The 57017-nt window shown below is 74.0% G+C and carries 50 protein-coding genes and 1 tRNA gene (2 of these 51 running past the window's edge); 33 read left to right on the top strand and 18 right to left on the bottom strand.

Features of this window, described 5'->3' with window-relative positions; translation table 11 throughout:
• Both bagB and bagA read right to left on the bottom strand, forming a co-directional pair.
• Positions 1-553: the 5' portion of an ATPase BagB gene (gene bagB / locus ACZ3UD_RS22235; protein ID WP_465590232.1), read on the bottom strand. The gene continues 665 nt to the left of window position 1, outside the view; 553 of the gene's 1218 nt are visible here — the first part of the coding sequence; it begins with the start codon at positions 551-553; its stop codon lies off the left edge, out of view.
• A gap of 64 nt (positions 554-617) precedes the next feature.
• Positions 618-1691, bottom strand: a complete 1074-nt coding sequence (gene bagA, locus ACZ3UD_RS22230) for an ATPase BagA (protein WP_465590229.1) — start codon at positions 1689-1691, stop codon at positions 618-620.
• A 247-nt stretch (positions 1692-1938) separates the two neighbouring features.
• Between bagA and ACZ3UD_RS22225 the strand changes: the two genes are divergently transcribed.
• The 5 genes from ACZ3UD_RS22225 (at position 1939) to ACZ3UD_RS22205 (ending at position 4579) form a co-directional block, all read left to right on the top strand.
• Positions 1939-2097 (top strand): DUF4177 domain-containing protein, encoded by a 159-nt coding sequence (locus ACZ3UD_RS22225; protein WP_094743074.1) that lies wholly within the window; start codon positions 1939-1941, stop codon positions 2095-2097.
• Positions 2094-2561: a RidA family protein gene (locus ACZ3UD_RS22220; protein WP_465590226.1), complete on the top strand. Its 468-nt coding sequence runs from the start codon at positions 2094-2096 to the stop codon at positions 2559-2561. The genes ACZ3UD_RS22225 and ACZ3UD_RS22220 overlap by 4 nt, the downstream gene beginning before the upstream one ends.
• 63 nt (positions 2562-2624) lie before the next feature.
• Positions 2625-3491, top strand: coding sequence for an NUDIX hydrolase (locus tag ACZ3UD_RS22215; RefSeq protein WP_465590223.1), 867 nt, complete (start codon positions 2625-2627; stop codon positions 3489-3491).
• 84 nt (positions 3492-3575) lie between these two features.
• Positions 3576-3749 carry a hypothetical protein gene (locus tag ACZ3UD_RS22210; RefSeq protein ID WP_465590220.1) on the top strand — a complete coding sequence of 58 codons (174 nt, stop codon included), beginning with the start codon at positions 3576-3578 and terminating at the stop codon, positions 3747-3749.
• A complete protein-coding gene (locus ACZ3UD_RS22205) occupies positions 3746-4579 on the top strand; it encodes an MBL fold metallo-hydrolase (RefSeq protein WP_465590217.1) in 834 nt (277 codons plus the stop codon). Before ACZ3UD_RS22210 ends, ACZ3UD_RS22205 begins: the two co-directional genes overlap by 4 nt.
• A 121-nt stretch (positions 4580-4700) precedes the next feature.
• On the opposite strand, the gene ACZ3UD_RS22200 is transcribed toward ACZ3UD_RS22205, so the two are convergent.
• Positions 4701-5375, bottom strand: a complete 675-nt coding sequence (locus tag ACZ3UD_RS22200; protein ID WP_380608697.1) for a Crp/Fnr family transcriptional regulator — start codon at positions 5373-5375, stop codon at positions 4701-4703.
• 152 nt (positions 5376-5527) lie between these two features.
• Entirely contained in the window at positions 5528-6565 is a 1038-nt protein-coding gene (locus ACZ3UD_RS22195) for an ArsR/SmtB family transcription factor (protein WP_465590213.1), read from the bottom strand.
• 110 nt (positions 6566-6675) lie between these two features.
• Between ACZ3UD_RS22195 and ACZ3UD_RS22190 the strand changes: the two genes are divergently transcribed.
• Positions 6676-7515: an isocitrate lyase/PEP mutase family protein gene (locus tag ACZ3UD_RS22190; RefSeq protein WP_465590210.1), complete on the top strand. Its 840-nt coding sequence runs from the start codon at positions 6676-6678 to the stop codon at positions 7513-7515.
• A gap of 77 nt (positions 7516-7592) precedes the next feature.
• On the opposite strand, the gene ACZ3UD_RS22185 is transcribed toward ACZ3UD_RS22190, so the two are convergent.
• A complete protein-coding gene (locus tag ACZ3UD_RS22185; RefSeq protein WP_465590207.1) occupies positions 7593-8144 on the bottom strand; it encodes an RraA family protein in 552 nt (183 codons plus the stop codon).
• A 226-nt stretch (positions 8145-8370) separates the two neighbouring features.
• Positions 8371-9159 (bottom strand): alpha/beta fold hydrolase, encoded by a 789-nt coding sequence (locus tag ACZ3UD_RS22180; RefSeq protein ID WP_465590204.1) that lies wholly within the window; start codon positions 9157-9159, stop codon positions 8371-8373.
• Positions 9160-9323: 164 nt separating this feature from the next.
• Here ACZ3UD_RS22180 and ACZ3UD_RS22175 point away from each other — a divergent pair, with 164 nt between their 5' ends.
• From ACZ3UD_RS22175 to ACZ3UD_RS22150, 6 genes are all read left to right on the top strand, one after another.
• A complete protein-coding gene (locus ACZ3UD_RS22175) occupies positions 9324-10937 on the top strand; it encodes an FUSC family protein (RefSeq protein WP_465590201.1) in 1614 nt (537 codons plus the stop codon).
• A gap of 41 nt (positions 10938-10978) precedes the next feature.
• Entirely contained in the window at positions 10979-11479 is a 501-nt protein-coding gene (locus tag ACZ3UD_RS22170) for a MarR family winged helix-turn-helix transcriptional regulator (protein ID WP_465590198.1), read from the top strand.
• A 192-nt stretch (positions 11480-11671) separates the two neighbouring features.
• On the top strand, positions 11672-12658 hold the full coding sequence (gene nth, locus ACZ3UD_RS22165) for an endonuclease III (RefSeq protein ID WP_465590195.1): 987 nt from the start codon (positions 11672-11674) through the stop codon (positions 12656-12658).
• Positions 12655-13389 carry an NUDIX hydrolase gene (locus ACZ3UD_RS22160; RefSeq protein WP_465590192.1) on the top strand — a complete coding sequence of 245 codons (735 nt, stop codon included), beginning with the start codon at positions 12655-12657 and terminating at the stop codon, positions 13387-13389. Before nth ends, ACZ3UD_RS22160 begins: the two co-directional genes overlap by 4 nt.
• 46 nt (positions 13390-13435) lie before the next feature.
• Positions 13436-14620 (top strand): MarP family serine protease, encoded by a 1185-nt coding sequence (locus tag ACZ3UD_RS22155; protein WP_465590189.1) that lies wholly within the window; start codon positions 13436-13438, stop codon positions 14618-14620.
• A 142-nt stretch (positions 14621-14762) separates the two neighbouring features.
• Positions 14763-15464, top strand: coding sequence for a metal-dependent hydrolase (locus tag ACZ3UD_RS22150; protein WP_465590186.1), 702 nt, complete (start codon positions 14763-14765; stop codon positions 15462-15464).
• Between the two features lie 37 nt (positions 15465-15501).
• Here the strand turns inward: ACZ3UD_RS22150 and ACZ3UD_RS22145 are convergent, their stop codons facing one another.
• From ACZ3UD_RS22145 to ACZ3UD_RS22115, 7 genes are all read right to left on the bottom strand, one after another.
• Positions 15502-15711, bottom strand: coding sequence for a hypothetical protein (locus tag ACZ3UD_RS22145; RefSeq protein WP_465590183.1), 210 nt, complete (start codon positions 15709-15711; stop codon positions 15502-15504).
• 204 nt (positions 15712-15915) lie between these two features.
• Complete coding sequence (locus tag ACZ3UD_RS22140; protein ID WP_465590180.1) at positions 15916-16959, bottom strand: alpha/beta fold hydrolase; 1044 nt, start codon at positions 16957-16959, stop codon at positions 15916-15918.
• Positions 16960-17058: 99 nt separating this feature from the next.
• On the bottom strand, positions 17059-17535 hold the full coding sequence (locus ACZ3UD_RS22135; protein ID WP_387615760.1) for a phage holin family protein: 477 nt from the start codon (positions 17533-17535) through the stop codon (positions 17059-17061).
• A 232-nt stretch (positions 17536-17767) separates the two neighbouring features.
• The gene (gene nhaA, locus ACZ3UD_RS22130) at positions 17768-19144 is read right to left on the bottom strand and encodes a Na+/H+ antiporter NhaA (RefSeq protein WP_465590176.1); all 1377 of its coding nucleotides are present in this window, start codon (positions 19142-19144) and stop codon (positions 17768-17770) included.
• Positions 19145-19613: 469 nt separating this feature from the next.
• Positions 19614-21596 carry an acetate--CoA ligase gene (gene acs / locus ACZ3UD_RS22125; RefSeq protein WP_465590173.1) on the bottom strand — a complete coding sequence of 661 codons (1983 nt, stop codon included), beginning with the start codon at positions 21594-21596 and terminating at the stop codon, positions 19614-19616.
• A 242-nt stretch (positions 21597-21838) separates the two neighbouring features.
• On the bottom strand, positions 21839-24214 hold the full coding sequence (locus ACZ3UD_RS22120; RefSeq protein ID WP_465590171.1) for a SulP family inorganic anion transporter: 2376 nt from the start codon (positions 24212-24214) through the stop codon (positions 21839-21841).
• 426 nt (positions 24215-24640) lie between these two features.
• Positions 24641-25672, bottom strand: a complete 1032-nt coding sequence (locus tag ACZ3UD_RS22115; protein ID WP_465590168.1) for an ATP-binding protein — start codon at positions 25670-25672, stop codon at positions 24641-24643.
• Between the two features lie 218 nt (positions 25673-25890).
• Here ACZ3UD_RS22115 and ACZ3UD_RS22110 point away from each other — a divergent pair, with 218 nt between their 5' ends.
• A complete protein-coding gene (locus ACZ3UD_RS22110; protein WP_465590165.1) occupies positions 25891-26781 on the top strand; it encodes a Fic family protein in 891 nt (296 codons plus the stop codon).
• Positions 26782-27129: 348 nt separating this feature from the next.
• Here ACZ3UD_RS22110 and ACZ3UD_RS22105 read toward each other — a convergent pair whose 3' ends face one another.
• The gene (locus ACZ3UD_RS22105; RefSeq protein ID WP_465590326.1) at positions 27130-27927 is read right to left on the bottom strand and encodes an HAD family hydrolase; all 798 of its coding nucleotides are present in this window, start codon (positions 27925-27927) and stop codon (positions 27130-27132) included.
• An 825-nt stretch (positions 27928-28752) separates the two neighbouring features.
• Here ACZ3UD_RS22105 and ssd point away from each other — a divergent pair.
• From ssd to ACZ3UD_RS22065, 8 genes are all read left to right on the top strand, one after another.
• Complete coding sequence (ssd, locus tag ACZ3UD_RS22100) at positions 28753-29877, top strand: septum site-determining protein Ssd (RefSeq protein ID WP_465590162.1); 1125 nt, start codon at positions 28753-28755, stop codon at positions 29875-29877.
• Between the two features lie 83 nt (positions 29878-29960).
• Positions 29961-31226 carry a TadA family conjugal transfer-associated ATPase gene (locus tag ACZ3UD_RS22095; protein ID WP_465590159.1) on the top strand — a complete coding sequence of 422 codons (1266 nt, stop codon included), beginning with the start codon at positions 29961-29963 and terminating at the stop codon, positions 31224-31226.
• Positions 31223-31372 (top strand): hypothetical protein, encoded by a 150-nt coding sequence (locus ACZ3UD_RS22090; RefSeq protein ID WP_465590155.1) that lies wholly within the window; start codon positions 31223-31225, stop codon positions 31370-31372. The genes ACZ3UD_RS22095 and ACZ3UD_RS22090 overlap by 4 nt, the downstream gene beginning before the upstream one ends.
• A gap of 19 nt (positions 31373-31391) precedes the next feature.
• On the top strand, positions 31392-32402 hold the full coding sequence (locus ACZ3UD_RS22085) for a type II secretion system F family protein (RefSeq protein ID WP_465590153.1): 1011 nt from the start codon (positions 31392-31394) through the stop codon (positions 32400-32402).
• Positions 32403-32575: 173 nt separating this feature from the next.
• Positions 32576-33175 carry a type II secretion system F family protein gene (locus ACZ3UD_RS22080; protein ID WP_465590150.1) on the top strand — a complete coding sequence of 200 codons (600 nt, stop codon included), beginning with the start codon at positions 32576-32578 and terminating at the stop codon, positions 33173-33175.
• A gap of 57 nt (positions 33176-33232) precedes the next feature.
• A complete protein-coding gene (locus ACZ3UD_RS22075) occupies positions 33233-33505 on the top strand; it encodes a DUF4244 domain-containing protein (protein WP_465590147.1) in 273 nt (90 codons plus the stop codon).
• Complete coding sequence (locus ACZ3UD_RS22070) at positions 33495-33932, top strand: TadE family type IV pilus minor pilin (protein ID WP_465590144.1); 438 nt, start codon at positions 33495-33497, stop codon at positions 33930-33932. The genes ACZ3UD_RS22075 and ACZ3UD_RS22070 overlap by 11 nt, the downstream gene beginning before the upstream one ends.
• Positions 33920-34420 carry an Rv3654c family TadE-like protein gene (locus tag ACZ3UD_RS22065; RefSeq protein WP_465590141.1) on the top strand — a complete coding sequence of 167 codons (501 nt, stop codon included), beginning with the start codon at positions 33920-33922 and terminating at the stop codon, positions 34418-34420. Before ACZ3UD_RS22070 ends, ACZ3UD_RS22065 begins: the two co-directional genes overlap by 13 nt.
• Here ACZ3UD_RS22065 and ACZ3UD_RS22060 read toward each other — a convergent pair.
• Positions 34415-36913 carry a DEAD/DEAH box helicase gene (locus ACZ3UD_RS22060; protein ID WP_465590138.1) on the bottom strand — a complete coding sequence of 833 codons (2499 nt, stop codon included), beginning with the start codon at positions 36911-36913 and terminating at the stop codon, positions 34415-34417. The two genes, ACZ3UD_RS22065 and ACZ3UD_RS22060, sit on opposite strands and share 6 nt — an antisense overlap.
• Positions 36914-37136: 223 nt before the next feature.
• On the opposite strand from ACZ3UD_RS22060, the gene bldG reads away from it, so the two are divergent.
• From bldG to ACZ3UD_RS22005, 11 genes are all read left to right on the top strand, one after another.
• Positions 37137-37478, top strand: a complete 342-nt coding sequence (gene bldG / locus ACZ3UD_RS22055; protein WP_380608663.1) for an anti-sigma factor antagonist BldG — start codon at positions 37137-37139, stop codon at positions 37476-37478.
• 161 nt (positions 37479-37639) lie between these two features.
• The gene (locus ACZ3UD_RS22050; RefSeq protein ID WP_465590135.1) at positions 37640-38059 is read left to right on the top strand and encodes an ATP-binding protein; all 420 of its coding nucleotides are present in this window, start codon (positions 37640-37642) and stop codon (positions 38057-38059) included.
• A 134-nt stretch (positions 38060-38193) separates the two neighbouring features.
• A complete protein-coding gene (locus ACZ3UD_RS22045; RefSeq protein ID WP_465590131.1) occupies positions 38194-38562 on the top strand; it encodes a cyclophilin-like fold protein in 369 nt (122 codons plus the stop codon).
• A gap of 142 nt (positions 38563-38704) precedes the next feature.
• Entirely contained in the window at positions 38705-39469 is a 765-nt protein-coding gene (locus ACZ3UD_RS22040; RefSeq protein ID WP_465590128.1) for a small secreted protein, read from the top strand.
• Between the two features lie 169 nt (positions 39470-39638).
• Positions 39639-41171, top strand: a complete 1533-nt coding sequence (locus tag ACZ3UD_RS22035; protein ID WP_465590125.1) for a DUF7059 domain-containing protein — start codon at positions 39639-39641, stop codon at positions 41169-41171.
• A 319-nt stretch (positions 41172-41490) separates the two neighbouring features.
• Positions 41491-41952, top strand: a complete 462-nt coding sequence (locus tag ACZ3UD_RS22030) for a hypothetical protein (RefSeq protein WP_465590122.1) — start codon at positions 41491-41493, stop codon at positions 41950-41952.
• A gap of 450 nt (positions 41953-42402) precedes the next feature.
• Positions 42403-45297, top strand: coding sequence for a type I DNA topoisomerase (gene topA, locus ACZ3UD_RS22025; protein WP_465590119.1), 2895 nt, complete (start codon positions 42403-42405; stop codon positions 45295-45297).
• Positions 45298-45454: 157 nt separating this feature from the next.
• Complete coding sequence (gene tmk, locus ACZ3UD_RS22020; protein WP_465590116.1) at positions 45455-48856, top strand: dTMP kinase; 3402 nt, start codon at positions 45455-45457, stop codon at positions 48854-48856.
• Positions 48857-49030: 174 nt separating this feature from the next.
• Entirely contained in the window at positions 49031-50242 is a 1212-nt protein-coding gene (locus ACZ3UD_RS22015; RefSeq protein ID WP_465590323.1) for a DNA polymerase III subunit delta', read from the top strand.
• A gap of 434 nt (positions 50243-50676) precedes the next feature.
• Complete coding sequence (locus ACZ3UD_RS22010) at positions 50677-51810, top strand: hypothetical protein (protein ID WP_465590113.1); 1134 nt, start codon at positions 50677-50679, stop codon at positions 51808-51810.
• 195 nt (positions 51811-52005) lie between these two features.
• Positions 52006-53637: an alpha/beta hydrolase gene (locus ACZ3UD_RS22005; protein WP_465590110.1), complete on the top strand. Its 1632-nt coding sequence runs from the start codon at positions 52006-52008 to the stop codon at positions 53635-53637.
• A gap of 10 nt (positions 53638-53647) precedes the next feature.
• On the opposite strand, the gene leuE is transcribed toward ACZ3UD_RS22005, so the two are convergent.
• Positions 53648-54298, bottom strand: coding sequence for a leucine efflux protein LeuE (leuE, locus tag ACZ3UD_RS22000; RefSeq protein ID WP_393028100.1), 651 nt, complete (start codon positions 54296-54298; stop codon positions 53648-53650).
• Between the two features lie 214 nt (positions 54299-54512).
• Here leuE and ACZ3UD_RS21995 point away from each other — a divergent pair.
• Positions 54513-54586: transfer RNA gene (locus tag ACZ3UD_RS21995), tRNA-Thr, on the top strand.
• Positions 54587-54633: 47 nt separating this feature from the next.
• Here ACZ3UD_RS21995 and ACZ3UD_RS21990 read toward each other — a convergent pair.
• Positions 54634-55992 carry a tyrosine-type recombinase/integrase gene (locus ACZ3UD_RS21990; RefSeq protein ID WP_465590320.1) on the bottom strand — a complete coding sequence of 453 codons (1359 nt, stop codon included), beginning with the start codon at positions 55990-55992 and terminating at the stop codon, positions 54634-54636.
• Positions 55993-56171: 179 nt separating this feature from the next.
• A protein-coding gene (locus ACZ3UD_RS21985) for an ATP-binding protein (protein WP_465590107.1) crosses the window boundary here: on the bottom strand, positions 56172-57017 show its 3' portion. 630 nt of this gene lie beyond the right edge of the window; only the last 846 of its 1476 coding nucleotides appear in the window; its start codon lies beyond the right edge, outside the window; its stop codon occupies positions 56172-56174.

Raw genomic sequence — 57017 nt, 5'->3', positions numbered from 1 at the left:
GGAAGTCCAACGCCGAGCGGGACGGCGGGGTGTCCACGACGATCAGGTCCCACTCCTCGGCGGCGCGCAGCTGCCCGAGCTTCTCCATCGCCATGTACTCCTGCGTGCCCGCGAAGCCGGCCGACAGGGACTGGTAGAAGGGGTTCTCCATGATCGCCCGGGCCCGTTCGGGCTCGGCGTGGGCCAGCACGACCTCGTCGAAGGTCCGCTTCATGTCGAGCATCATGGCCTGGAGCTCTCCGGCCCGCCGCCCGCCACCACTCTTGTCCGACCCGCAGAGCGGCGCCCCTTCCATCGCGGTGACGCCCTTGACCACTCGCGGGGTGTTGTCGAGCTCGGTCAGGCCCATCGACTGGGCCAGCCGCCGGGCCGGGTCGATGGTCAGCACCACGACCTTGCGGCCGCGCTCGGCGGCCCGCAGGCCGATCGCCGCGGCGGTGGTGGTCTTGCCGACGCCGCCGGAGCCGCAGCAGACGATGATCCTGGTCTTCGGGTTGTCGATCAGCTCGTCCACCGCGAGCCGCCTTCCGGTGCTCCGCACCCCGTTGCTCATGCGCCCGCCTCGCTACGCTCGGCAGGCGCTTCGCACATGCCGCACCGCTTGATGGTCCGCTCGCTCATGCCGCCCCCTGCCGCTTCAGTTCGCCCGCCAGCCGGTACAGCCCGCCGAGGTCCACGCCCTCGCCGAGCAGCGGGAGTTCGTACGTCGGGAGCCGCTGCTGCTGCAGGTCGGCGCGCTGCTCGCGCTCCAGCTCGACCCGCTCGGCGTGCTCCCTGGCCTGCTCCAACAGCGGGTCGAGCAGCGGCTCCACCGCGGCCCGGACGGTCTCCGGCTTGCGGGAGCGGCCCCCCAGCCCGGCCTCGCCGAGGGCCAGCGCCACCTCCTCGCGGTGGTCCCCGGCCACCGCGGCCACCGCCGCCGCGTCCAGCACCGGCGGCCGGACCATGTTGACCATCACCCCGCCCACCGGCAGCTTCGCCTCGCGCAGCTCCGCGATGCCGTCGACGGTCTCCTGCACCGGCATCTCCTCCAGCAGGGTGACCAGGTGCACCGCGGTCTCCGGCGACTTCAGCACCCGCATCACGGCCTGCGCCTGGGTGTGTATCGGGCCGATCCGGGCCAGCCCGGCGACCTCGGAGTTGACGTTCAGGAACCGGGTGATCCGCCCGGTCGGCGGGGCGTCCATGACCACCGCGTCGTACCGGCGTCGACCGTCCGGGCCCTTGCGGCGGGCCGCCTCGCAGGCCTTGCCGGTGAGCAGCACGTCCCGCACGCCGGGGGCGATGGTGGTGGCGAAGTCGACGAAGCCGACCTTCTGCAGCGCCTTTCCGGCCCGGCCGAGCTTGTAGAACATCTCCAGGTACTCGAGCAGCGCCTGCTCGGTGTCGATGGCCAGCGCGAAGACCTCGCCGGGCGCGCCCTCCCCGGCGGGCAGCCCGAGCTGGGGGCGGGCGACCGAGGCGATCCGGCGCTCCTCGTACGGCAGTGCGGCGATGCCGAAGAGCTCGGCGATGCCCTGTCGTCCCTCGACCTCGATCAGCAGCACCCGCCCGCCGTCGGCGGCCAGCGCCAGTGCCAGCGCGGCGGCCAGCGTGGTCTTCCCGGTGCCGCCCTTGCCGCTGACCACGTGCAGCCGGACACCCTCCCAGTCGGGGTCGCGCCGGGCCGCCTGGCCGGGGGTGCGTGCCACGCTCCGTCTCCGTCCGTCTCCGTCCTACGGGCGTCCCCTCCGCCGGGGATGCCCCTGAGACGAGGGTGCCCCTACCGACAGAGGCGCCCCTCACGGGGGTGCCCTCTCGCGAGGGTAACCAGGGAGCGCGCCCGATGCCCGGAGCACCTGGGGTGCCGGGACCGAATCATGCCCCCTTTGTGCCCCACCTCACACGCCGCCCGCCGGGCGGCGGCGATCGCCGGGACGGCTCGTCTAGAGTCTGGCCATGACCAAGTGGGAATACATGACGGCGCCCCTGCTCGTGCACGCCACCAAGCAGATCCTGGACAACTTCGGCGAGGACGGCTGGGAGCTCGTCCAGGTCGTGCCCGGCCCCAACCCTGAGCAGCTGGTGGCCTACTTCAAGCGGGAGAAGAACGCATGAGCAAGGTCGAGGAGAAGCTCGCCGAGCTGGGCCTGACCCTGCCGCCGGTGGCCGCCCCGGTCGCCGCGTACGTGCCGGCCCTGCTGTCGGGCGAGTTCGTGTTCACCTCCGGCCAGCTGCCGGTCGTCGGCGGCAAGCTGCTGAGCACCGGCAAGGTCGGTGCCGAGGTGTCCCCGGAGGAGGCCAAGGAGCTCGCGCAGATCTGCGCGCTGAACGCCCTGGCCGCCGTCAAGTCGGTGATCGGCGACCTGGACCGGATCGAGCGGGTCGTGAAGGTCGTCGGCTTCGTCGCCTCCGCCCCCGACTTCACCGGCCAGCCCGCCGTGGTCAACGGCGCCAGCGAGCTGCTCGGCCGGGTGCTGGGCAACGCCGGTGTGCACGCCCGCAGCGCGGTCGGTGTCGCGGTGCTGCCGCTGGACGCCCCGGTCGAGGTCGAGCTCCAGGTGCGCGTCAAGACCGGTTGAGTGTGATCGCGAAGGCGGGGTCGGGCCTGTCCAACCCCGCCTTCGTGCGCTTAGCATCCGGGCATGGACCATCGAGCAACGACGCTCCCGATGCCGCCCGGCTGGCCCGCCCGGATCCGGGCGGTCGACTCCGGCGAACTGACCCCGCCGGTGCCCAGGCCCGCCGCGACGGTCGTGCTGCTGCGCGACTCCGCCGCCGGGCCGGAGGCCTACCTGCTGCGCCGCCGCACCTCGATGGCCTTCGCGGCCGGGATGTACGCCTACCCGGGCGGCGGGGTGGACCCGCGGGACGCCGAGGTCGAGACGGGCTGGGCGGGCCCGACGCCCGAGCAGTGGGCGCACCGGCTCGGGGTGGATGCCCGGACGGCGCGGGCGGTGGTCTGCGCGGCGGTGCGCGAGACCTTCGAGGAGGCCGGCGTGCTGCTGGCCGGCCCGGACGCCGACAGCGTCGCCGAGCCGCGCGACTGGTCCGCCGAGCGGGCCGCGCTGGAGGCGCACGAGCTGTCCTTCGCCGAGTTCCTCCGTGACCACGGCCTGGTGCTGCGCAGCGACCTGCTGGGCGGCTGGGCCCGATGGATCACCCCGGAGTTCGAGGAGCGGCGCTACGACACCTGGTTCTTCGTCGCCGCCCTGCCGCCCGGCCAGCGCGCGGCCCTGGAGGTCGGCGAGGCCGACCGGGTCGCCTGGCTGACGCCGACCGAGGCGGTCAGGGGCCACCAGGACGGTCGGTTCGGCATGCTGCCGCCGACCGTGACGGTGCTGCGCGAGCTGTCACCGGTCCGGACCGCCGCCGAGGCGGTGGCCGCGGCCACCGACCGGGTGCTGGAGCCGGTGCTGGGCCGGGCCGAGGTCCGGGGCGACCGGATGACGGTCCGCTGGCCCGGGTATGACGAACTGACCATCGACGGGGAGTTCCCCGCGGATTCCTGAGCCGAGGAGCCCTTACCCGAGGAGCCCTCACAGGAGGACTCCCGACCACACCGAGAGATGCCGACGAGAAAGGACCGACACCCGATGAACCACAACGACGTGGCTCGCCGGACGGCCCCCGAGCTGCCCGCCCGCCGACTGATCCCCCGTTCCACCGGCTGTGACAGCCAGGTCCCGTTCGTCGAGGTCGCCCAGCGCGCCCTCGTCCGGGCCCTGCCGCTGCGGGCCCTGCATCGCGACGGCGAGGGCGGCCGGTGAGCGGACTCCTGCCGGGTGACCCCGCCGCCGCGATCGGCGGCGAGGCCACCCCTCGGGCGCTGTGCGTGCTGGCGCCGAACCCGTCGCCGATGACGCTGGACGGCACCAACACCTGGCTGCTCTCCGAGCCCGGTTCGGACCTCGCGGTGGTGATCGACCCGGGCCCGCTGCACGAGGGCCACCTGCGCCGGGTGGTCGAGCTCGCCGAGGAGCGGGGCCAGCGGATCGCTCTCACCCTGCTCACCCACGGCCACGCCGACCACTCCGAGGGCGCGGCCCGCTTCGCCGAGCTGACCGGCAGCGAGGTGCGGGCCCTGGACCCGGCGCACCGGCTGGGCTCCGAGGGCCTGGTGGGAGGTCAACGTTTGGACGTCGGCGGCCTCGACCTGCGGGTGGTCGCCACCCCTGGCCACACCTCGGACTCGCTGACCTTCCACCTGCCGGACGACGGCGCGATCCTGACCGGCGACACCGTGCTCGGCCGCGGCACCACGATGGTCGCCCACCCCGACGGCCGGCTCGGCGACTACCTGGACTCGCTGCGCCACCTGCACACGATGGCCTCCCACCACGGCGTGCGGACCGTGCTGCCCGGCCACGGCCCGGTGCTCGCGGACGCGCTCGGCGCCGTCGACTACTACCTGGCCCACCGGGCCACCCGGCTCGCCCAGGTGGAGACCGCGGTCGAGGCGGGCTGCCGGACGGCCGTGGACGTGGTCGCCCGGGTCTACGCCGACGTGGACCGGGCGCTCTGGCCGGCCGCCGAGCTCTCGGTGCGGGCCCAGCTGGAGTACCTGGAGGAGCACGGGCTCATCCCCGACCAGGGCTGACCCGCGAGCGGCCGGGGCTGACCCGCGGTCGGCCGGGGCGGACCGCGAACGAGCAGGGCTGAGGCCCGCGAACGGCGAAGGGCCGGTCCGCCCGGACCGGCCCTTCAGCGTTCGTACGGCGTCAGCGCGAGCGGCGCGACAGCCGTTCGACGTCCAGCAGGACCACCGCGCGCGCCTCCAGCTTCAGCCAGCCGCGGCCGGCGAAGTCGGCGAGCGCCTTGTTGACCGTCTCGCGGGAGGCGCCGACCAGCTGGGCCAGCTCCTCCTGGGTGAGGTCGTGGGCGACGTGGATGCCCTCCTCGGACTGCACGCCGAAGCGGCGGGAGAGGTCCAGCAGGGCCTTGGCGACGCGGCCGGGCACGTCGGAGAAGACCAGGTCGGACATCACGTCGTTGGTCCGGCGCAGTCGGCGGGCGATGGCCCGCAGCAGCGCGATGGAGACCTCGGGGCGGGCGTGCAGCCAGGGCTGCAGGTCGCCGTGGCCCAGGCCCAGCAGCTTGACCTCGGTCAGCGCGCTGGCGGTGGCGGTGCGCGGGCCCGGGTCGAACAGCGACAGCTCGCCGATCATCTCGCTCGGGCCGAGCACGGCGAGCATGTTCTCGCGGCCGTCCGGCGAGGCGCGGTGCAGCTTGATCTTGCCCTCGGCGACGACGTACAGCCGGTCGCCCGGGTCGCCCTCGTGGAACAGCGACTCCCCACGGGCGAGGGTGACCTCGGTCATGGAAGCGCGCAGCTCGCCGGCCTGTTCGTCGTCGAGTGCCGCGAAGAGTGCGGCGCGCCGCAGAACGTCGTCCACGTGCTTCCTCCTTCTCGGCCGTGCGGCGAGTGGGCCGTCCGGCGCAAGTTCCGTTCAGTGTTCTGCATCACCAAGCATGGCGCATGTCGCTCCGATCATATGAGGAGGGGGTGTGTCCGGGGGTGCGGTGCGGGGCCATTCGTACCGGCGGGTCATCGGGCGGGGCGCCCGGCGGCCGTCGGTGTGTCGAACGCATGTCCGTCCGGATCGAACAGGGAGTCGCCCACTGTCGTACGGGCGGAGAGGACGGTGTGCCCGGCCCGGTGCGCGCTGGTCAGGCCGGCCGCACGCAGGGCGGTGAGGTGCTGGGAGACGGCGGCCGGGGACAGCCCGGTGCGGCGGGCCAGCTCGGTGGTCGAGGCGGGGGAGTCCAGCTCGGCCAGCAGCCGGGCCCGGGAGCGGCCGAACACGGCGGCCAGCGCGTCGGTGCGTGCGGCGGTGCCCGGGCGGTCCTCCCACAGGGTCGCCGTGCCGCGCGCCGGGTAGATCAGCTGAGGCGGGTCCGGCGGCAGCACCCGGGTGAGCACCCGGGGCCAGGCGAAGGCCGAGGGCAGGAGCAGCAGTCCGGCCCCCGCGTTCAGCCGGGTGACCGCGCAGTGCCGGCGCTCCAACCGCAGCGCGGTGCCGTCCCAGCGGACCGTCCCGTGCAGTTCGTCCAGCATCCGGGCGGTGCCGTGCTCGGCGGCCTGCCGGGAGCGGTGGAAGACGTCCGCCGCGAGCAGCGCGCGGATCCGGGCCCAGTACGGGGCGAGCGCCAGCTCCCAGTACGCCTCGATCTCGGCGGCCAGCCGGGGCAGCTGGGCGGCCGGGTCGCGGTACAGCGGCTCCAGGGCGGCCGGCAGCCGGCCGCCCGCCTCGGCGGCCAGGATGTCGAGATCGGCCCGGACCTGTCCGGTGCCGGTCGCGGTGACCGCGGCCAGTTCCTCGGCGAGCGTGGGGGAGAAGCCCGCCGGGGCTGGGTTGAGGAAGTCGGGCAGGTGGCCGTCGGGCGGGACCATCGCGGCCAGCCGGCCGCGGTCCAGCCCTGCGTCGGCAAGCCGCTCGCGCACCTGCCCGGCCCAGCGGCGGTGCAGCGCGGGGGCGGGGGAGTGCGCGAGGGCGCGCAGGCTGGTCACCACCTCCTGCATCGGGCTGACGGCGAACCGGGTCAGAGCCAAGTCCTGTGCGGAGAAGTGGAGTTCCGTGCGCATCCGCGACCCCCTTCGGAAGATTCGGCCCCAGCTTAAACACTGGTGGCCCGCCCGGCTCCGGGCGCAGGATGCCTGCGTCCCCACCGATCCGTACGAAAGCCGGTACACCCATGTCCAGCACCACCGGGCGCACGTCCACCACCGCCGAGGCCCGCGAGCGGGCGCTGCGACTGCGCGGGCTCGTCGAGGAGGGCGTGCTCGTCCTGCCCAACGCCTGGGACGCCGGCAGCGCGGCGGTGATCGCCTCGGCCGGCGCCCAGGCGATCGCCACCACCAGCGGCGGCGTCTCCTGGTCGCTTGGGCGCAGCGACGGCCAGCGGATGGACCGGGCGACGGCGGTCGAGGCGGCCCGGCGGGTCGTCGCGGCGGTGGACCTGCCGGTCACCGTCGACGCCGAGGGCGGGTACGGGCCGCTGCCCGCCGATGTGGCCGCCACCGTGACCGAGCTGGTCGCCGTGGGCGCGGCCGGGGTCAACCTGGAGGACTCGACGGCCGTCGGCGGGCCGCTGTTCCCGGTGGCCGAGCAGGCCGAACGGCTGCGCGCCGCCCGCACGGCGGCGGCCGCCGCCGGAGTGCCCGAGCTGCTGGTCAACGCCCGCACCGATGTGTTCCTGTTCGGGCTGGGCGGGCTGGACGACGTGCTGGTCCGGGCCGAGGCCTACGCCGAGGCGGGCGCGGACGGCCTGTTCGTCCCCGGGCTGCTGGACCTCGACGCCCTCGCCGACCTGTGCAGGCGCACCCCGCTGCCGGTGAACGCGATGGCCGTCGCGGGCGGGCCGACCGCCGCCGAACTCGCCGCCACGGGGGTGCGGCGAATCAGTGTCGGCACCGGCCTCACCCAGCTCGCGTACACGGCGGCCCGCCGCGCCGCCGTCGAGCTGCTCGGCGCCGGGACGCTGACGGAGCTCGACGGGGTGCTCGGCTTCGGGGAGCTGAACGGGCTGTACTGATCGGGTCGGCACCTGGTGGGGCTGGTTGGGCCGGGCTGACCGGGCCGGTGCCTGGCGGGGCCGTACCGGCCGCAGGATCAGCCGGTGAAGCCCAGTTCGGCGAGGCTCCGGTCGATCCGGGCGCGGTGGGCGGTCTCCCAGCCGTCCAGGGTCTCGGCGGCCTCCTTGGCCAGCTTGGTCCGGGCCGCGTCCAGGGCCTTCGCCCGGTCGGCGGCGGGCACCACCACGACGCCCTCCTCGTCGGCCACCACGATGTCGCCCGGCGCCACCGTCACCCCGCCGCAGCGCACCGGGGCGCCGTGGGTGCCCAGCTGCTTCTTCGCCCCGGGGATCGGGATGACGCCCCGGGCGACCACCGGGAAGCCCAGCTCCCGCACCTCGCCGAGGTCCCGGATCAGGCCGTCGGCCACGAAGGCGGCGACGCCCCGGCGCTGCGCCACGGCGCAGACGGTGCCGCCGGCCAGCGCGTAGTCCAGGTCGCCGGACTCCACCACGATCACCGAGCCGGGCTCGGCCCGGTAGATCGCCGCGTGCAGCATCAGGTTGTCGCCGGGCGGGCACTGCACCGTGAAAGCCGGTCCGGCCACCCGGGGCATGCCCGCCCACAGCGGGCGCAGGCCGATGTCCATGACCTGGGCGCGGCCCAGGACCTCGGCCAGGGTGGTGGGGGGATGTCCTGGAAGTCCGCGAAGTCCTGTTCCAGGCTTCCTCGTTGCTCCCTCACTCGCAGATGATCGGATCGCGAGAAAACTGGAACGTGGATGTGAACGGGGGTTCACGGACTCCCGGGTTCTTCGGCTCCCCGGCTCCCGGGTTCTTCGGTTCCCCGGCTAGCGGGCCGCCCGGCTCCGGGCCTCAGGCGTAGAACTTCAGCAGCTCCGGCACCAGCGCCTCGGCCGCCACCTCGTGGGTCTGGTCGGCCAGCGTCCGGTACTCGGCGCCCGGCACGGCCGCCGCCACAGCGCGGGAGGGCGCCCGCAGCAGTTCCGGGCTGGCGCCGCCGTCCAGGACCAGGGTCGGCACGGTGATCCCGGCCAGGAGGTCGACCGGGACGGTCGCGCCGGTCCGCGCGCCGAGCGCCGCCGCGTCGTACGCCAGGGTCGGTGCGACCGCCTCGAACACCGGCCACACCGGGGCTGAGCGCATCCCGTCCACCATCTCCCCGGGCATCCCGACGACGGTCATGAAGGCCGCGACGGCGTCCCCGCGCCGTCCCTCGGCGAGCGCCGCCTCCAGCTCGGTGACGTACCCGACGAAGCGCTCGCTCTGCCCCTCCTCGGTGCTGAAGGGCGGCTCGTAGACGGCGAGTCGGGTCATGCCGACGCCCGCGGCGGCGGCCCGCAGCGCGAGCGCGGCGCCCGAGGAGATGCCGAAGACGCGGGCCGAACCGCCGGCCGCCGCGATGACTGCCGCCAGGTCCTCGATCTCGCGCTCCACGGCGAACGGCGCGGTGTCCCCGCTGCCGCCGCGGCCGCGCCGGTCGTAGGCCCACACGGTGTGGTGGGCCGAGAGCTGCTCGGCGACCGCGACGCCCGGGTCGAAGCCGCGGTGGCCGATCGCCCCGTCCACCAGGACGACGGCCGGGCCGGAGCCGGTGACGGTGCAGGCGAGGGTGGTGCCGTCGGTGGAGACCACGGTGTTCATGGGGTGTTCCTTCTGTCGAGCGAGTCGGTCCTAGGGGTAGACCGGGGCTCCCCGCAGAACTCATCGCTCTTGCCGGGAAATTTTTCGCCGAGTTCTGAGCCGGGGCGCGGGTGCCTCCTCGCGGGCATGTGTTTCACGGATAAATTACCTGTTAACCTTTTTTCATGGCCCCAACCGCCCAGTTCCGGCAGGCTCTCCGGGTCGGTCCGCCCGGAGACGGCTGGCACAAGCCCGCACTCAGCGCCGTGGTGACCCTCGGCATCCTCAACCTCACCTTGTTCGCCCTCGGCCGACTCGACCTCGCGCTCTACACCTCGGCCGGCGGCCTCGGCGCGCTGTACGGGCACGGCCTGCCCTACCGGGCCCGGGCCCGGACGCTGGCCGCCGTGCTGCTCGGTACGGTCCTCAGCACCGGCGCCGCCCTCACCGCCGCCGCGCTCACCCGCGACGCCGTCGTGCTGGTCGCGGTGGCGGCCGCGCTCGCCGCGCTGCACAAGCTGCTCTGCGACGCCGCCCGGATCGGCCCGCCCGGCAGCCTGATCATCACCTTCACCACCGCCAGCTGCGCCTTCGTCCCCCAACGGCTCCCCGACCTCGCACCGCACCTGGCCCTCACCGCGCTCGGCGCCGCACTGGCCTGGCTGGTCTGCATGGCCCCCGCGCCGCTGCGTCCGTACGGCCCGGAGCGGATCGCCACCGCCCGCGCGCTGGAAGCCGCCGCCCGGCTGCTGCGCACCGCGCCCGGCGCGCCGGACGCCGCCGCCCGTACCGCCCTGGTCGGCGCGGTCGACGCGGCCCGGCACAGCCTCGCGCTCTCCTCCCCGGCCCGGCGGCGCGCCCTCGGGGAGGCGCCCGAGCGGCTGCTCGTCCACGCCGAGGCGGCCCTCGCCGCACCCGCCGGGCCGGCGGCCGCCGAGCGGTACGCGGCCTGGGCCCGCGACCTGCGGCGCGGCCGCGCCCTGCCGCTGCTGGACCTCACCGAGGCGGAGGCCGCCGACCTGCGTGCCCGCCGGCCCGGCCCCCGGCCCTCGCCGCGCGCCGCGCTGCGGCCCGGCTCGGTGCTGCTGCCGATCGGCCTGCGGGTCGCGGTCGGCTGCGCCGCCGCCGGCTGGCTCTCGCTGGCGCTCGGCGTCGGCCGCCCGTACTGGGCGGTGGTCACCGCGGCCTCGGTGTTCCAGGCGAACAGCACGCTCTCCTGGCAGCGCGCGCTGCAGCGGGTGCTCGGCAATCTGCTCGGCCTGGCGCTGTTCACCGCCGCGCTGCCGCTCGCCCACTCCGGCCCGGTGGCGCTGATCGTGCTCGGGCTGCTCTGCCAGTTCGGCGCGGAGGCCACGATCGCCCGCAGCTACTGGCTGGCCACCGTCTTCGTCACCCCGATGGCACTGCTGATGACCGAGTTCGCCGGCCTGCAACCCGCCCGGACCCTGGTCGCCGACCGCTGGCTGGACACCTGCGTCGGCGCGCTCACCGGGCTCGCCGCCTGCCTGCTGGTCACCAACCGGCGTACCGCCGCCCGGCTCTCCCGCGCCCTGGCCGAGGCCGAGACCGCCACCCGCGAGGCCCGGTCCGCCGTCGCGGCGGCCGACTCCGAGGCCGCGACCGCCCGGACCGGTCTGGCCACCGCCCTGCTGGAACTGCGCGAGGCCGCCGACACCGCGACCGGCGAGTGGCGCCGCCCGGCTCTCCCGCACCAGCGCGCCGCCGACACCGAGCGGCACGCCCACCACCTGCTGGCGGCCCTGCTGGAGCGCCGGGGCACCGGAGTGCGAGCCGTCTAGGATCGAACGAACGGGTCGGTCGCGGAACGGGAGCAGCGCACGTGGAGGACGTCGTCGCAGGTGTGCTGCGCCAGTGGGAGCGCGCCTACCCGGGCCTGGACACCGGCCCGATCGCCGTCCTCGGCCGGATCAACCGCTGCGCCGCGCTGCTCCAGCAGACCCCCGACCCGCTCACCCGGGCCGGCCTCACCCGCGCCGAGTTCGACATCCTCGGCGCCCTGCGCCGGGTCGACCGCGAGCTGACCCCCACCCAGCTGGCCCGCGAGAGCTTCGCCTCCGGCGCCGCCGTGACCAAGCGCCTGCGGCTGCTGGAGGAACGCGCTCTGGTCAGCCGCCGCCCCGACGACCGCGACCGCCGGGTCGCCCACCTCTCGCTCACCGACGCCGGGCGGGAACTGGTCGACGGCCTGATCCAGGAACTCGTCGCGTACGACCGCGCGCTGCTCTCCGGCCTCACCCCCGACGAGCAGGACCGCCTCGCCGAGGCGCTGGCCGGGCTGCTCAACACCCTTGAGGGCACCATCGGCCGCACCCTCCGGTGACCACGCCCGGAAGCGCCGGCCCGGGGCGATCGTCTCCGGCCGCGCGACGGTCGTGTCCTGGCTGACAGGACCCTGACCATCCGTTCTCCGCCCCGACCGAACCGCTGTCACCGGACGGCGGCGGCCCCGGCAGGGCGGTTCCCGTTGCTTGATCGGCCCCAAGCGGTGCGCCGCTCGGCGTAGCCTTCGTGCATGGCAGAGAGCAAGGCCCGGAAGACCGCGACCAAGGCCCCCACCAAGGCGGCGACTCAGAAGCCGACCGCGAAGAGGGCAGCCGTGAAGCCGGCCGTAGAACCGGCCTCGAAGTCGGCCGTGAAACCGGCTTCGAAGCCCGCCGTAGAACCGGCCTCGAAGCCCGCCGTGAAGCCGAGGAAGCCGGAGTCGCAGCTGGCGATGGTACGGCGGGCCCGGCGGATCAACCGCGAGCTGGCGGAGCTGTACCCGTACGCGCATCCGGAGCTGGACTTCGAGAACCCGTTCCAACTGCTGGTGGCCACCGTGCTGTCGGCGCAGACCACCGACCTGCGGGTGAACCAGACCACCCCGGCGCTGTTCGCCAGGTACCCGACGCCCGAGGACATGGCGGCGGCGAACCCGGAGGAGCTGGAGGAGATCATCCGCCCGACCGGCTTCTTCCGGAACAAGGCGAAGTCGCTGATCGGCCTCTCGATCGCGCTGCGCGACGAGTTCGGCGGCGAGGTCCCGGGCCGGCTGGACGACCTGGTGACCCTGCCCGGAGTCGGCCGCAAGACCGCCAACGTCGTCCTCGGCAACGCCTTCGGAGTCCCCGGCATCACCGTGGACACCCACTTCGGACGGCTGGCCCGGCGGTTCGGCTGGACCACCGAGGAGGACCCGGTGAAGGTCGAGCTGGCCGTCGCCGAGATCTTCCCGAAGTCGGAGTGGACGATGCTCTCGCACCGGGTGGTCTTCCACGGCCGCCGGATCTGCCATTCCCAGAAGCCCGCCTGCGGGGCCTGCCCGATCGCGCCGCTCTGCCCCGCGTACGGGGAGGGCGAGACCGACCCGGAGAAGGCCCGCAAGCTGCTCAAGTACGAGATGGGCGGCCAGCCCGGCCAACGGCTGAAGCCGCCGTCGGACTTCCCCGGCGAGGCGGCCGCCCGGGCCGACGCCGCCGCCCACCAGGGGCAGGTCGCGGACCTGGCGGTGGGCGCATGACGGCGGGCGCCATCGAGCGGGACGGCCTGCCGACCTGGCTGCAGCCGGTCCGGGACGCGGCCGAGCGGGTGCTGCCCGAGCAGCTGAGCCGCTTCCTGCCGCCGCACGAGGGCGGCCGGGCGGCCGCGGTGCTGATGCTGTTCGGCGAGGGCCCGGACGGTCCGGACGTGCTGCTGATCGAGCGGGCCCGTTCGCTGCGCTCGCACGCCGGCCAGCCGTCCTTCCCGGGCGGCGCGCTGGACCCGGAGGACGGTGACCCGGACGGCCCCGGCCCGATCGCGGCGGCGCTGCGCGAGGCCTGGGAGGAGACCGGCCTCGACCCGGCCGGGGTGCAGGTCTTCGCGGAGCTGCCCCGGCTGTACATCCCGGTGAGCCGCTTCGTGGTGACCCCGGTGCTGGGCTGGTGGCGCGAGGAGTCGCCGGTGCGCCCGGTGGACCAGGGCGAGACCGGCGCGGTGTTCCGGGTGTCGATCGCCGACCTCGCCGACCCGGCGAACCGGGTCCGGCTGCGGCACCCGTCCGGGCACATCGGGCCGGCCTTCGCGGTCGCCGGGCGGCTGGTCTGGGGCTTCACCGCCGGGGTGATCGACCGGGTGCTGCACCACAGCGGCCTGGAGCTGCCCTGGGACCCGTCCCGGATCGTCAACCTCTCGGACGAGGCACTCGCGCTGGTCCAGGGTGACCTCGAGCACTCCCGCGCCCTGCCGGGCGGCGACGCCGGCACCTCGTGACGGGCCGTCGACGCGGCGGGTCCGCGAAGCGTGGGAGGGTGTCGGAGTGAACGTCCTGGATGTGCTGCTGATCCTCGCCGCCGTCGGATTCGCCATTTCGGGCTACCGGCAGGGCTTCGTGGTGGGCGTCCTGTCGCTCGTCGGCTTCCTCGGCGGCGGTCTGCTGGCCGTCCAGCTGCTGCCGCTGCTGCTCGACCACCTCAGCCCCGGCACCACGGCCTCGGTGGTGGCCGTCGTGGTGGTGATCACCTTCGCCGCGATCGGCCAGGCGATCACCGCGCACTTCGGCTGGAAGCTGCGCGGGCACATCGACCGCCGCCCGGCCCGGGTGCTGGACGCGTCCGGCGGCGCGGTGGTCAACGTGATCTCGATGCTGCTGGTGGCCTGGCTGATCGGCTCCGCGCTGGCCGGGACGTCCCTGCCGACGGTCTCCAAGCAGGTCCGCTCCTCGGCGATCCTCGGCGGCGTCCAGAGCGCGCTGCCCGGCGACGCGCCGAACTGGTTCTCGGACTTCTCCAAGGTGCTCGCCCGCAACGGCTTCCCGCAGGTGTTCAACCCCTTCGAGCACGAGCCGATCACCCAGGTCGACACGCCCGACCCGGCGCTGGCCGACAGCGCGACGGTGGCCAAGGCCCGGCAGAGCCTGGTCAAGGTGGTCGGCACCGCGACCTCCTGCGGCAAGACCCTGGAGGGCAGCGGCTTCGTCTTCGCCCCGCACCGGGTGATGACCAACGCCCACGTGGTCGGCGGCGTCGACGAGCCGACCGTGCAGATCGGCGGCGTCGGCCAGCTGTACGACGCGACGGTGGTCCGCTACGACTGGCAGCGCGACATCGCCGTCCTGGACGTGCCCAAACTGAACGCGCCCCCGCTGACCTTCGCGGGCGAGGCCAAGACCAACGACAGCGCGATCGTCGCGGGCTTCCCCGAGAACGGCGCCTTCAACGTCCAGCCCGCCCGCATCCGCGGCCGCATCCAGGCCAACGGCCCGGACATCTACCACCGCGGCCAGGTGGTGCGCGACGTGTACTCCGTGCGCTCGCTGGTCCGCCAGGGCAACAGCGGCGGCCCGCTGCTCACCCCGGACGGCCAGGTGTACGGCGTGGTGTTCGCCAAGTCCCTGGACAGTGGGGACACCGGATACGTGCTGACCTCGGCCGAGGTGCGCGAGGACGCGCAGGCGGGCAGCACCGCGAACACCCGGGTGGACACCCAGGGCTGCGCGCTCTGACGCTGGTTGTTCGGCCGGTGCGGCGCCGGTGCGCGATCCGTCGCACCGTCAGTCCGCCCTGGTAGCCTCGGCCGCGCTCACCCGTTCGGCTCAACCGGGCGCCGTCCCCGGAGTGAGCTCAACGGGAGGTCGTGGTAGTCCGATGATGGGTCATTCGCACGCGGTGAGCGGGGCGATGCTGTACGCGGCGTCCGCTCCGTTCCTGCCCCCGCTGCTGCTGCACACCAAGCTGGAGCCGGCGGACATACTGATGGGCACGGTGCTGTGCGCTGGGGCGGCCCTCCTGCCGGACCTCGACCACCACGACGGCTCGATCGCCAACTTCCTCGGCCCGGTCTCCAAGGCGCTCTGCCGCTTCGTGGCCTGGGCCTCCGGCGGACACCGGCACGCCACCCACTCGCTGCTGTTCGTCGCGCTGATGGGCGGCGGCACCTGGGCCGGCGTCACCTACCTGGGCCGCTACTTCACCCTCGGGCTGACGTTCTTCCTGCTGGCGCTCGCGATCAAGGCCCTGCGGCTCTGCCCGCCGAGCAACGGCCCGGAGGCGTGGATCACGGTCATCGGCCTGTCCGCGCTCGGCACCTTCGGGATGAACACCTGGATGCCCAACTCGCCCGGCTGGCTGCCGTACGCGGTCGCGCTGGGCACGCTGGCGCACCTGCTGGGCGACTGCCTGACCAAGAAGGGCGCGCCGCTGCTGTGGCCGCACAAGGAGCGCTACGAGATCGTGCTGATCAAGCGCAGCGGCAACAACGTCGAGACCAAGGTGCTGGTGCCGATCATGTCGGTGGCGACCTTCGTCCTGCTCTGGTTCACCGCGCTGTCCCCGACTATGGCGAACTGACCGACTGTTGACCAGTCTGCCGAAGCGGCGCGAGGCCTCAGGTCTCGCGCCGCAGTCGTGCGCCCACCCACCGGGCGCGCCGGCCGAGGATGCGCGGGATGCCGAGCTGCCGCTGCGCCCCGCGCCGACGGCCGTCGAGGCCCTCGAAGCCGAGGTCCTCCGCCCAGTCCGGGCGGGGCGCGGAACGCTGGGGGCTGTTGTGGCGTCGGGCGCGCGGGGCGCCGCCGCGATCGGGCATCCAGGTCATACCGGGATTGATGCCCCTGGGCCGGTGGGGGTAACCGCAAGGGTTCGTCGAAATTGGCCTATGTGCTTGTCATATGAATGTCATGGCAAGGGAGTTGGGCCCAAGGAGGCCCTTCCTCGGCGGCCCGGTCGATCCCCTGGGTGATCCCTTGGCCGATCCCGGGGCTGATCCCGGGGCTGATCCCCTGGGCGATCCCCCGGGCGGTCAGTCCTTGTGGCGGCCCACCCAGTCCAGCAGCTCGGTCGTGAACTCCTCCGGCGCCTCCTCGTGCGGGAAGTGCCCGACCCCCGGCAGCAGCCGCCAACGGTACGGCGCCGCCACGTACTCGCCGCCGCCGAGCGCGGTGTGCGACAGCAGCACCGGGTCCGCGGCGCCCTGGACGTGCAGCGTCGGCGCGGTGATCGGCTTCTTCATCCGCCGGGCGAACTGGATGCCGTCCGGGCGGGCCATCGAGCGCAGCAGCCAGCGGTACGGCTCGATCGAGCAGTGCGCGGTGCTGGGGATCTGGATCGCCTGCCGGTACGCGTGCACCGCCGTCCCGTCAAGCTTGGTCGGCCCGGTCCACTCGTCCAGGTAGCGGCCGACCAGCGCGGCGTCGTCGGCCACCAGACGACGTTCCGGTATCCACGGCCGCTGGAAGCCCAGCACGTGCTCGAAGGCGGCCATCTGCTTGCGGTCGGTCAGCAGCGCCCGGCGCAGGTCCCGAGGGTGCGCGGCGGAGACCACGGTGAGGCTCTGGATCACCGACGGGCGCATCACCGCCGCCACCCAGGCCAGGGTGCCGCCGGAGGCGTGCCCGACCAGGTGCGCCCGGCGCTCGCCGAGCGAGCGGATCACACCGGTGATGTCCAGGGCGAGGTTGCCCGGGTCGTAGCCGCGCGGGGTGCGGTCGCTGCCGCCGATGCCGCGCAGGTCGAGCGCCACCGCGCGGTAGCCGGCCTCGGCGAGCGCGGTCAGCTGGTGGCGCCAGGCCCACCAGTACTCGGGCCAGCCGTGCACCAGCAGCACCAGCGGGCCGGAGCCCAGCTCGGCGATGTGGAAGCGGGCGCCGTTGGCCGCGAGGTCGCGGTGCGTCCACGGGCCGGACTGCCGGATGCTCCAGGCCTCGGCGGGCTCCTGTCCGGTCTGCGGTCCGGTCTGCGGTCCGATCTCCTGCCCGGGCTCCTGTTCCGGGGCCAGCTCGGGGCCGGAGTCGGGGCCGGAATCGGCGGACGGCTGCGCAGGCGCGGGCTTCTGGTCAAGCGGCATACCGAGAGCGTGTCACATCCGTGTGCCGGACACGTGCCCGGCACTCGCCGTCGGCGGGTCCGAGTACGTGTCCGGCGGGGTCCTGCGGAGTCGGGTCCGTTACGGGATGCGGCCCAGGCCCCGGTCGATCTCCTCCTGGGTGGCCGGGCGCGGCCGGACGTTCTTCAGCACCTCGGCGGTCTTCTGGGCGCCCTCGATGGTGCGCTCGGGCTTCTGGATCTTCTTGATGAAGCGCCAGGCCAGCAGCCCGACCAGCACCGCGAGGATGAAGTGGACGGCCGCCGAGAGCACGAACGACAAGCCCATCGGCACCCCCAGCCAATGGAAGAAGAAGGCGATCGCGATGCTCACCATCGGGATGGCGGCCAGGGCGAGCACCCCGGCGACGGCGAAGAAGACGCCGCCGGAGACGCCGCGCTTGACGTCCGCTTTGATCTCGGACTTGGCGAGCGCGATCTCGTCGTGAACCAGCGCGGTGAGGTCGGCGGTGGCCGCCGCGAACAGCTGCCCCACCGAACGCTCGCCCTCGTAGGGCGCCCGGCCGTTGCTGGACGGGTCTGCGGCTCCTGCGGGCATCAGCGGTTCTCCTCTGCGGCTGTTGCGGCGTGACGCCGTCGCGGGTGCGGTTCCGGTGCCGGTGGGGGTCCCGGAGGCGTCAGTGGGTTGTCGACAGCTCAGAATCATGCCCCTACCGGCCAGTCGGACACCACTCCGGGGCCCCGCCGGGGGGACGTGTCCCGCTTGCGCGAGGCGTTCCGAGCCTTCGGGGACGGGCTTCCCGCAGGCCTGCGGGAAGCCCGTCGGGGACTCAGCGGCCCGTCTCGGGGCTCTCGCCGGGCAGGTGGCGGGCGGTCTCGGAGACCCGCGCCCGCCAGGCCGGGTCGTCCTCCTGGTAGACGTCCGGGACGCCGTCGCCGTCCGAGTCCCGGTCCTCCTCGTCGCACAGCGCGCGGTAGTGCCGATTGCGCAGCTTGAGCAGCACGGTGGCGACCAGCGCGCAGAGCAGCGAGCCGACCAGGACGGCCGTCTTGGACCGGTCGGCCAGCGCGAGGTCGTTCCGGAAGGCCAGCTCGCTGATCAGCAGCGAGACGGTGAAGCCGATGCCGGCGAGCACCGAGACGGCGAACAGGTCGGCCCACTTGAGCTGCGGGTTCAGCTCGGCCCGGGTGAACCGGGCGGCCATCCAGGTGCCGCCGAATATGCCCACCGTCTTGCCGACCAGCAGGCCGATCACGATTCCGAGCGGGGTGGCCTGGGTGAACACCTCGCGCAGCGTCGGGCCGGAGATCGACACCCCGGCCGCGAACAGGGCGAACAGTGGCACGGCCAGCCCGGCCGAGATCGGGCGGACCAGGTGCTCGATGTGCTCGCCGGGGGAGTGCTGCTCGTCGTCCTCCCGGTGGCAGCGCAGCATCAGGCCCATCGCGACGCCCGCCACCGTGGCGTGGATGCCGCTCTCGTGCATCAGCGCCCAGACCACCACGGCCAGCGGTACGAACAGGTACCAGCCCTTCACCCCGCGCCGGTGCAGGAACCAGAACAGCACCAGGCCGGCGAAGGCCAGGCCGAGCGCCCAGAACTTGATCCCGGAGCTGTAGAAGACCGCGATGATCAGGATCGCGATCAGGTCGTCGACCACGGCCAGGGTGAGCAGGAAGGCGCGCAGCGGCGACGGGAGGTGACTGCCCACCACGGCCAGCACGCCGAGCGCGAAGGCGATGTCGGTGGCGGTGGGGATGGCCCAGCCGCCGGGGTGGCCGCCGCTGCCGGAGTTGACCAGGGAGAACAGGATCGCGGGCAGGGCGACGCCGCAGACGGCGGCGATCACCGGCAGCAGCGCGGCGCTCGGGGTGCGCAGCTCGCCCGCGACGAACTCCCGCTTGAGCTCGATGCCGGCGACGAAGAAGAAGATCGTCAGCAGGCCGTCCTTGGCCCAGTCGGCCAAGGTGAGGTCGAGGTGGAGCGGGGCGGACGGGCCGACGGTGTAGTCGAGCACGCTCTCGTACGCGTGCGGCCAGACGTTGGCCCAGATCAGCGCGACCACGGCGGCGACCAGCAGCAGCATGCCGCCGACCGTCTCGGTGCGCAGGGCGTCGGTGATGAAGGTGCGCTCGGGCAGTGACAGCCGGCCGAGAAGCTGCCGACGGCGGGTCGTCGGCTCGTGGACGGGCGGCTGGTCGGTCACGCGGGACCTCCTGAGGGGCTGGGAGCGGCAACGGATGCACGGGTGGTGCAGTTGCCGACCAGACTTCCCGGCGCGCCCTGTGACGCCCGGATTCCTACTGAAGGATCTTGATGCGTCCTTAACAGTCTAACGGGACGCCCGAGTGACTTCCGGATTGTCCTATTCAAGGACTTAAGCCCTGGGGGCTGGTTCTGCATTCCTGAGGAGCAACCGCCCGACACTCGAACGGCCTCAGCCGCGTGCAGTCGGGTGAACGCCTCCCTATCGTCGTGAACGCCTCCCTATCGTCGATCGTGGGCGCCGCCCGGTCCGGGTCGGCGTGATTCGCCCTGTCTTCCTGCTGGAGGCATGGCCATGCCCGGTCGCGGCATCGCCATGCCCGAACCGGGCGACGACGGGGCCCAGGGCGGTGGCGTCCGCCCGGGGCCCCGGTCACCGCGTCGGCGTGTTCAGCCGGCGCTCAGCGGGTTCAGCTGTTGCCGCCCGACGGCGGCAGCTGGGCCTGGATCTGGCTCATCACCGTGCTGTCGGCGAGGGTGGTGGTGTCACCGACCTCGCGGCCCTCGGCGATGTCGCGCAGCAGGCGGCGCATGATCTTGCCGGAGCGGGTCTTCGGCAGTTCGCCGACCACCTTGATCTGCTTCGGCTTGGCGATCGGGCCGAGTGTGCGGCCGACGTGTGCCCGCAGCTCCTCGACCAGCTCCGGGGTCTCGGTGACGCCGCCGCGCAGGATCACGAAGGCGACGATGGCCTGGCCGGTGGTGACGTCGGTCGCGCCGACCACGGCGGACTCGGCCACCGAGGAGTGCCCGACCAGGGCCGACTCGACCTCGGTGGTGGAGATGTTGTGGCCCGAGACCAGCATGACGTCGTCCACCCGGCCGAGCAGCCAGATGTCGCCGTCCTCGTCCTTCTTGGCGCCGTCACCGGCGAAGTAGCGCCACCCGCCGCCAGGCGCGGATTGGCTGGGGCCGAAGCGGGACCAGTAGGTGTCGATGTAGCGCTGGTCGTCGCCCCAGATGGTGCGGAGCATGGACGGCCACGGCTCGGTGAGCACCAGGTAGCCGCCGGAGCCGTTCGGGACCTCGTTGGCCTCGTCGTCGACCACGGTGGCCGCGATGCCCGGCAGGGCGCGCTGGGCCGAGCCCGGCTTGGTCTCGGTGACGCCCGGCAGCGGGCTGATCATCATGGCGCCGGTCTCGGTCTGCCACCAGGTGTCCACGATCGGGCACTTGCCGCCGCCGATGTGCTCCCGGTACCAGATCCAGGCCTCGGGGTTGATCGGCTCGCCGACGCTGCCCAGCACCCGCAGCGAGGACAGGTCGAACTTCGCGGGGATGTCGTCGCCCCACTTCATGAAGGTGCGGATCGCCGTCGGCGCGGTGTAGAGGATCGTCACGCCGTACTTCTGGACGATCTCCCAGAACCGGCCCTGGTGCGGGGTGTCCGGGGTGCCCTCGTAGATGACCTGGGTGGCGCCGTTGGAGAGCGGGCCGTAGACGATGTACGAGTGACCGGTGACCCAGCCGATGTCGGCCGTGCACCAGTAGACGTCGGTTTCCGGCTTGAGGTCGAAGACCGCGTGGTGGGTGTAGCTGGCCTGGGTGAGGTAGCCGCCCGAGGTGTGCAGGATGCCCTTGGGCTTACCGGTGGTGCCCGAGGTGTAGAGGATGAACAGCGGGTGCTCGGCGTCGTGCGCCTCGGGGGTGTGCTCGGTGGACTGACGAGCGGTGATCTCGTGCCACCAGACGTCGCGGCCCTCGGTCCAAGCGGTCTCCTGCCCGGTGCGGCGGATCACCAGGACGTGGTCGACGCCGTCGACCTTGGTGAGCGCCTCGTCGATGGCCGGCTTGAGGGCGGAGGGCTTGCCGCGCCGGTAGCCGCCGTCGGCGGTGATGACGAGCTTGGCCTGGGCGTCCTGGATCCGGGAGGCCACGGCGTCGGCGGAGAAACCGCCGAAGACCACCGAGTGGGTGGCGCCGATCCGGGCGCAGGCGAGCATCGCGACGACCGCCTCGGCGATCATCGGCAGGTAGACGGCCACCCGGTCGCCCTTGCGGACGCCGAGCTCCAGCAGCGCGTTGGCGGCCTGCGAGACGTCGTCCTTGAGCTGGGCGTAGGTGATCGAGCGGCTGTCGCCGGGCTCGCCCTCGAAGTGGATGGCGACCCGGTCGCCCAGGCCGTTCTCGACATGGCGGTCGACGCAGTTGTAGGCCACGTTGAGCTTGCCGTCGGCGAACCACTTGGCGAACGGCGGGTTGGACCAGTCGAGGGTCTCGGTCGGTTCGACGGCCCAGCTCAGGCGGCTGGCCTGCTCGGCCCAGAAGCCCAGACGGTCCTCGGAAGCCTGCGCGTACGCGGCCGCAGTGACGTTGGCGGCTGCGGCGAGCTCTGCCGGCGGGGCGAAGCGCCGCTCCTCCTTGAGCAGGTTGGCCAGGCTCTCGTTGCTCAACGCGCACTCCTCATCGAGTCATGATCTGGGGCGATCCCGTGCGTGGGGATCGTCCCGTGTGTCCCAGCGCACAGCTCACCAGGCGAACGGGGCACTTGACAAGAGGCTCCTGGTAATTGGTGTAGACCTTTGATCGATCGTCGAACGGCCGACCGCGCGTTCCGCCGCACCAGGGCGGCAGAACGCGCAGCGGCAGGTGGGCCCGTGCCCCGGCCCGCCCGGCGGGGACACGGACCCGGCTTTCAGGCGGCCAGCTGGGGACCCTCCCCGCTGCCCTCGGCCGGAACCCGGCCGTCCTGTCTCACCCGTTCGGCCGAAACCCCGTCGGGCCGGTCCTCCGTGCGGGCCTCGATCGGGCTGAACGTCCCGGCGGTTCGGTCCAGGACGTAGGCCTGGGCGGTGGCGAAGTCGAAGTACATCCCGACCAGCCGCAGGGCGCCCTCCTCGACCCGGCGCTCCACCGCCGGGTTCGCCATCAGCTGATCCAACTGCTGGACCACGTTGGTGATGCAGAGCTGCTCCGTGAGGTCCACCACCGGCCGGTCGGCGAACTCGGCCGGGGCCCGCCGGAGCCGGTCCAGCGAGCCGCGGCCGTTGCGCAGCCAACGGGCCAGCGGGGTGGGCGGCCCGGGGCGCTCGTGCACACCGTCCAGCAGGGCCTTCATCGCGCCGCAGCCCGAGTGCCCGCAGACCGTGATCGAGCGGACCTCCAGCGCCTCCACCGCGTACTGCACCGCGGCGGCCACCGAGTCGTCGGCCGCGCCGGGCTCGAAGGGGGCCGGCACCAGGTTGCCCACGTTGCGGACGGTGAACAGGTCGCCCGGGCCGCTGTTGGTGATCATGCTGGTGACCATCCGGGAGTCCGCGCAGGTCAGGAAGAGCTGCGAGGGCGTTTGCCCCTCCCGGGCCAGCCGGGCGAGCTCGGGCCGGATCAGCGGGGCGGTGTGCTGCTGGAACACCCGGACGCCGTCCAGCAGCCGGCCGTGCGGGTCCTCCTGCTGCTCGATGCAGTGGTGGCCGACCCAGGGCGTCCAGGCCCGGCAGCGGTGCGGGCCCGGCGAACTGCCCGCGCGGACCGTGCCGTCGGGGTCGAGCACCTCCTCGTCCGGGCGCCGCGTCACCATCGAGACCCGGCCGCCCGCGGCTTGGTGTCCGGCCCGCCAGTTGTGCAGCGTCTCGTACGCGGCGTGGTCCAGGAAGGAGCCGTCGTGCACCACGGTGACCTCGGCGTCCGCGGGGATCGAGGCCAGTGCCCGGCTCAACCGGGGGACGGCGGTGAAGGTGAGCGGCCCGTGGGTCTGGACGGTGACCGAGCCGTCAGGGCCGGGCTCGACGTCCACATGGGCGCGGGTCAGCCGGTAGAGCGCGAGCAGCACGGCAGTGCCCGCGCCGAGCCCCACGCCCCACAGCACCCCGAAGCCCACCACGCCGAGCACCGTGGTCAGGTAGACCGGGAACTCCCGGTGCCGGTGCACCTTGCGGATGTGCGCGAAGCTCACCATCTGCAGCCCGACCACCAGCACCAGCGCGGCCAGGGCCGCCAGCGGGATCCGGCGCAGTCCGCCGGTCAGTGCCAGCGCGGCGACCAGCACCCAGGCGCCGTGCAGCACCGAGGCCCACTTGGTCTGCCCGCCGGCCCGGACGTTGGCGGTGCTGCGTACGGCGCCGCCGGCGATCGGCAGTCCGCCGACCAGGCCGCTGACCGTGTTGGCGAGGCCCTGCCCGCGCAGTTCACGGTCGAGGTCACCGGTGCGCCGGGACATCCGGTCGACCGCGACGGCGGACAGCAGCGACTCCACGCTCGCGACGGCGGTGACGGTGAGGACGGCGGCGAGCACCCCGGTGAGCGAACCGTGCGGCAGTGCGGGCACGAGCGAGCGCGGTTGCCAGGCGGGCAGTTGGATGTGGGCGAGCCGCAGGTCCAGGGCGAGGGCAAGTGCGGTGGCGACGGCCACGGCGACCAGCGGGCCGGGCACCTTGACCAGGCGGGCGCCCAACTCGCCCGCTCGGCCCGGGAATCGGCCGAGCCGGGGCCAGCCCAGCAGTGTTGCCACGGTCACCGTGCCGGCCAGCAGCGCGGGCGGGTGCGGACCGGCCAACTGCCCGGGTAGGGCGAGGAGGTTGGCGATCGCGGAGCTCTGCGGGGAGCCGCCGAGGACCACGTGCAGCTGCGCGATGGCGATGGTGAGCCCGACCCCGGCCAGCATGCCGTGCACGATCGCGGGCGAGACGGCGAGCGCCGTCCGGGCCACCCGGCCTACGCCGAGGAGGAGTTGGAGCAGACCGGCGGCGACCGTGACGGCGCAGGTGGCCTGCCAGCCGTACTGGGCGACCAGCCCGGCGGTGATCACGGTCAAGGCGGCGGAGGGCCCGCTGACCTGGAGCGGGGTGCCACCGAACAGTCCGACCACGATGCCGCCCACGGCCGCCGCGACGAGCCCTGCGGTGAGCGGGGCGCCGGTGGCGAGCGCGATGCCGAGTGAGAACGGCACGGCGATCAGGAAGACCACCAGCGAGGCGGAGAGGTCCTGAGCCCAGCGGACCCGGGAGTTGGGGCCCGGTGGTGCGTGGTCGGTGGTGTCGGAGGCGATGGGTGCACTGGAGATGTCGAGGGTCATGGTCTTCCCGTCTGTCCGGGGGAACGAACGCAGTCAGGTCCGGCGGTGAGTCCGGGTTGGAGCTCCGGGGCGGATCGGCTGTCGTGGGTCGCGACGGTGTGGCGGGATGGCGTGGGCGCGGCGGGGGAATGCGGGTGTCACCGACCGGCGTTGACCATCAGGCCCGCCAGGGGCCCGGGCGAGGTGCGGGATGTCTCGCCGAGGGCCGTCGGGACGGACCATCAAGACTCGGTAAACCGAGAGTAATGAAAGCTTTGCACAGCGTCCTTTCCGGTGGGAAGTGGAAAACCCCCTGATTCACCCCATTGGGTGGTGTTCGAACCGGCGGGAATCTGCTGGTGGCGCGGAACGTGGCCGAGATGGCGAACGGGCCGTCGCCTCCCCCGGGTGAGGGGGAGGCGACGGCCCGTTCTGTTCGTGGTGGGGTCAGGCGGTGGCCCCCGCCGGGGTGGCCTGCCCGCCGGCGGTCGCGAACTCGCCCGCGAACTCGCCCGCGGGCTCGCCCAGCACGAAGTCCTCGTCCACCTGGGTCGCCAGGTCGATGCCGACCTTGGCGTTGGCCCAACTCTCCGCGTTGCGCCGGTGGAAGAGCACCGCCTGCTCGGTGTACCGGCGCGCGTCGCGCCGCCCGTACGCCGCCTCGGACTCGGCCCGCAACAGCTCCAGCACCGCCCGGTTGGCCGGCTCCAGCGACTTCAGCGGCGGCTCGGCGCCCTGCTCCAGGCGGCGCACCCAATCCGACTGTCCGAAGGTGGTGAGCAGGTCGTCGCCGACCTCGCGGCGCAGGAAGGCCAGGTCGTCCGGGCCCTGCACCTTGTTGCCGATCACTCGCAACTGCACGCCGAAGTCCTGGGCGTAGTCCCGGTACTGGCGGTAGACGGAGACGCCCTTGCGGGTCGGCTCGGCCACCAGGAAGGTCAGGTCGAAGCGGGTGAACAGGCCGGAGGCGAAGGAGTCGGAGCCCGCGGTCATATCGGTGACCAGGTACTCGTCCGGGCCGTCCACCAGGTGGTTGAGCAGCAGCTCCACCGCGCCGACCTTGGAGTGGTAGCAGGCCACCCCGAGGTCCTCCTCGGTGAACGCGCCGGTCGCCAGCAGCCGGACCGAGCCCTCGTCCAGCGCGATCGGGCGGGCGCAGGCGGCGTAGACCGGGTTCTCCTCGACGATCCGCAGCAAGCGCGAACCACGGCCGGGCGGCGTGGTTTTGATCATCTCATCGGCCGAGCGGATCAGCGGGTTGCTGCCGCGCAGGTACTCCTTGATCTCCGGCAGGTGCGCGCCGAGCGAGGTCAGTTCGGCGGCCTGGGCGTCCGTCAGGCCGAGGGCGGGGCCCAGGTGCTGGTTAATGTCGGCGTCGACGGCGATGGCCGGCCGGCCGATGGCGGCCAGGTGGCGGATGAACAGTGCGGACAGCGTGGTCTTCCCGCTGCCGCCCTTTCCGACGAAGGCGATCTTCATCTGGGGCTCCGGCTCTCGCTCTGGGTCCTGGGGGTGGGCCGCGTGCTCGGGGGACGCGCGTGCCGAGCGGCCCTAACTGGAAATCGTTATCGTCTCCGATAGTGGCTATGCTAGCCGGGGTTTGGGTCTCGTCGGGGGAGGGAACTGAGGATTGCCTCTAACGGGTGATGCGGGGTTGCTGTTCCGGGAGGGGCCGCCTGTTCATTACTCTCGGGTAGGTGAGCACTGGAACAGATCCCCTCGCCCCGCTGGCCCAGCTCCCCGGAGTGCCCGACGCGGTCGCCGAGGTGCGCAAGGCCGTCGACCGGCTCTACGGCCACCGGGTGATGCGCCGCCGCGCGGCCGAGGTCACCTCCGAGTCCGCGCTGCGCGGCGCCCGCGCGTCGGCGGCCGTGGCCGGAGCCGACTGGCCGCTGGAGGAGGTCCGGCGCCGCACCGACTTCGGCGCGGACGCCGAGGCCCGGACGGTCGGCGCGGCCCTGCGGATCGCCGCCGAGGCCGGCCAGCTGCTGAGCGTCTGGCGGCACTCGCCGCTGCAGGTGCTGGCACGGCTGCACCTGCTCGCGGTCGGCGACGCCGACCCGGCCGCCGGTCGGCCGCGACGGGCGGGGGAAGTCGCCGAGGAGCTGTTCCCGCTGGAGCTCAAGCCGGTGGACAGCGTCGAGGTCGACACCGCGGGCGGGCCGACGCCCGTGCTGCCGCCCGCGCCGGGCGCGGAGGAGGTCGCGGCCCGGCTGGACCAGCTCTCCCGGCTGCTGGTGGCCCGCGCGGAGGGCCACGGCGTGGGGACGCCGGCCCTGGTGGTCGCCTCGGTGGTGCACGGCGAACTGCTCGCTCTGCGGCCGTTCGGTGCATACAACGGGGTGATCGCGCGGGCCGCCCAGCGGATCGTGCTGATCGCCGAGGGGCTCGACCCGAAGTCGATCTGCCCGGCCGAGGTCGGCCTGGCGGAGCTGGGCACCGACGCCTACCGGCGGGCCCTCGCGGGCTACCGGGCGGGCACGCCCGAGGGCATGGCGGCCTGGATCGCGCACTGCGGGCGGGCGCTGCGGCTCGGCGTGCGCGAGAGCACCGCGGTCTGCGAGGCGATGCAGCGCGGGATGGTCTGAGCGGGGCGCCCGCGGGCAAGAGGATGCGGCGGCACCTGATCCTGCTGGGTGCCGCCGCTGGTGCAGATTCCGGGTGACCAAGCATGCACCGGAAGTGCCGATCAGACGGGGATCCTGCCCGTTCGTCTGGTCCGGCGGCCCGACAGCGGGTCGGCTGCATGTGGGTGCTCGGATATCTGTACGCGCGGTCCGTGGGCCTGAACTGCGTTGTCGGTTTGACCTCTTCGGTCCTGACCGGGTCTCGCGGGCCGTGCTTCATTTGTATCGCGTTTCGGCCGAAAGGGGAACCCGAAACGAGAAGTCTGTGTCGATTGCCCGTTTTGGTGGACTTTGTTCTGATCCGAGGCCTCAGGCGGCGGGGCGACGTCGGCGGGCCAGGTGCCAGATGACCCCGGCGGTCACGAGGGCCGTCCCGACCGCCACCGCGGTCAGCACCGAACCGCTCGGCGCGGAGAACTCGGGCAGCCGCCGCCGCAGTTCCACCGGACGGTCGAAGACCAGCACCGGCCACTCCCGCACTTGCGCCTCCTTGCGCAGTGCGCGGTCGGGGTTGACGGCCGAGGGGTGGCCGACCGCCTCCAGTAGCGGCAGGTCGGTGGACGAGTCGCTGTAGGCGTACGACTGGGCCAGGTCGTAGCCCTCCGTCTCGGCCAACTCCCGAATGGCGGCGGCCTTGTTCTCGGCGTAGGCGTAGTACTCGATCTCGCCGGTGTAGCAGCCGTCCTCGACGTGGAGCCGGGTGGCGATCACATGGTCCGCGCCGAGCAGCGCGCCGATCGGCTCGACCACCTCGGAGCCGGAGCTGCTGACGATCACCACGTCCCGGCCGGCCGCGTGGTGCTGCTCGATCAGCGAGGCGGCCTCGTCGTAGATGATCGGATCGATCAGGTTGTGCAGCGTCTCGGCGACGATCTCGCGGACCTGCTGGACGTTCCAGCCCCGGGTGAGCGCGGAGAGGTACTCGCGCATCTTCTCCATTTGGTCGTGGTCCGCGCCGCCGACCAGGAAGACGAACTGCGCGTACGCGCTGCGCAGTACCGCCCGACGGTTGATCAGACCGCCCTGGTAGAACGGGCGGCTGAAGGCCAGCGCGCTCGACTTGGCGATGATGGTCTTGTCGAGGTCGAAGAAGGCGGCCGTGCGCAGCCCGCTCGGCCGGGGGTGGGCGGGTGCGACCGGTTCCCCGGGCCCGGTGGTGCCGCCCTGGGACTCGTCGGCGTGGTCGTCGGCGTTCTCGGTGGTGTCCACGGGAACCGAGGATAGAGGGAGCCACAAAACACCCCGCCATTCGGCGTACTCGCGGGCGTGCGGGTTTGTGTTTCTGGCCGCTCGGGTACACCATGGAAGTCACGGATCGTTCGCGACCGTGCTAACCCGGTCCGGCTCCTCCCCCCCGAGTCGGGCTGTGGATAGACGACCCCCGCTCTCCCCCCCGGCGGGGGTCGTCGCACGTCCGGGGCCATTTCAGGGCTTGAAAGCCCTTCGCGGTGGCTTCCGTGACCGCCCGGCCGGCGGTGTACAGGGGGTGTCGACAGCTCGGTCCGTCCACCACCTTTCGTCACTCTGCGTTGCCGTTTGCTCGTGGCTCACACGGCCCGTGCGGCTGGTTCCGATCGGCTCCGCCGGAGCGTCGCGGTGGGGTGCGCGGAAGGCTGCGAGGGGGGTGTCGGGAGAGTGTTCGGCCGGGGTGCGGTGAGTGGCCGGTTCATCTCCGTGACCCCCTTTCGTCAATTCTTCGCCGATTAGCCCCCCGCCCGGGTGAACGTTTTCATCCACAACCCACGAGTTATCCACAGGCAATCGGAACGTGGATGACGGAATCCGGATCTCCCCCCACCGTGATGGTCGGCGGCGGTCGCCGGGCAGGGCCTCATCCCCTTCCTCTCCGGAGGTCTGCCGGGCGACCGTCCGCCGCAACCGTCCGAAGCGCGCCCCGCCCCTGGTGGCCGGCGGCGCAGAGGGGAGAACACCATGTCGACGCCGATCGCCGACCACCTCACCACCGAGGGCCCCGGGGCCGCCGGGCCGCTCGTCGTTACCGAGGACGAGGGCCTGGCCGAGCACCTGCTGCGGCTCTGCGCGGCGGCGGGCACCGAGCCTCGACTGATCCGCGGCGCGCCGCCGACGCGTGAGCTGTGGGAGGGCGCCCCGCTGATCCTGGTCGGGGACGACCAGGCGGAGCGCTGCGCCGGACTGGGCAGGCGCGGCGGGGTGCTGCTGCTCGGGCTGGACCTGGACGACCCCGGGGTGTGGGTCAGAGCGGTCCAACTCGGCGCTGAGCACGTGCTGTTCCTGCCCGATGCCGAGGCCTGGCTGCTCGACCGGATCGCCGACGCGGCCGAGGGCGCCGGTTCCCCGGCGGTCACCGTCGCCGTGCTCGGCGGCCGGGGCGGGGCCGGGGCCTCCACGCTGGCCTGCGCCCTGGCGGTCACGGCCGCGCGCACGGGCCGGCGGACCATACTCATCGACGGCGATCCGCTGGGCGGGGGCCTGGACATCCTGCTCGGCGGTGAGACGGCCCGCGGGCTGCGCTGGCCCGACCTGGCGGGTTCGCGCGGGCGGGTCAGCGGGGCCGAGCTGGCCCGCGCGCTGCCGGCGCTCAAACGGCTCTCCGCGCTGTCCTGCCTGTCCTGGGACCGCGGCGACACCCTGACGGTGCCGCCGGAGGCCATGCGCAGCGTGCTGGCCGCCTCCCGGCGGCGCGGCGGGCTGGTGGTGGTCGACGTGCCGCGCCATCTCGACGCGGCCGCCGGGCAGGCGCTGGAGCAGTCTGATCTGGCCCTGCTGGTGGTCCCGGCCGAACTGCGCGCCGTGGCGGCCGCCGACCGGGTCGCGGCGGCGGCCCGGATGCGGCTCGGGGACGTCCGGGCCGTGGTCCGGCCGGTGCGGGCCGGCGGGCTCCCGGCACACCGGATCGCCCGCGGGCTGCGGCTCGATCTGGCCGGGGAGTTGGAACCCGAGCCAGGCCTCGCTGAGGACGTCGAGAAGGGCGTCCCGCCCGGCATCCGGGAGAGCGGCCCGCTCGCGCGCTTCTGCGCGACCTTCCTGAACGAGGTGCTGCCGCCGGTGCCGGCGATCGGAGGAGGTGTGTACTGATGGTCCGTCTTCGCAGAACAAGCCCTCGGGGCGGTGCCCCGGGCCCGGGCGACGGTGCGCGGGAGCACCGGCCGCTCAGAAGCGTGCCGCCGCCCGGCGGACCGCCGCAGGCCGGGCACGGGTCTTGCCCGTACGGCCGGACGGCCCGCGAGGAGCGGACGGCGGAGCTGGTGGACGCGGTGCGGCTGCGGCTGGCCGAGTCGGGGGCCGACCCGACGGCGGGCTCGGTCGCGGCCGTGCTGCGGGCCACCCGGCCGCCGCTCGGCGGGGACGAGGTACTGGACACCGTGCGCTCGTTGCGCGCCGAACTGGTGGGTGCGGGCCCGCTGGACCGGCTGCTGGCGGCGCCGGACGTCACCGACGTCCTGGTGAACGGTCCGGACGAGGTGTGGGTCGACCGTGGCGGCGGCCTGCACCGCGCCACCGGAGTCCGTTTCGCCGACGCCGAGGCGGTGCGGCGGCTGGCCCATCGGCTGGCCACCGCGGCCGGGCGGCGCCTGGACGACGCCCGGCCCTGGGTGGACGCCCGACTGCCGGACGGCACCAGGCTGCACGCGGTGCTGCCGCCGATCGCGGCTGGCTGCACCCACATCTCGCTGCGGGTCTGCCGGCCTCGGCCGTTCACGCTCGACGAGCTGGTGGCGGGCGGGGCGCTGCCGCCGGAGGGCGCCGACCTGCTGGCCGGCATCGTGCGGGCCCGGCTGTCGCTGCTGGTCTCCGGTGGGACGGGCTCGGGCAAGACCACGCTGCTCGCGGCGCTGCTCGGCCTGGTCGGGCCGGACGAGCGGATCGTCGTCGCGGAGGACTCCGCCGAGCTGCGACCGGCCCATCCCCACGTGGTCCGGCTGCAGAGCAGACCGCCCAACCAGGAGGGCCTGGGCGAGTTCACCCTGCGGGACCTCGTCCGGCAGGCCCTGCGGATGCGGCCGGACCGGCTGGTGATCGGAGAGGTCCGCGGGGCCGAGGTGTCGGACCTGCTGGCCGCGCTCAACACCGGGCACGAGGGCGGCTGCGGCACCGTCCACGCCAACACGGCGGCGGACGTGCCGGTCCGGCTGGAGGCGCTGGGCTCGCTCGCCGGGCTCGACCGGCCGGCGCTGCACAGCCAACTGCGGGCCGCGCTCGACGTGGTGGTGCACCTGGGCCGGGATCCGGGCTCGGGCCGCCGCCGGGTGGCGGAGATCCACACGTTGGCCGGGGACCGCGACGGGCTGGCCGTGACCACGGCGGCGGTGGCCTTTCCGGCGACGGGCGGCCTGGTGCCCGGGGCGGGCTGGGAACGGCTCGTCGGCTTGCTAGCGGCGCGCGGGGTGGCGCTCGGAGTGTCGCCCGGGGTGGGGCCGTTGTGAGCGCGGTGAGGATCGCGGCAGCACTGTCGGCAGGCGAGGCGGCGCGGGAGTTGCGGTTGGTGGAGCTCGGGTTCGTGGTGCTGCTGACCGGATGCGCGGTGGCCGCGCTGGCACTGCTCGGGACCTGGGGCAGGAAGGGGCGATGACATGGACGGTGGTGGTGTGATGCGGAGTCAACTTGCGCTTTGCTGGACGGCGGTGTTGTTCCTGCTGGCGGCCGCCGCGTGGCGGGCCGTGCAGGAGCAGCTGCCGGGCGGGCGGCGTTCCAGACTGGTGCTGGCGGGCAGCGGGCCTCCGGTGGGTGGGCCGGGCCCGGAGGCGGCGGGGCGTGCGAGGGCCTGGCTCCCGGAGCTGCGGGCGCCCGAACTGCTGCTGCTGCCGGTGGGGTTGGCCGCCGGGCAGGCCGTCTCCTCGCCGGTGCCGGTACTCGCGACCGTGCTGGCCGTCCTGCCGCTGCGAAAGTGGCGACTGCGGCGGCGCATGGCGGCGGAGGCCGGGCGGCGGGCCGCGGCCGTGGTGGAGCTCTGCGCCGCGCTGGCCGGTGAGTTGCGCGGCGGCTCGACGCCGGAGAGGGCACTGCACCTGGTCACGGCCCGGCTCGCCGCGGACCCGGATGGGCTGCGCCGGCTCGGCGAGGAGCCGGTGGCCCGGCTGGCGGCGGGCCGCTACGGCGGGGACGTCCCCGCCGCGTTCCAGCTGCTGGCCGAACTGCCGGGCGGCAGCGGGGCGGTGGCCATCGCGGCCTGCTGGCGAGTCGCCTCCGACGGTGGGTCGGGGCTGGCCGCCGCACTGGACCGGGTGGCGGAGGCGCTGCGCGGTGAGCGGGCGCTGGCGGAGGAGATCGCCGGGGAACTGGCCGGGCCGCGGACGACGATCGCCGTCCTGGCCGCCCTACCGGGCGTGGGGCTGCTGCTGGGCGGCGCACTCGGGGCCCGTCCGCTGGACGTCCTGCTGCACACGTCGGCCGGGCTGGGCTGCCTCGTGGCGGGCGCGGCCCTGGAGGGGCTGGGTGTGCTTTGGACGGCCCGCATCGTCCGGGCGGCGGCCCGGGGAGCGCTGGAGCCTCCTCGGGGGTCCGGGGGCGCTGCTCAGGCTCCGGGGGCGAGGGAGCGCCGCGGCGGGCGTCGAGGCCTCATGTGGGCGCGGGCGCTCGGCGGGGGAGCGGGGGCGGGGTGATGTGGGGCTTCGAGTGGGCGGTGGCCGGGCTTGCTGTGGTGGCGGCAGCGGCGACCGTGGTGGCGCCGGTGCGGGGCAGGGCCAGGCGGCGGGCGTCCGCCTGGGCGTGGGAGCGGGAGGAGGCGCGGAAGCGAACACAGCCGAGAGGTCCGCGTGTTGGGACCTGGCGGCGCGTGGCGCCGGCGGTCGGCGCCGGGCTGGCGGTGGCGGTGTTGCTCGGTGGCGGTGCCGGGGCGGTCGCCGGGGTGCTGACGGCGGTGGGCGCCCATCGGTGGTCGGCCCGGGCACGGTCGCCGGCGGACCGTCGGGCGGCCCGGGAGAACGACTTGCTGACCAGGCAACTCCCGCTGGGTGCGGAGCTGTTGGCAGCCTGTCTCGGGTCGGCGGCGCTGCCCTCGGCGGCGGTGTCGGCGGTGGGTCGGAGCGTGGGCGCGCCGCTGGGGCCGCGGCTGGCGGCGATCGGGGCCGAACTGGCCCTGGGCGCGCCGCCGGAACTGTGCTGGACCCGGCTGGGCGAACAGCATCCCGCGCTGGCCCCGCTGGCGCGCTGCCTGGTCCGGACGAGCCTCGGTGGAGCCCCCGCGGCCGGTCCGCTGATCGGGCTGGCCCAGGAACAGCGGACGGCCGCCGTCCGCGCGGCCCACGCGAGGGTCCGCCGGGCCGCGGTGCTCGCCACCGCACCGCTGGGGCTCTGCTTCCTCCCGGCCTTCGTCCTGATCGGGGTGGTGCCGGTGGTGGTCGGCCTCACCAGCCGTTTCGCCCAGTCCATGTGAATGAACGCCGGCTCCGGATCGGCCGGGGTCGCGGAAGAGATCGGACAGGAGACATCGATGACCGCAGTGATCGCGATCAGGCCCGACACCGGGCGCCCGCTCCGGCAGTTGCTGGGGGCGTGGCGGCGGAAGAGCCGTTGGGCGGCCGGCCGGGCCCGCTGGCTGGCCCGCCGCCGGCGCCGGTCGGACGCCGGGATGACCACGGCCGAGTACGCCGTCGGAACGCTGGGCGCCTGCGCCCTCGCGGCCGGGCTGTACAAGGTGGTGACCAGCGCGACCATCACCGGGGCGCTGACCGAGATGCTGGAACGCGCGCTCCATGCCACGTAGGACGGCGAGCGGCGGCGCTCGGCCGTGGTCGCTGCGGCCGGTCCGACGCGGCGACGGCGGTTTCGCCACGGCGGAGACGGCGGTGGCCTTGCCCGCGCTCGTCCTGCTCGCGGCGATGCTGATCTGGGGTGTGCTCGCGGCGGCCGCGCAGATTCACTGCGTGGACGCGGCCAGGATCGGCGCCAGGGCGGCCGCGCGCGGTGAGGCGGACGCCGCCGGACTCGCCCGCGCGGCCGCCCCGCCGGGGGCGGAGGTCCGGGTCGCGGTCGCGGCGGACACGGTGCGGGTCGACGTGGACGCGCCGTGCGCGGCGCCCGGGAAGCTCGGCGGTCTGCTCGCGGTGCGGCTCGGCGCGCGGGCGGTGGCGCAGCGGGAGGACGTGTTGGGGAGTGGTTCGGGAGGAGGTGGTGGCGCGTGGCCTTCCTGAGGGGCCCTCGGCGGGCGGTGGGGAGGCTGGGGCGGGCCCGTACCGCTCGAGCCGCCGCGGTGGGCGGGCGCGGGCCGGATGCGGGCTCGGCGACGGTGTGGTTGCTCGCGCTGGCGATGCTGGGCACGGCGGTGTTCGCCGCGACGATCGCGGTCGGTGCGGTGGTCGCCGCCCGGCACAGGGCCGAGTCCGCCGCCGACCTGGCGGCCCTCGCGGCGGCGGACCGGCTGCTGCTGGAGCCGGACGGCGGCTGTGGTCGGGCCGCCGGGATCGCCGCCGCACAGGGTGCCGGCCTGGTGTCCTGCTCGGTGGACCGGTCGGCGGACGCCGTCGAGGTGGTCGCCGAGGTGGCGGTCGGCGGGCTCCCGGTGCACCTGCCGGTCGGCCCGGCGCGGGCGAGGGCCCGGGCCGGACCGGTACGGGCCCCGGTCACCGCGGCCGAGGACGGCCTCGGCGACGCCCCGGGCGGCGCGGCGGCGGTCTCATGAACCGCTCGGCGCCCCGCCCTCCGGGCCCGGCCCGGACTCCGCGCCCTCGGGGCCCGGTTCGGACCCCGCCGCCTCGCGGCTCGTTCTGGACCCCGCGCCCTCCGGGCCCGGCCCGGACTCCGCGCCCTCGGGGCCGGGGCGGGGCCCCGTGCCCTCGGGGCTCGGCCCGGACCCAGCGTCAGGTGCCCCGGCCAGCAGGACATCCAGCAGCAGGACGGCGGCCGCCTTGTCCAGCGGGTCGTTCCCGTTGCCGCACTTGGGTGACTGGACGCAGGACGGGCAGCCGCGCTCGCACTCGCAGGAGGCGATCGCCGCCCGGGTGGCGGTGAGCCACTCGACGGCCCGCTGGAAGCCGCGTTCGGCGAAGCCGGCCCCGCCCGGGTGGCCGTCGTAGACGAACACGGTGGGCAGCCCGGTGTCGGGGTGCAGCGGGACGGAGACGCCGCCGATGTCCCACCGGTCGCAGGTGGCGAACAGCGGCAGCAGGCCGATCGAGGCGTGCTCGGCGGCGTGGGCGGCACCGGGCAGCTGGTCGAGCGGGAGGTCCGCGTCGAGCAGCTGGTCCTCGGTGACGGACCACCAGACCGCGCGGGTGCGCAGCGTGCGGGGCGGGAGGTCGAGCTTGCTCTCGCCCATGATCTCCCCGGTGGAGATCCGCTTTCGGAGGTAGCCGACCACCTGGTTGACCACCTCCACCGAGCCGAAGCTGAGCCGACCCTCGCCCCAGGGGACGGTGGTGTCGGTGTCGAGGACGGAGATGGAGGTGATGTCGCGGGCGGAGGTGGTGTACGGCGGATCGGCCGGTTCGACCAGGGCGACCGAGTTCTCCAGGTCTAGCTCCCGGACCAGGTAGGTGCGGCCCTGGTGGAGGTGGACGGCCCCGGTGTGGACGGTGGTGTGGGCGGCCGCCGCGTCCACCGTGCCGAGCAGTCGGCCGGTGTCGGCCTCGACGATCTGCACCGGGCTGCCGCCGCTGCCGCGCAGATCGACGGCGTCGGCGGCGCGTTCCCGGCGGGTCCAGTACCAGGAGCCGTCGGCGCGCCGGCGCAGCAGGCCGCGCCGTTCCAGCACCGGCAGCAGCGGCGCGGTGGAGCGGCCGAACAGCTCAAGGTCGGCGTCGGTGAGCGGCAGTTCGGCGGCGGCCGCGCACAGGTGCGGGGCGAGCACGTGCGGGTTGTCGGGGTCGAGCACGGTGGCCTCGACGGGTGCGGCGAACAGCGCCTCCGGGTGGTGCACCAGGTAGGTGTCCAGCGGGTCGTCCCGGGCGATCAGGACGGCAAGCGCGCCCTGGGCCTCGCGGCCCGCCCGGCCCGCCTGCTGCCAGAGCGAGGCGCGGGTGCCGGGGTAGCCGGCCATCAGGACAGCGTCGAGGCCGGAGATGTCGACGCCGAGTTCGAGAGCGGAGGTGGAGGCGAGTCCCAGCAGCCGGCCGGAGTGCAGGGCGCGCTCCAGGGCCCGGCGTTCGTCGGCGAGGTATCCGCCGCGGTAGGCGGCCACCCGCTCGGCGAGCGGTCGGCCGAGCTGGTCCTGGGCCTGGAGGGCGACGAGTTCGGCGGCGCGGCGGGAGCGGACGAACACGACGGTCCGGGTCTGCCGCTCGACCAGGTCGGTCAGCAGGTGCGCGGCCTCGGCGGTGGCGGTGCGGCGCACCGGGGCGCCGTGCTCGCCGACGTTCTCGGTCAGCGGCGGCTCCCAGAGGCCGAAGACCATCGGCCCGCGCGGCGAGGCGTCCTCGGTGACGGCCACGGCGGGCAGGCCGGTCAGGCGCCGGGCGGTCGCGGCGGGGTCGGCGGTGGTGGCGGAGGCGAGCAGGAAGGTGGGTGACGAACCGTAACGGGCGCAGATCCGGCGCAGCCGCCGCAGCACCTGGGCGACGTGCGAGCCGAACACGCCCCGGTAGCTGTGGCACTCGTCGACGACCACGTAGCGCAGCACCTTGAGGAAGGAGGACCAGCGGGCGTGCGCGGGCAGGATGCCCCGGTGCAGCATGTCCGGGTTGGTGAGCACGTAGGAGGCGTACTGGCGGACCCACTCGCGCTCCTCGGGCGGGGTGTCGCCGTCGTACAGCGCGGCCCGGACCCTCGGCGGGGCGAGTTCGGCGGCGCGGCGACGCTGGTCGGCGGCGAGCGCTTTGGTCGGGGCCAGGTAGAGCGCGGTGGCGCCGCGGCCGTTGCGGGCCTCGGTGCCCTCCAGCAGGTCGCTGAGCACCGGCGCCAGATAGCCCAACGACTTGCCCGAGGCGGTGCCTGTGGCGATCACCACAGTCTGGCCGCTTTTGGCCAGGTTCATCGCTTCTGCCTGGTGCGCCCAGGGCTGCTCCACCCCGACGGCGAGCGCTGCGGCCACGATCTCCGGTCGGATCGACTCGGGCCACGGTGAATAACGTGCAGGTCGGGCGGGAAGGTGCTCCATATGGGTGAGCCGGTCGGATCGCCCCCGACTGGTGGACAGGGTCGTGAGCAGTGCCTCGGGCAGGCTGTGTCGGGGCGGCATGAGGACCCAGTGTGTCACCGGCGTGACGCAGAATCGTCGTAAGCCATCGTGCGGGCATGGTCGCAGGTGGTTGAATGTGGCCGTGACGGCCGTACGGCCGTGGGTCGCAGCGCTGAGGCTTGCCACGCGTTTGGCTTGGCGCGCCCGGGCTCGCGACCATGCGGTGGCGGCCGTCCGGCCGAGGATCGCACATGACGTAGCAAGGCAAGGTGCTGGAGGTTCCGTGGACCTGTCCCTGTCGACCCGCGCAGTCGGCGATCGTACGGTCGTCGAGGTTGGCGGCGAGATCGATGTGTACACCGCCCCGAAGCTGCGGGAGCAGCTGGTCGAGCTCGTCAACGACGGCAAGTACCACCTCGTCGTCGACATGGAGGGCGTTGACTTCCTCGACTCGACCGGCCTGGGTGTGCTGGTCGGCGGTCTGAAGCGGGTGCGCGCCCACGAGGGCTCGCTGCGCCTCGTCTGCAACCAGGAGCGCATCCTCAAGATTTTCCGGATCACCGGCCTGACCAAGGTCTTCCCGATCCACACCTCGGTGGAGGACGCGGTCCAGGCGACCGACTGACGCGTCCGGGCCGGTCCCAGCGGCCGGCCCGCCCGTTCCACGCGTCCGGGGCGCTGGGGCCCGCACGGGGCCCCGGTGCTTCCCGGCCGCTCAGGGGCCGACCCGTCCGGCCCACCGGGGCCGTACCTCCGGCCCCCGTCGGAGCACCCCGAAGGGGAGATATGGCAACCGTCGAACTTCGATTCAGCGCGCTTCCCGAGCACGTGCGGACGGCCCGCTTGGTCGCCGCGGCCGTCGCCAGACGGGCCGGGGTCGACGAGTCGGTGCTCGACGAGGTACGGCTCGCGGTCGGTGAGGCGTGCTCCCGCGCGGTCGGTCTGCATCAGCGCGGTGGCATCGGCGGCACGGTCCGGGTCGCGCTGACCGATCAGGAGAAGCGTTTCCTCATCGAGGTCGAGGACGAAGCCGGCCCTGCGGCCGTCCCGGCCGCCGGCGCCGACGAGGGCGGCGACCCGGACGAGGACACCCTGGGCCTCGCCGTGATCACCGGCCTGGTCGAGGACCTGGAGGTCGCCAACGGCGCCGGTGGTGCTGTGATCCGGATGAGCTGGCCGGTCCCGGTCGCCTCCGTCGCCGTCTGACGGCCCGCGCCGCTCCCGGTACCCCGGTCCCAACTCCTGGGATCCCGTTGACAAATTGTTGAGCCTGGCGGTTCGCTGCTTCCGGCACGGCCGGGTCCGATCGCTGATCGGACCTGTCGCGGAAGAGGAAGCACATGCGGATTCGCATCCTGTGGCCGGCCGGTCAGGCCACCGCCACGCTGTGGGCCACGCCCACAACCGAGGCGCTCTGGGCCGAGCTGCCGATCGAATCGACGGCGAGCACCTGGGGCGAGGAGGTCTACTTCGGCACGCCCGTCAGCGTGCCGCGCGAGGACGGTGCCCGGCAGGTGGTCGAGCCGGGCACGGTCGCGTTCTGGACTGACGGCGACAGCCTCGCCCTGCCGTACGGGCCGACGCCGATCTCGCGCGACGGCGAGTGCCGACTGGCCAGCCGCTGCAACGTCCTCGGCGCGCTCGACGGGGACGCCCAGGTGCTGGGCACCGTCCGGCCGGGCGATCCGATCCGGGTCGAGCGGGCCTGAGCGGCGGCCGGGGGCGGGAGCGGGAGCGTGGGTCGGGAGCCCGGGGCAGCCGACCGGGGCTGAGCAGCCGGGAACCGGGGCTCGGACGGCGGACGTGTAGGTTCGACGACCGAAGACGACCGAAACCGAAAGGCTTCTCCCGGTGAACAAGCGATTGCTGGCCGTACCCGCCCTCGGCGTGCTGCTCGCGTTCGGCGCCGTCGGCTGCGGCGGCGACGACAACAGCAAGCAGCTGGAATCCTGGGCGTCGAACGTCTGCGGCGCGGCCAAGGACCCGATCGCCCAGGCGCAGTCCGCGCTCGCCGACACCGGTCAGGTGAAGACCGGCGAGTCCCCGGCCGACCTGCAGAAGCGGCTCTCGACGGACATCGGGCGGCTGGCCAAGACCAACCAGGACATCGCGAGCGCCATCGACGCGGCCGGCGCGCCCAAGGTGGACAACGGTGCGGCCCTGCAGAAGGACACCGTCGACGAGCTGAAGAAGGCCGCTGACGGCTACCAGGACGTCCAGAAGAAGCTGGACGCGCTGCCCAACAACGACCAGGCGAAGTTCGCCGACGGGCTGCGCAGCGTGGCCGACCAGGTACAGCAGCTGGCCTCGCTGTCCACCCAGGCGCAGAGCAAGCTGCAGCGCGGCGAGCTCGGCGCCGCGATGGCCAAGCAGGACGGCTGCAAGCCCAGCCAGGCCACCCCGGGCGCCGGTGCGAACGGCAGCGCCAGTGGCTCCCCGGCCGCCGGGGGCGCGAGCGCGACCCCGGGCGCCGGAGCGTCCGCCACGCCCGGCGCCCCCAACGGCACCCCCACGCCCGGCGCAACGGACAGCGCGAGCCCAGCGGCCACCCCCTCCGCGGGCGCCGGCACCACCCCGGCGGCCGCCCCGTCCACCCCGGCCCCCAGCGCGAGCTGACCGAGGACGGGGAGTAGGGGCAGTAACCGCGAGGGCCGCTCGCGGGAGCGGCCCTCCGGCCCCGGCCGCCGTGTCTGCCGAGGGGCGCAGGCCGGCCTCGGATTCGGGCGGGCGCGCCCCGGGTGGGCTGGTGGGGCGGGGGCGGCGTGGGGCGGGGGACAATGGCGGGGTGATCAGTAGCCCCGTTCTCGACCCGACCCGTCTGGCCAAGCTGCGCGAGGCGCTGCTGGCCGCATCGTTCACCGCTGACGGGTGCCTGGACCTGTTGGGCCCCACCGGATACGCGGCATTGGCCCGTAGCGAGGCCGTCCCGGCACTGCGTGCGACCCGGGGCGGCAGCCCGCTGGAGACCCTGGTACGGCTGTTCCTGCTGCAGCAGCCGGTGCCGTACCAGGCGGCCGCCGCCGCGCTGCCGGTGGAGGACTGCCTGGCGGACGGCTGGCTGCGCTCCGACGGGGACCTGGTGCGGGCCACGGTGGACGTCCGCCCGTACGCCAACGAGGTGGCCGGGATGCCCAGTTCGGATGCATGGGTGGTCTCCGACCTGGGCTGCGCGGTGGGTGGCGCAGGTGGCATCGGCTCCGGGGAGACGGCCCACGGGGTGGCCCGCAAGGACCTGGTGCTGGGAGTCGGCGGCGCGTCCACGACGCTGGCCAACATCACCGTGCGCCGCCCCGTCCGGGCCGCGCTGGACCTCGGTTCGGGCTCGGGCGTGCAGGCGCTGCACGCGGCCCGGCACGCCCAGAAGGTCGTCGCCACCGATCTCAACCCGCGCGCGCTGCGGTTCACCGAGCTGACCCTCGCGCTGTCCGGTTTCGACAACACCGAGACGGCCGCCGGGAGCCTCTTCGAGCCGGTCGGGGAGCGGAAGTTCGACCTGATCGTCTCCAACCCGCCGTTCGTCATCTCGCCGGCCGGCCGGTTCACCTACCGCGACGGCGGCATGGCCGGGGACGACCTGTGCCGCAACCTGGTGCGCTCGGCCGCCGAGCACCTGGAGCCGGGCGGCTACTGCCAGTTGCTCGCCAACTGGCAGCACGTCAGGGGCGAGGACTGGCACGAGCGGCTGGCCGGCTGGGTGGCGGGCACCGGGCTGGACGCCTGGATCGTCCAGCGCGAGGTCCAGGACGTGGCCCAGTACGCCGAGTTGTGGCTGCGCGACGGCGGCGACCACCGCGGCCCCGGCGGCGACTACCAGGCCCGGTACGGCGAGTGGCTGGACGCCTTCGAGGCGGGCCGGGTCGAGGGCATCGGCATGGGCTGGATCACCCTGCGGGCGAGCGGCGCCGAGCGTCCGACCGTGCGGGTGGAGGAGTGGCCGCACCCGGTGGAGCAGCCGCTCGGCCCGCACATCGAGGAGTGGTTCGACCGGCAGGATTTCCTGCGCTCGCACGACGACGCGGGCCTGCTCGCGGCCCGCTACGTGCTGGCCGACGAGGTGGTCCAGGAGCAGGTCGGCGCGCCGGGGGCGGAGGACCCGGAGCACGTGATCCTGCGTCACAACCGGGGCATGCGGCGGGCCACCAAGGTGGACACCGTGGGTGCCGGCTTCGTCGGGGTCTGCGACGGGTCGCTGGCGGCGGGCGAGATCGTGGACGCCATCGCGCAGCTGCTGGGCGAGGACCGGGTGGTCCTGAGGGACCGGGTGCCGGCGTCGCTGCGGCTGCTGACCGAGCAGGGGTTCATCAACCCCGTTCGGTGACCTCCGTTCGGTGACCCGCTTTCGGTGACCTCCGTTCGGTGACCCGCTTTCGGTGACCTCCGTTCGGTGACCCGCTTTCGGTGACCTCCGTTCGGTGACCCGCTTTCGGTGACCGCTTCGGTGGCCTCGGTCCGGCGGCCCCCGTCCGGCCCCTGCCCGGGCCCCGTCCGGTGGAACGCTTCGCGGACGACCCCCGGTTCACCCGCCCGTACCCTCCGGTTCGTCCGGCGGCCCCCGGGCGGCCGTGCACCGTTGGTCCGGCGCTGTGAGGCTCTCCGTCCACAGGCTGTGGACAGAGCTGGGGAGCCGGGGGCCAGGGGTGGACACGACGACGGCGACGGTGGGCGGGCTGGTGTTCGCCCTCTTCGGTGGTGTGCTGCTGCTCTGGTGCGCCGCCGAAGTGCGCCTTCGCCGCCGGGTGCGCCGACGGGGGGTGCCGGCCGTGGCCACCGTCGTCACCGAGAACGAGGTGCACGGGCAGCTGGACAGCGCGCCGCTGCTCTCCTTCTCCGTGCTGCCCCCGGCCGCCGAGGGGCCCGGCGGTGGCCGGATCGCGGAGCTGGTGCTCACCCGTCCGCGCGGGCACACCCCGCTGCGCCGTCCGGAGCGCTTCGCGCCCGGCGCCTCGGTGCGGGTCTGCTACGACCCCGACCGGCCCTGCCGGGCCGTGCTGGCGGTGGGGGAGGTCAGCCGGGCGGTGGTCACCGACCTGCTGTGGAGCGCCCTGGGCGTGTGCTGCCTGGCGGCGGGCGCCGGACTGCTGGCCGCGGCCGGCCGCTGAGGTCGCAGCGGCAGCCGTACCGGACGGTTCAGCCGTACCGGACGGTCCAGCCGTACTGAACGCATCAGCCGTACCTGCCGTACCGAACGCCTCAGCCGCACCGGCCATGCCGGTGACCCTGGCGCGATCCGGGAAGCGCAATACCGGAAGTGCGGCGATTTTTCCGTTGACAGATCTTGAAATCCGTCATTCCATCCTCCGGAACCTGCCGAAGCCCCCCTCCACGGGGCGCGAACCTCCGTCATCGGGTTACCGTTCGAGTGGCGTCGGTGAGCCCGGCAAGTGAAAACGCGGGATCCGTCCGTTTGACAAGGGTGGCCGGGGTACGGTCACACTCCGCTGGTGGGGTGTCGTTCAGCGGCAGCCCGGGACGGTGGAGGGGTCGGGCGGAGCGCAGCCCGTGCTGCCAGCGCCGACCAGCCACATAAGGACCGGGAGAGAAGAGCGAAGGTGTCCCCGAGCAGCGAGACCGCGCACGGACAGCGACTCGTCATTGTCGAGTCGCCGGCCAAGGCGAAGACGATCAAGGGCTACCTGGGCCCCGGCTACATCGTCGAGGCGAGCGTCGGGCACATTCGCGACCTGCCCAGCACCGCAGCCGAGGTGCCGGACAAGTACACCGGCGAGGTGCGCCGCCTCGGGGTGGACGTCGACCACGACTTCGCACCCATCTACGTGGTCAACGCGGACAAGAAGTCCCAGGTCAGCAAGTTGAAGTCACTGCTCGCGGAGTCCGACGAGCTCTTCCTCGCCACCGATGAGGACCGCGAGGGCGAGGCCATCGCGTGGCACCTCCAGCAGGTGCTCAAGCCCAAGGTGCCGGTGCACCGGATGGTGTTCCACGAGATCACCAAGTCGGCGATCCAGGAGGCCGTGGCCAACCCGCGCGAGCTCAACCAGCGCCTGGTCGACGCCCAGGAGACCCGCCGCATCCTCGACCGGCTGTACGGCTTCGAGGTCTCGCCGGTGCTGTGGAAGAAGGTCATGCCGAAGCTGTCGGCGGGCCGGGTGCAGTCCGTCGCCACCCGTCTGGTGGTCGAGCGCGAGCGCGAGCGGATGGCGTTCCGCACCGCCTCGTACTGGGACCTGGTCGGCACCTTCGGCACCGGCCGCACCCCGGCCGACTCCGCCAACCCGGAGACCTTCGGCGCCCGGCTGGCCTCGGTGGACGGCAAGCGGATCGCCAGCGGCCGCGACTTCGGCTCGGACGGCCGACTGAAGGCCGGCAGCACCAACACCCTGCACCTGGACGAGCAGGCCGCCCGCCAGCTGGCCGCCGCCCTGGCGCAGACCGCGTTCAGCGTCCGCAGCGTCGAGTCCAAGCCCTACCGCCGCTCGCCGTACGCGCCGTTCCGCACCACCACGCTCCAGCAGGAGGCCAGCCGCAAGCTGGGCTTCGGCGCCAAGCGGACCATGCAGGTGGCTCAGAAGCTGTACGAGAACGGCTTCATCACCTATATGCGCACCGACTCCACCACGCTGTCGGACACCGCGATCGCCGCCGCCCGCGCGCAGGTCACCCAGCTCTACGGCGCCGACTACCTGCCGGACGCCCCGCGCACCTACGCCAGCAAGGTCAAGAACGCCCAGGAGGCGCACGAGGCCGTCCGCCCCTCCGGCGACCGCTTCCGCACGCCCGCCGAGACCGGCCTGACCGGCGACGACTTCAAGCTGTACGAGCTGATCTGGATGCGCACCGTCGCCTCCCAGATGAAGGACGCGGTCGGCCAGTCCGTCACCGTCCGGGTCGGCGGCGCCTCCGCCGACGGCCGGGACGTCGAGTTTTCCGCCTCCGGCAAGATCATTACCTTCCACGGCTTCCTGAAGGCCTACGTCGAGGGCGCCGACGACCCGAACGCCGAGCTCGACGACCGTGAGCGCCGGCTGCCGCAGGTCGCCCAGGGCGACCCGCTGGCCGCCGAGCGGATCACCCCGGAGGGCCACGCCACCAAGCCGCCGGCCCGCTACACCGAGGCCTCGCTGGTCAAGGAGCTAGAGGACCGGGAGATCGGCCGCCCCTCCACCTACGCGTCGATCATCGACACGATCATCCAGCGCCGGTACGTGTTCAAGAAGGGCACGGCGCTCGTCCCGTCCTTCCTCTCCTTCGCCGTGGTCAACCTGCTGGAGAAGCACTTCGGCCGGCTCGTCGACTACGACTTCACCGCCAAGATGGAGGACGACCTCGACCGGATCGCCGCCGGTGAGGCGCAGTCCGTGCCGTGGCTGAAGCGCTTCTACTTCGGCGAGGGCGAGGGCCATGTCGCGGGCGGCGCCGCCGAGGCCGGCAACGGTGACGGCGACCACCTGGGCGGCCTGAAGGAGCTGGTCACCGACCTCGGTGCGATCGACGCCCGGGAGATCAGCTCGTTCAAGGTCAGCGACGACATCACCCTGCGGGTCGGCCGCTACGGCCCGTACGTCGAGCGCGCCTCCGCCGTCGAGGGCGAGCCCGGCCAGCGCGCCGACATCCCGGACGAGCTGCCGCCGGACGAGCTGACCGTCGAGCTGGCCGAGGAGCTGCTGGCCAAGCCCAGCGGTGACTTCGAGCTCGGCCCGGACCCGGTCAGCGGCAACATGCTGGTCGCCAAGGACGGCCGCTACGGCCCCTACGTGACCGAGATCCTGCCCGAGGGCACGCCCAAGACCGGCAAGAACGCGGTCAAGCCGCGCACCGCCTCGCTGTTCAAGTCGATGTCGTTGGACAGCGTCACCCTGGAGGACGCGCTGCGGCTGCTCTCGCTGCCGCGCGTGGTCGGCACCGACGCCGAGGGCGCGGAGATCACCGCGCAGAACGGCCGCTACGGCCCGTACCTCAAGCGCGGCACCGACTCGCGTTCGCTCACCAGCGAGGACCAGCTCTTCACGATCACCCTCGACGAGGCGCTGGCGATCTACGCCCAGCCCAAGCAGCGCGGCCGGGCGGCCGCCGCGCCGCCGCTCAAGGAGCTGGGCACCGACCCGGTCAGCGAGCGCCCGGTGGTGGTCAAGGACGGCCGCTTCGGCCCGTACGTGACCGACGGCGAGACCAACGCCACGCTGCGCAAGGATGACGACGTCGAGACCATCACGCCGGAGCGCGGCTACGAGCTGCTCGCCGAGAAGCGGGCGCGCGGGCCGGTGAAGAAGGCGGCGAAGAAGGCCCCGGCCAAGAAGGCGGCGGCCAAGAAGACCACCACCACCAAGACGGCGGCGACCAAGACCGCCGCCAAGAAGACGGCCGCGAAGAAGACCACCACCGCGACCAAGGCGGTGGCGAAGAAGACGGCCGCCAAGAAGACGGCCGCAAAGACCGCGGCCGGCGGGGCCGTAGCCGGCAAGACCGCCGCCACCGACGAGGGCTGATCCTCCGACAGCCCGCCGAGAGCGGAATCGGGCCCGCGCCCCCACCCCGGGGCGCGGGCCCGAGGTCTGTGCGGGGATCGTCACAGGCCGGTGATGACCGGGGTCCGGAACGCCGTTCGTCTCAATCCGGCAAAGCCCAGCCCGCTACGCTGACCGTATGACGAGCGAGGAGCAGCCCACCCCCAGCGCCGCCCCGGCTGCCGGAGCCACTGTGGCCGACCTGTCCGAGGTCGCGCCCGCCGGAACCCCCGTGGACCGGGCCCGGGCGCTGCTGCGGACCCGCCCCTACCGGCGCCTGTGGACCACCCAGCTGATCGGCGGCACTGCCGACCGGCTCGGCCTGCTGGTGCTGCTCGCGCTCACCGTGATCGCGGCCGCCCAGGGCGGCCAGCTCGGCGACCTGCCGCGCGGCCTCGCCTTCGCCACCGCCGCCGTCCTCGCCGTCCGGGTGGCGGCCACCGGGCTGGTCGGCGTGGCGCTGCTGGAACCGCTGCACCGGCTGGTCGCCGGGAAGCTCGACCGGCGCTGGACGCTGTTCGGCGCCGACGCGCTGCGCGCCCTGCTGGTCGGCCTCGCGCCCTGGTGGACGGTCTGGCTGAGCTCCGGACCGCGACCCTCCGGCGCCGCCACCTACGTGCTGCTCGCCACCGTGTTCCTCACCGGCGCGGTCGAGCGGGTCTGGGGGATCGCCAAGGCCGCCGTCGTCCCCGGCCTGCTGCCGCCGGCCAGTCCGTACGTGCCCGCCGCGGAGCAGCGGCCGACCGTCGCCAACCTGGACACCGTCCGCAGCATCGACCGCTTCACCGGCTGGGTCAGCGTGCCGCTCGCGGCCGTCGGCGTGGTCGCCTTCACCCTGCTCAACAACATCGGTGCTGCGCTCGGCTCGGACTGGCTGCGCGCCCACCAGCTGACCTTCGCCGCGCTCGGCGCGGCCGGCCTGTTCGCCGCCTCGGCCGCCCGCGGCTACCTCCAGCAGCTGCCCGGCGGCCCGGTGGCGGTCGCCCCGCACTCGCCGCTGACCGGCCTGCGCGCCCCGACCGACGCCACGCCCGGCCCCGCGCTGAGCAAGGGCCGCACCGGCAGCGCCCCGTACTTCACCTTCGCCGTCGCGGCCGGGTTCGCCTCGATGGCCGGTGTCGCCGCGCTGGCGCTGCTCACCGCCGCCGAGCACCGGGCCGGGCCGATCGGCTACGGCCTGATCGTGCTCGCCGCGGCCGGCGCCCCCGCGCTGGGCGCCCGGCTCACCCGGGCCGCCCTGCCCTCGCTCTCCCGCCGCCGACTGCTCGCGCTGGCGCTGCTCACCGAGGGTGTCGCGCTGATCCTGGCCGGGCTGGTGCTGGACTTCGTGCTGGTCCTGCTGCTCACCGTGCTGGCCGGCCTGGCCGCCGGGCTCGTCATCTCGGCCGGGCGCACCCTGCTCGCCCAGGAGGTCGAGGAGGCCCGGCTGCCGAAGGTCACCGAGCACCTGTACGCGGTGCTGCGGGCCGTGGTCGCGGCCGCGCTGGTGGTCGTCCCGCTGATCGCCGCGGCTTACGGGGACGTCGAGTACGGCACCGTCGAGCCCGGCTCCTTCACCTTCATCCACGGCGGCGCGGCCCTCGCCGTTGCTACCTCGGGGCTGCTCACGCTGGTGCTCGCCGCCGTCGTGCTGCTGCGCACCGACGACCGGCGCGGCACCGCTCCGTTCGCCCGGGACCTGGTGGACGCGGTGCGCGGCGGCGGCGGCCCGGTGCCGCACCGGGGCGCGGGCACCGGCTTCTTCATCGCCCTGGAAGGCGGCGACGGCGCCGGCAAGTCCACCCAGGCCCAGGCGCTCGCCGAGTGGATCCGCGGCAAGGGGCACGAGGTCGTGCTCACCCGCGAGCCCGGCGGCAGCCCGGTCGGGCAGCGGCTGCGCGGCCTGGTCCTGGACGTCGGCAACACCGGCCTGTCGCACCGCGCCGAGGCGCTGATCTACGCGGCCGACCGGGCCGAGCACGTCGAGAACGTCATCCGGCCGGCCCTCGCCCGCGGCGCCGTGGTCATCACCGACCGGTACATGGACTCCTCCATCGCCTACCAGGGCGCCGGGCGCGACCTGGCCGCCACCGAGGTCGCCCGGATCTCCCGCTGGGCCACCGGCGGGCTGCTGCCCGACCTGACCGTGGTGCTGGACGTCGACCCGACCAGGGCCCGGGAGCGCTTCACCGAGGCACTGGACCGGCTGGAGTCCGAGCCCACCGAGTTCCACCAGCGGGTCCGGGCCGGCTTCCTCGCCCTCGCGGCCGCCGACCCGGCGCGCTACCTGGTCGTGGACGGCAGCCAGGCCCCCGGCTTCGTCACCACCGCCATCCGGCACCGGCTGGACCGCGAGCTGCCGCTCTCCGAGCAGGAGAAGGCCGCTCGCGCCGAGCAGGAGCGGCTGGCGAAGGAGGAGGCCGAGCGGCGCGCCGCCGAGGAGGCCCGTCGTCGGGCTGAGGAGGAGGCCGCCGAGCGCAAGCGCCAGGAGGTGCTGGCGCAGCTGCGGGCCGAGCAGGCCGAGAAGGAGCGACTGGCCAAGGAGGAGGCCGAGCGGGCCGCCGCCGAGGCCCGACGCCGGGCGGAGGAGGAGGCCGAGCGCCGCGCGGCCGAGGAGGCCCGTCGGCGGGCGGAGGAGCAGGCTCGACTGGCCGCGGAGGCCGCCGAGCGCAAGCGGATCGCCGACGAGGCGGCCGCCCAGGTGCAGCTGCAGCGGCAGCGGGACCTGGCCCGCGAGGAGCAGCGGCGCCGGGCGGAGGAGGCGCTGCAGCGGGCCGAGGAGGCCCGGCTGGCGCAGGCCGCGGCGCTCGCGGCGGCTGCCGCCGCGGCGGAGACGGCTGCGGGGCGGACCGAAGGGCGGACCGAGGCCGGGGACGCGGCCACCACGGAGCTGCGGGCGGTTCGGGAGACGCCGGGGGAGGCCCCGGGTGCTTCGGGTGCCTCGCGGGGTGCTTCGGACGCGTCGGGTGCCTCTGCCGGGCTCGGCGACGAGGCGACGCGGGAGCTGTCGCTGCGGGACCGGCAGGCGGCGGCCGTTCAGGCTGCCGAGGCGGCCGACGCCACTGCCAAGCTGCCGGTGGTGCCGGCGGTGGACGAGACCGCGGTGCTGCCGGTGGTGCCGGCGGTGGACGAGACCGCGGCGCTGCCGAAGGTTCCCGCCGCGGATGAGACCGCGGTGCTGCCCCGGGTCGAGTGGGGCCGCCGTCCCGGCGAGCCGGTGGACGGCACGCGTGAGCTGCCGGTGGTCGACGGGCCGCAGGCGGGTGCCGGGCGGCCCGGCGCCGGACAGCCCGCCGTGGAGCGGCCCGGTGTTGGGCAGCCCGCCGTCGAGCAGCCCACGGCGGAGCGGCCCCGGCCGGAGTGGGCCGAGGAGACCCCGATGGACGACCTGCCGAGCCTGACCGACACCCTGCTCGGCTCGCGCGACGAGTGGGCCCGCTGGGAGCAGGGCGGTGGCCAGGGGCCGCAGGGCCCGCACGACGGCGAGAACCGGTGCGGCGGGGACGACCGGGGCGGGGACGGCGGCAAGGGCAAGGGTCGGCGCTGGGGTCGCCGGGGCTGAGCCCGTTTCGCAACGGATGGCGGGCGGCGTGGTCGGGGCAGTGGCTCTCGGCGGCGCCGCCCGTCGCCGTACGGGCGTGACCCGGACGGAGCAGTGGCTGTCGGGGCGGAGACGTATGCTCGACGGCGGGGAATCGGCGCCGGGAGCGCTGCCGTACGGAGCTTGGGAGCAGCAGTGGCCGTCTGGGACGACCTGGTGGGCCAGGAGCGGGTGGTCGAGCAGCTGACCGCCGCGGCCCGGGCGGCCGGGGCGACGGTCGAGGCCGGTCGCGGCGCCGCCCCGGGCCAGGGTGGGAACGCCTCCCTGATGACGCACGCCTGGCTGTTCACCGGCCCGCCCGGGGCCGGGCAGGTCACCGCCGCGCGCGCCTTCGCCGCCGCCCTGCAGTGCACCAGCCCCGACCTCGCGCTCGGCGGCACGCCCGGCTGCGGGTTCTGCGACGGCTGCCACACCGTGCTGGCCGGCAGCCACGCCGACGTCAAGTACGTGCGGACCGACGGCCTGTCCATCGGCGTCGGCGACATGCGCGACCTGGTGCTGCGCGCCTCCAGCTACCCGACCGGCGGCCGCTGGTCGGTGATCCTCGTCGACGCCGCCCACCGGCTCACCGAGGCCGCCGCGAACGCGCTGCTCAAGGGCGTGGAGGAGCCCTCCCCGCGCACCGTCTGGCTGCTCTGCGCCCCCTCCGTCCAGGACGTGCTGCCGACCATCCGCTCGCGCTGCCGCCTGCTCGTGCTGCGCACGCCCGCCGCCGAGGCCGTCGCCGACATGCTGGTCCGCCGGGACGGGGTCGAGCCGGAGGCCGCCCGGCTGGCCGCGCTCGCCGGGCAGGGCGACATCGAGCGCTCGCGCCGCCTCGCGGTGGACGAGCAGGCCCGCACCCGCCGCACCGAGGTGCTGCGGATCCCGCTGGAGGTCTCCGACATCGGCGGCTGCCTGGCCGCCGCCCAGCGCCTGGTCGACACCGCCAAGGCCGACGCCGAGGCGCTCGCCGAGACCCAGGACGCCAAGGAGACCGACGACCTGAAGGCCGCCTACGGCGCCGCCGAGGGCAGCAAGGCGCCGCGCGGCATGGCCGGGGCGGTCAAGGAGCTGGAGAAGCGGCAGAAGAGCCGCGCCACCCGCACCCGCCGGGAGACCCTCGGGGTCGCGCTGCTCGACCTGCTCGGCTTCTACCGGGACGTGCTGGCGATCCAGCTCGGCTCCACCGGCACGCTCGCCAACGAGGACCAGCGGCAGGCGCTGAACCGGGTCGCCCAGGCCGGGCCGGCGGAGAGCACGCTGCGACGGATCGAGGCGGTGCTCGCCTGCCGTACGGCGTTGGACCGCAACGTGGACCCGTTGCTGGCGGTCGAGGCGATGACGGTGGCGCTGCGGGCGGGCTGAGGCCGTTCCCTTCTCGCCGTTGGCCGCCGGTCCTCGCCGTTGGCCGCCGGTCCTCGCCGTGGGCCCTCCCGTCCTCGCCGTGGGCCTCCCGTCCTCCCCGTGGGCCGCCGGTCCTCGCCGTAGGCCGCCGGTCCTCGCCGTAGGCCGCCGGTCCTCGCCGTAGGCCTCCGGTCCCCCCGTAGGCCTCCCGGAGTCGGCCTGCCGTCCCACCTTCGAGTGAACGGGCGATACTCGCCGGGCACACCCGCGTGTGACAGTGCGCCCGTTGTGCACGCTGGGGGCCGACTGCGCCCCGGCCGTACCCCGGGCTCCCCCTGTGTCGGGGGCCCGCCGCCGGAGTGGTCGCCTCCCTGACGGCACCGGGTCCGGTCCGGCGCCGGCCCTCCTCCGAGGTGGTGCGTTCCGTGGTTCGTCCGCTCCTCGTCATTCCCCTGTTGGCCGCTGCCGTCGGCGGCATCTGGCTGGCGCGCGGCGCGCGCCAGCGCTGGCGCGACCTGCGCGCCGCCCAGACCTACGAACTGGCCGGCGACCGGTGGCCGATGTTGCTGCGGGCGGCGGGGGCGATGGTCTGCGGAGTGTGCGTCACCGCGTTGACGCTGCTCACCGCGCTCGGTGCCTTCGGCGGCCTCAGCCGGGGCAGGCAGGAGGCGGATCGGACGGAGTCGGCCGTGGACGCCGCCGCGGCGGGGGCCTGGGCGGGTTCCGGCGCCGGTTCGGCTGTCCGGCAGCCGGCGGCACCGCCGACGCCGACCGAGTCGGCCACCGCTGCGCCTGCCGTTGCCTCCGCTGCCACGACGCCCGCTGTGGTCAGCCGCTTCGACAGCGTCGGGCACCCGGGAGGCGGCGAGCTGCTGCAGTCCGCCGTGCTCGGCCCCGACGGGAAGCCGCGCAACATCCGGGTCTGGCTGCCGTCGCAGTACGCCAAGGAGCCGAACGCGCGCTTCCCCGTCGTCGTGATGCACGCCGCCACGCCGGGCAAGACCGCCGACGCCGAGGTCCCGGACGTCTTCGAGGGAGTCGGCGCCGCCCTGCAGGCCGGCCGCGCCCGCGCGTTCATCCTGGTCGCCCCCGAGGCGCCGAACGGCACCGCGCACCCCTGCGAGCTGATCGCCGCCGCCCCGGCCGCCGTCTCCGACGACGCGACGCTGCGCACGACCATCGCGGCCTCCTTCCGTGCCCTGCCCCCCAGCCCCGCCTCCTGGGGCACCCTCGGCGTCGAGGCCGGCGCGCCGTGCGCGGCCGCCGCGGGGCTGGCCCGCCCGGACCTGTACGGCGCGGCCGCGGCGGTCTCCGGCCGGTACGACGCCGCCGCGCTCACGCAGGCCGGCGCCGAGGCCCCGGCGGGCAGTGCGGCGAAGCTGCTGCTGGCCGCCGCCAAGGCGGACGCCGCCGGGCTGGACGCGGCCCGCACGCTCCAGAGCGCGCTCAAGGCGGGCCCCGGCTCGGCTGCCAAGGCGGACGTGCGGATCTCGGACAACGTGCAGGACTACACCCCCGACCGGGAGCGGCTGCGGCTGGTCCGGCAGGCGGCGCAGTTCCTGGCCGAGGCGCTGGCGAAGGCGTCCTGAACGGCGGTTGAGCGGGCGCTACGCTGCCTGGTACCCGGGGTGGGTGCCGGGCGGCCGCGTTTCTTCGCTCCCGTACCTTCGTGCTCGTTCTTTCGTGCGGTTTCTGTGGTTTCTGTGGTTCGCGGAGTTCGTGGGTTCGCGGAGTTCGTGGGTTCGCGGGGTTCGCGGATTTCGTGGCCGTGGAAAGGGGAGCGGATGAGGGTCTTCGGGCGGCGGGTCCGGTCGGCGGCCGCGGTGCTGGCGGCCGGGCTGCTGGCGGTCTCGGCGAGCGGGTGCAGCGCGGGGCCGTCCGACTCGACCGGCTTCGACGCGTCCGTCGCGGCCGACGTCACCCCGCTGGAGCCGCTGCCCGCCGCCGTGCCGCAGGCGCTCGCGCCGTACTACGCGCAGCGGCCGGTCTGGCAGCCCTGCGACGGCGGGTTCGAGTGCACCACCTTCCGGGTGCCGATGGACTACGACCGTCCAGGGGGCGGCGACCTCACCCTCTCGGCGGCCCGGGCGGCGGCCGTACCGGGCGAATCCGGTTCGCAATCCGCTTCCCAACCCGGTTCCGCTCCCGGTTCCGGGGCCGGGGCCGACGCCCGGCTGGGCTCCCTGCTGCTCAACCCGGGCGGGCCCGGCGGCTCGGCGATCGAGTACCTGGAGGCCGTCGCCCGGACGTACGACCGCTCGGTGCGGGCCCGGTACGACCTGGTCGGCGTCGACCCGCGCGGGGTGGGCCGCAGCAACCCCGTCAGCTGCCTGAGCGGCGAGCGGATGGACGCCTTCACCGCCGTCGACCTCGAACCCGGCGACCAACGGGCGATCGACGCGCTGGTCGCCGCCGACAAGGAGTTCGCCGACGGCTGCTACCGGCAGGCCGGGGCCGCGCTCGGCCACCTCAGCACCGTCGAGGCGGCCCGCGACATGGACGTGCTGCGCGCCCTGCTCGGCGACGAGCGGCTGAACTTCGTCGGCAAGTCCTACGGCACCTTCCTCGGGGCCACCTACGCCGGGCTCTTCCCCAGCCGGGTCGGGCGGGTGGTGCTGGACGGCGCGATGGACCCGGCGCTCGACTCGGTGGCCGGCAACCGCACCCAGGCCGGTGGTTTCGAGACCGCCTGGGCGGCCTTCGCCAAGGACTGCGCCAAGCACGAGGACTGCCCGCTCGGCCGTACCGAGCAGCAGGTCGGCGAGCAGCTCACCGTCCTGCTCGCGGCCGTCCACGCCCACCCGCTGCCGAGCACCGACAACGGGCGTCGGCTCACCGGCTCCCAGGCGACCACCGGGATCATCCAGGCGATGTACGCCGACTTCCTCTGGCCCAGGCTGCGCAGCGCGCTCACCGTCGCCCGGGCGGGCGACGGCACCGGCCTGCTGAAGCTCTCCGACGAGTACTACGGGCGCGGGGCGGACGGGTCGTACCCCAACGTGATGTTCGCCAACACGGCGGTGAACTGCCTCGACCTGCCCGCCCCCTTCAGCTCGCCGGAGGACGTCCAGCGGGCGGTGCCGGACTTCGAGCGGGCCTCGCCGCACTTCGGGCGCGACATGGCCTGGATGGCGCTGACCTGCGCCTACTGGCCGGTCCGGGCCACCGGCGCGACGCACACCATCCGGGCCGCCGGCGCCGCCCCGATCGTCGTCGTCGGCACCACCCGCGACCCGGCCACCCCGTACAACTGGGCCCGCTCCCTCGCCGGCCAGCTGGAGTCCGGCCGGCTGCTCACCTACGACGGGGACGGCCACACCGCGTACGGGCGGCACAGCACCTGCGTGGACGGCGCGGTCAACCACTTCCTGCTGACCGGGGAGGCGCCGGAGCAGGGCAAGCGCTGCGACCGGTAGCCGCCTGCCGTCACGCGGAGGAGACCGCCAGCTTCGCGGCGAAGCCCGCGAACAGCACGGCGACGCCGCTGGTCAGCGTCGCGGAGAGGCGCCTGCGGCGGCGGAAGGCGGTGGCCAGCGTGGTGCCGGCGAAGATCAGCAGGGAGAGGTAGAGCAGGCTGAAGGTCTGCAGGATCCCGCCGAGCAGGCCAAAGGACAGCGCGGGCTGCCCGTACGACGGGTCGACGAACTGGGTGAAGAACGACAGCAGGAACAGGATCGCCTTCGGGTTCAGCAGGCTGATCACCAGCGCCCGGCGGAACGGCCGCTCGACCGCCTCCGGCGCCGCCTCGGCGGCCGGGTCGGCCTCGGCCCGGCGCTCGCGCCACAGCTGGCGGGCGGCGCGGAGCATCCCGAAGCCGATCCACAGCAGGTACGCGGCCCCGCCGAACTTGACCACCGCGAACACCGCCGGGTTGGCCTTCAACAGCGAGGCAGCGCCCAGTGAGGTCAGGCTGATCAGCGTGAGGTCGCCGACGAACACGCCCGCCGCGGCCTGGTACCCGGTCCGGATGCCCTTCCGGGCGGCGACCGACAGCACGTACAGCGAGTTGGGGCCGGGCAGCAGGATGATGACGAGGGCGCCGAGGATGTAAGTCGCCAGGTCGTTGACGCCGAGCACGATGCGCTCCGGGGTGGGGAGGGGGTGGCAGGGGGCGCTCATCGTAACGTCGCACCGGTGATCGATTGAAGCGAAAACCATCCCCCTTTGCCCACCCATGTCCCACCCCCGCCCTGCCCCCGTCCGTCCTCCGTCCGTCCCCGACCACCCTGGCTACGGATCACCTGCGAACCTGTGTAGACTGGCCCGCGTTGCCACCACACATGGCAACGGTGCCGCCTTAGCTCAGTTGGCCAGAGCAACGCACTCGTAATGCGTAGGTCGCGGGTTCGAATCCCGCAGGCGGCTCAGAAGCAAAAAGGCCCGGTCAGTGCTCTGACCGGGCCTTTTGTCGTCTACATCATGCGTCGGCGGCGCCGGGCGCGGGCCGCCCGGGTGTTCGTGGTCTCAGTTGTGGTCTCACTTCCGGCCGGTTGGGGCCAGAGCGCGTTGCCCATCCGCCGGGCCGCTTCGCGGGTCGTCGGGGTGGTCGTCTTGACGTAGCGGCGGGTCATGCTGATCTGCGAGTGGCCGAGGATCTCCATGATCGTGAAAGGGTCCACGCCCAGCTCGTTCAGGATCGTTCCGGCCGAGTGACGGCTCCCGTCGTGCTGGCGCCGGTCCTCGATCCCCGCCTCGGCCAGCAACTCCTTGAACTCCTCCCAGTCGGCGTGGGGATCGATCGGCTGGCCGTCGGGGCGGCAGGTCACGAGGCCGTAGTCCTGCCACCCGTCGCCAGCCGCAGCCTTCCACTTCTCCTGTTGCTCGCGCTGTTCGCGCAACAGCGGGATCAGGGGCGGGAGCAACGGAGTCGTGCGACGGCTGCCCTTGGTCTTCGGGCGGGTGAAGGCAAGCCCCCCGCCATGCCTCTTCGGGCAGGTGCTGGCGTGCCGGTCGCATTTCGGCGGGCAGGGCTTCGGGCACCCGCGCTTGTAGCGACGGTGCTTGGTGCATCCTGGCTCGCACGCGTCCCGGTGCAGCCGCCTGCCGCAGGCGTGCGGGTCGTCGCACCCGTGGCGCCACTTCAGCCGCTGGAGCTGCCAGGACGTGTCCATCTGCCCGGCATCCTCATCGACGTACTTCCAGCGCAGACCCAGTGCCTCACCCTGGCGCAGGCCCTGGCCGACGCCGATCACCCACCGGACGCGGGTCGGGCGCTTCATCGCCGCGACCAGGAAGCGCCGGGCCTCCTCCTGGGTGAACGGGTTCGCGTCCGTCTCCTCCACCGTGGGGGAGTCCACCAGGGTGGCAACGTTGCGGGCCACCTTTCCCCGACGGTGGGCGATCTTCAGTGCGCGGGAGATGATCCGGTGCACCTTGAGGATGTGCGATCCGGCGCGGCCCTCGGCCCGCATCTGCGCGTACAGCTCGTCCAGGTGCTCCGGCAGCAGCCGGTCCAGCCGGTGCTTGCCGATGCCCGGGATGATGTGGTTCCGGGTCTTCGACCAGTAGTCGTCCAGGCTGCGCGGCTTCAGCCTCTGGTTCGCGATCGTGGTCAGGTAGGTGGTCATCCACTGCTCGACCGTCGGCGCCCGGCCGGCCGCCGCCACCTGACCCGCATCGCGTTCGGCCTCCAATTTCTTGACCTTGCGCCGCACTTCGGGCTCAGTCTTGGCGCTGCGGTGGCGCCGGTCGGGGCTGCCGTCCGCCTTGACACCCATGGTCACGCGGCCGTGCCAACGGCCGTCCGCACCCTGGTAGATGGTCGATTCCATGTTGGGCAGGCGGGTCTTGCGTTCGCTCACGTGGTGCTCCTGAAGTGGCGAGGGCGCCGGGCATGGTGCTGCCCGGCGCCCTCGAACGACTGGTCTGTGGTGATGGTTAGGCGGCGTTGGCGGCCTGGCGCTCACCCGGCCGCCGGTGCTCTTCTTGCTTGTGTGCGGTGAGGTGCGGGTCAGACCAGCCGGGGCTGTTCGTGCGGGGGCGGGACGGCCGGGCGAGCCATTTCGAGGTAGCGGCCCTCTCGCGTGCGGCCCGTGTCGATGAGGACACCCCGGGCCGCCAGCGTCGGTTGGAGACGCTTGAGCCGGTCGGAGAGGACTTTGCCGGTGGTCGGCCACCCCTTGGGCAGGGAGCGCAGGTCATCGCCGCTGTAGAGGCGGCTGAGGTGGCTCAGCCACTCGGTGGAGGTCATGCGCTGCGCGCCGCCCGGGTCGATGGTCTCGGCGTGCTTGAGAACGGTCTGCGCCAACAGGTCGCCCTCGATGACGTCGTCGTTCAGGTCGTCCAGGCTGGCCCGGTAGGCGGCCAGTGCCCCGAAGCCGGTTGCCGCGTCGAGTTGCGCGCACAGGTGGGCGAAGTCCGCCATGCGCAGATCGGTCGGTGTCTCCGCCTCGGCCGCGCGGACCTTGACTGTGAGGTCGAGCAGCGACCCGAGCACGACGGGCAGGACCTCGGCGTACTCGGCCCACAGTTCCGCCTCGGTGCGGCGGACGCGGGGGCGCTCCAGCCGCAGGGGCAGGAGGCGTTCGGCGAGGTCGGGGCGGATGACGCCCACGTCGATGCCGGTCAGGAGCAGGGGGCGGCGGTAGCTGGCGCGGTGCACGTCGCCGTCGGTGAACAGGGCGCGCTTGACGCTCTCGGCGCCGGTCACGATGCAGCACATGGCGTCGGACAGGTCCGGGGTCATGTGGGAGAGGTTGTCCAGGGCGGTGACCCATCCGGCCGCGACGGCGGCGATCAGGTTCTCCTCGTCCTTCGGCGCCCTGCGCAGGTCACCGCTCATCCCCTCGATGATCCT

Source organism: Kitasatospora sp. NPDC023118 (genome assembly GCF_055560875.1).
Note: the sequence above shows the minus strand (reverse complement) of the source record. Positions and strands in the feature narration are given on the sequence as shown.

Coding starts and splice junctions, on each gene's coding strand:
- ACZ3UD_RS22225 (WP_094743074.1), top strand. CDS start 1,939: ATGACCAAGTGGGAATACATGACGGCGCCCCTGCTCGTGCACGCCACC.
- ACZ3UD_RS22220 (WP_465590226.1), top strand. CDS start 2,094: ATGAGCAAGGTCGAGGAGAAGCTCGCCGAGCTGGGCCTGACCCTGCCG.
- ACZ3UD_RS22215 (WP_465590223.1), top strand. CDS start 2,625: ATGGACCATCGAGCAACGACGCTCCCGATGCCGCCCGGCTGGCCCGCC.
- ACZ3UD_RS22210 (WP_465590220.1), top strand. CDS start 3,576: ATGAACCACAACGACGTGGCTCGCCGGACGGCCCCCGAGCTGCCCGCC.
- ACZ3UD_RS22195 (WP_465590213.1), bottom strand. CDS start 6,565: ATGCGCACGGAACTCCACTTCTCCGCACAGGACTTGGCTCTGACCCGG.
- ACZ3UD_RS22190 (WP_465590210.1), top strand. CDS start 6,676: ATGTCCAGCACCACCGGGCGCACGTCCACCACCGCCGAGGCCCGCGAG.
- ACZ3UD_RS22185 (WP_465590207.1), bottom strand. CDS start 8,144: ATGGACATCGGCCTGCGCCCGCTGTGGGCGGGCATGCCCCGGGTGGCC.
- ACZ3UD_RS22180 (WP_465590204.1), bottom strand. CDS start 9,159: ATGAACACCGTGGTCTCCACCGACGGCACCACCCTCGCCTGCACCGTC.
- ACZ3UD_RS22175 (WP_465590201.1), top strand. CDS start 9,324: ATGGCCCCAACCGCCCAGTTCCGGCAGGCTCTCCGGGTCGGTCCGCCC.
- nth (WP_465590195.1), top strand. CDS start 11,672: ATGGCAGAGAGCAAGGCCCGGAAGACCGCGACCAAGGCCCCCACCAAG.
- ACZ3UD_RS22160 (WP_465590192.1), top strand. CDS start 12,655: ATGACGGCGGGCGCCATCGAGCGGGACGGCCTGCCGACCTGGCTGCAG.
- ACZ3UD_RS22150 (WP_465590186.1), top strand. CDS start 14,763: ATGATGGGTCATTCGCACGCGGTGAGCGGGGCGATGCTGTACGCGGCG.
- ACZ3UD_RS22145 (WP_465590183.1), bottom strand. CDS start 15,711: ATGACCTGGATGCCCGATCGCGGCGGCGCCCCGCGCGCCCGACGCCAC.
- ACZ3UD_RS22140 (WP_465590180.1), bottom strand. CDS start 16,959: ATGCCGCTTGACCAGAAGCCCGCGCCTGCGCAGCCGTCCGCCGATTCC.
- ACZ3UD_RS22135 (WP_387615760.1), bottom strand. CDS start 17,535: ATGCCCGCAGGAGCCGCAGACCCGTCCAGCAACGGCCGGGCGCCCTAC.
- ACZ3UD_RS22120 (WP_465590171.1), bottom strand. CDS start 24,214: ATGACCCTCGACATCTCCAGTGCACCCATCGCCTCCGACACCACCGAC.
- ACZ3UD_RS22115 (WP_465590168.1), bottom strand. CDS start 25,672: ATGAAGATCGCCTTCGTCGGAAAGGGCGGCAGCGGGAAGACCACGCTG.
- ssd (WP_465590162.1), top strand. CDS start 28,753: ATGTCGACGCCGATCGCCGACCACCTCACCACCGAGGGCCCCGGGGCC.
- ACZ3UD_RS22085 (WP_465590153.1), top strand. CDS start 31,392: ATGCGGAGTCAACTTGCGCTTTGCTGGACGGCGGTGTTGTTCCTGCTG.
- ACZ3UD_RS22075 (WP_465590147.1), top strand. CDS start 33,233: ATGACCGCAGTGATCGCGATCAGGCCCGACACCGGGCGCCCGCTCCGG.
- ACZ3UD_RS22070 (WP_465590144.1), top strand. CDS start 33,495: ATGCCACGTAGGACGGCGAGCGGCGGCGCTCGGCCGTGGTCGCTGCGG.
- ACZ3UD_RS22060 (WP_465590138.1), bottom strand. CDS start 36,913: ATGCCGCCCCGACACAGCCTGCCCGAGGCACTGCTCACGACCCTGTCC.
- ACZ3UD_RS22050 (WP_465590135.1), top strand. CDS start 37,640: ATGGCAACCGTCGAACTTCGATTCAGCGCGCTTCCCGAGCACGTGCGG.
- ACZ3UD_RS22045 (WP_465590131.1), top strand. CDS start 38,194: ATGCGGATTCGCATCCTGTGGCCGGCCGGTCAGGCCACCGCCACGCTG.
- tmk (WP_465590116.1), top strand. CDS start 45,455: ATGACGAGCGAGGAGCAGCCCACCCCCAGCGCCGCCCCGGCTGCCGGA.
- ACZ3UD_RS22005 (WP_465590110.1), top strand. CDS start 52,006: ATGAGGGTCTTCGGGCGGCGGGTCCGGTCGGCGGCCGCGGTGCTGGCG.
- ACZ3UD_RS21990 (WP_465590320.1), bottom strand. CDS start 55,992: ATGGAATCGACCATCTACCAGGGTGCGGACGGCCGTTGGCACGGCCGC.